The organism is Streptomyces sp. NPDC006174 (assembly GCF_040614075.1).
In the GTDB taxonomy this organism is placed as follows: Bacteria; Actinomycetota; Actinomycetes; order Streptomycetales; family Streptomycetaceae; genus Streptomyces.
The window spans coordinates 573,279-629,199 of the sequence record NZ_JBEXTJ010000002.1 but is presented as its reverse complement, the minus strand read 5'-3'; the positions used below and the strand labels follow the sequence as shown (position 1 = coordinate 629,199).

At 71.5% G+C, this 55,921-nt stretch carries 53 protein-coding genes and 1 pseudogene (1 of these 54 running past the window's edge); 19 read left to right on the top strand and 35 right to left on the bottom strand.

Annotated features, from left to right (window positions below; all coding sequences use genetic code 11):
• Positions 1–74: 74 nt before the first annotated feature.
• The 3 genes from folB to ABZ267_RS07345 all read left to right on the top strand — a co-directional run bounded on the left by folB (position 75) and on the right by ABZ267_RS07345 (position 1,631).
• Entirely contained in the window at positions 75–434 is a 360-nt protein-coding gene (gene folB, locus ABZ267_RS07355; RefSeq protein ID WP_356754407.1) for a dihydroneopterin aldolase, read from the top strand.
• Positions 431–1,042, top strand: a complete 612-nt coding sequence (gene folK / locus ABZ267_RS07350; RefSeq protein ID WP_356754409.1) for a 2-amino-4-hydroxy-6-hydroxymethyldihydropteridine diphosphokinase — start codon at positions 431–433, stop codon at positions 1,040–1,042. Before folB ends, folK begins: the two co-directional genes overlap by 4 nt.
• A 103-nt stretch (positions 1,043–1,145) precedes the next feature.
• Positions 1,146–1,631, top strand: a complete 486-nt coding sequence (locus ABZ267_RS07345; protein WP_356754411.1) for a DUF3180 domain-containing protein — start codon at positions 1,146–1,148, stop codon at positions 1,629–1,631.
• Between the two features lie 18 nt (positions 1,632–1,649).
• On the opposite strand, the gene ABZ267_RS07340 is transcribed toward ABZ267_RS07345, so the two are convergent.
• The 7 genes from ABZ267_RS07340 to dacB all read right to left on the bottom strand — a co-directional run bounded on the left by ABZ267_RS07340 (position 1,650) and on the right by dacB (position 9,989).
• On the bottom strand, positions 1,650–2,024 hold the full coding sequence (locus ABZ267_RS07340) for a hypothetical protein (RefSeq protein ID WP_356754413.1): 375 nt from the start codon (positions 2,022–2,024) through the stop codon (positions 1,650–1,652).
• Positions 2,025–2,346: 322 nt separating this feature from the next.
• Positions 2,347–2,952: a GTP cyclohydrolase I FolE gene (gene folE / locus ABZ267_RS07335; RefSeq protein WP_356754544.1), complete on the bottom strand. Its 606-nt coding sequence runs from the start codon at positions 2,950–2,952 to the stop codon at positions 2,347–2,349.
• Between the two features lie 162 nt (positions 2,953–3,114).
• Positions 3,115–5,175 (bottom strand): ATP-dependent zinc metalloprotease FtsH, encoded by a 2,061-nt coding sequence (gene ftsH, locus ABZ267_RS07330; protein WP_356754415.1) that lies wholly within the window; start codon positions 5,173–5,175, stop codon positions 3,115–3,117.
• A gap of 186 nt (positions 5,176–5,361) precedes the next feature.
• A complete protein-coding gene (gene hpt, locus ABZ267_RS07325) occupies positions 5,362–5,901 on the bottom strand; it encodes a hypoxanthine phosphoribosyltransferase (RefSeq protein ID WP_032754715.1) in 540 nt (179 codons plus the stop codon).
• A gap of 98 nt (positions 5,902–5,999) precedes the next feature.
• A complete protein-coding gene (gene tilS / locus ABZ267_RS07320; RefSeq protein WP_356754417.1) occupies positions 6,000–7,100 on the bottom strand; it encodes a tRNA lysidine(34) synthetase TilS in 1,101 nt (366 codons plus the stop codon).
• 187 nt (positions 7,101–7,287) lie between these two features.
• On the bottom strand, positions 7,288–8,424 hold the full coding sequence (locus tag ABZ267_RS07315; RefSeq protein WP_356754419.1) for a zinc-dependent metalloprotease: 1,137 nt from the start codon (positions 8,422–8,424) through the stop codon (positions 7,288–7,290).
• 80 nt (positions 8,425–8,504) lie between these two features.
• The gene (gene dacB / locus ABZ267_RS07310; protein ID WP_356754421.1) at positions 8,505–9,989 is read right to left on the bottom strand and encodes a D-alanyl-D-alanine carboxypeptidase/D-alanyl-D-alanine-endopeptidase; all 1,485 of its coding nucleotides are present in this window, start codon (positions 9,987–9,989) and stop codon (positions 8,505–8,507) included.
• A gap of 86 nt (positions 9,990–10,075) precedes the next feature.
• Here dacB and ABZ267_RS07305 point away from each other — a divergent pair, with 86 nt between their 5' ends.
• Together ABZ267_RS07305 and ABZ267_RS07300 are read left to right on the top strand one after the other, a co-directional pair.
• Positions 10,076–10,570 (top strand): inorganic diphosphatase, encoded by a 495-nt coding sequence (locus tag ABZ267_RS07305; RefSeq protein ID WP_018514302.1) that lies wholly within the window; start codon positions 10,076–10,078, stop codon positions 10,568–10,570.
• A gap of 176 nt (positions 10,571–10,746) precedes the next feature.
• On the top strand, positions 10,747–12,450 hold the full coding sequence (locus ABZ267_RS07300) for a threonine/serine exporter family protein (RefSeq protein WP_356754423.1): 1,704 nt from the start codon (positions 10,747–10,749) through the stop codon (positions 12,448–12,450).
• A gap of 110 nt (positions 12,451–12,560) precedes the next feature.
• Here ABZ267_RS07300 and ABZ267_RS07295 read toward each other — a convergent pair whose 3' ends face one another.
• Complete coding sequence (locus tag ABZ267_RS07295; RefSeq protein ID WP_356754425.1) at positions 12,561–13,268, bottom strand: VTT domain-containing protein; 708 nt, start codon at positions 13,266–13,268, stop codon at positions 12,561–12,563.
• A gap of 150 nt (positions 13,269–13,418) precedes the next feature.
• Between ABZ267_RS07295 and ABZ267_RS07290 the strand changes: the two are divergent.
• The 4 genes and pseudogenes from ABZ267_RS07290 to ABZ267_RS07275 all read left to right on the top strand — a co-directional run bounded on the left by ABZ267_RS07290 (position 13,419) and on the right by ABZ267_RS07275 (position 17,561).
• Positions 13,419–13,822, top strand: a pseudogene (locus ABZ267_RS07290) (YbjQ family protein).
• Between the two features lie 121 nt (positions 13,823–13,943).
• Positions 13,944–15,230, top strand: coding sequence for an ion channel protein (locus ABZ267_RS07285; RefSeq protein WP_356754427.1), 1,287 nt, complete (start codon positions 13,944–13,946; stop codon positions 15,228–15,230).
• 232 nt (positions 15,231–15,462) lie between these two features.
• Positions 15,463–16,086, top strand: coding sequence for an NAD(P)H:quinone oxidoreductase (wrbA, locus tag ABZ267_RS07280; RefSeq protein WP_356754429.1), 624 nt, complete (start codon positions 15,463–15,465; stop codon positions 16,084–16,086).
• Between the two features lie 47 nt (positions 16,087–16,133).
• Entirely contained in the window at positions 16,134–17,561 is a 1,428-nt protein-coding gene (locus ABZ267_RS07275; RefSeq protein WP_356754431.1) for a glutamate decarboxylase, read from the top strand.
• 304 nt (positions 17,562–17,865) lie between these two features.
• Here the strand turns inward: ABZ267_RS07275 and ABZ267_RS07270 are convergent, their stop codons facing one another.
• A complete protein-coding gene (locus ABZ267_RS07270) occupies positions 17,866–18,561 on the bottom strand; it encodes a TetR/AcrR family transcriptional regulator C-terminal domain-containing protein (protein WP_356754433.1) in 696 nt (231 codons plus the stop codon).
• A gap of 387 nt (positions 18,562–18,948) precedes the next feature.
• Here ABZ267_RS07270 and ABZ267_RS07265 point away from each other — a divergent pair, with 387 nt between their 5' ends.
• On the top strand, positions 18,949–19,443 hold the full coding sequence (locus tag ABZ267_RS07265; protein ID WP_356754435.1) for an RICIN domain-containing protein: 495 nt from the start codon (positions 18,949–18,951) through the stop codon (positions 19,441–19,443).
• A 269-nt stretch (positions 19,444–19,712) separates the two neighbouring features.
• Positions 19,713–20,528 carry a hypothetical protein gene (locus tag ABZ267_RS07260; RefSeq protein ID WP_356754437.1) on the top strand — a complete coding sequence of 272 codons (816 nt, stop codon included), beginning with the start codon at positions 19,713–19,715 and terminating at the stop codon, positions 20,526–20,528.
• Between the two features lie 21 nt (positions 20,529–20,549).
• Here ABZ267_RS07260 and ABZ267_RS07255 read toward each other — a convergent pair whose 3' ends face one another.
• The 4 genes from ABZ267_RS07255 to ABZ267_RS07240 all read right to left on the bottom strand — a co-directional run bounded on the left by ABZ267_RS07255 (position 20,550) and on the right by ABZ267_RS07240 (position 24,436).
• A complete protein-coding gene (locus ABZ267_RS07255; protein ID WP_356754439.1) occupies positions 20,550–21,362 on the bottom strand; it encodes an ABC transporter permease in 813 nt (270 codons plus the stop codon).
• The gene (locus tag ABZ267_RS07250; RefSeq protein ID WP_356754440.1) at positions 21,359–22,372 is read right to left on the bottom strand and encodes an ATP-binding cassette domain-containing protein; all 1,014 of its coding nucleotides are present in this window, start codon (positions 22,370–22,372) and stop codon (positions 21,359–21,361) included. Before ABZ267_RS07250 ends, ABZ267_RS07255 begins: the two co-directional genes overlap by 4 nt.
• A gap of 89 nt (positions 22,373–22,461) precedes the next feature.
• Complete coding sequence (locus tag ABZ267_RS07245) at positions 22,462–23,103, bottom strand: PadR family transcriptional regulator (protein ID WP_356754442.1); 642 nt, start codon at positions 23,101–23,103, stop codon at positions 22,462–22,464.
• A gap of 43 nt (positions 23,104–23,146) precedes the next feature.
• On the bottom strand, positions 23,147–24,436 hold the full coding sequence (locus tag ABZ267_RS07240; RefSeq protein ID WP_356754444.1) for an MFS transporter: 1,290 nt from the start codon (positions 24,434–24,436) through the stop codon (positions 23,147–23,149).
• Positions 24,437–24,507: 71 nt separating this feature from the next.
• On the opposite strand from ABZ267_RS07240, the gene ABZ267_RS07235 reads away from it, so the two are divergent.
• Positions 24,508–25,506, top strand: coding sequence for a helix-turn-helix domain-containing protein (locus tag ABZ267_RS07235; protein WP_356754446.1), 999 nt, complete (start codon positions 24,508–24,510; stop codon positions 25,504–25,506).
• A 15-nt stretch (positions 25,507–25,521) separates the two neighbouring features.
• On the opposite strand, the gene ABZ267_RS07230 is transcribed toward ABZ267_RS07235, so the two are convergent.
• Positions 25,522–26,979 (bottom strand): aldehyde dehydrogenase family protein, encoded by a 1,458-nt coding sequence (locus ABZ267_RS07230; protein WP_356754447.1) that lies wholly within the window; start codon positions 26,977–26,979, stop codon positions 25,522–25,524.
• A gap of 58 nt (positions 26,980–27,037) precedes the next feature.
• The gene (locus ABZ267_RS07225) at positions 27,038–27,919 is read right to left on the bottom strand and encodes a helix-turn-helix transcriptional regulator (RefSeq protein ID WP_356754449.1); all 882 of its coding nucleotides are present in this window, start codon (positions 27,917–27,919) and stop codon (positions 27,038–27,040) included.
• A 350-nt stretch (positions 27,920–28,269) separates the two neighbouring features.
• Between ABZ267_RS07225 and ABZ267_RS07220 the strand changes: the two genes are divergently transcribed.
• A complete protein-coding gene (locus ABZ267_RS07220) occupies positions 28,270–28,773 on the top strand; it encodes an ATP-binding protein (RefSeq protein WP_356754451.1) in 504 nt (167 codons plus the stop codon).
• Between the two features lie 81 nt (positions 28,774–28,854).
• Here ABZ267_RS07220 and ABZ267_RS07215 read toward each other — a convergent pair whose 3' ends face one another.
• Positions 28,855–29,091, bottom strand: a complete 237-nt coding sequence (locus ABZ267_RS07215; RefSeq protein WP_018514287.1) for a DUF397 domain-containing protein — start codon at positions 29,089–29,091, stop codon at positions 28,855–28,857.
• A gap of 287 nt (positions 29,092–29,378) precedes the next feature.
• Here ABZ267_RS07215 and ABZ267_RS07210 point away from each other — a divergent pair, with 287 nt between their 5' ends.
• A complete protein-coding gene (locus tag ABZ267_RS07210) occupies positions 29,379–29,927 on the top strand; it encodes a hypothetical protein (RefSeq protein WP_356754453.1) in 549 nt (182 codons plus the stop codon).
• Positions 29,928–29,942: 15 nt separating this feature from the next.
• On the opposite strand, the gene ABZ267_RS07205 is transcribed toward ABZ267_RS07210, so the two are convergent.
• Positions 29,943–32,066 (bottom strand): FUSC family protein, encoded by a 2,124-nt coding sequence (locus tag ABZ267_RS07205; protein ID WP_356754455.1) that lies wholly within the window; start codon positions 32,064–32,066, stop codon positions 29,943–29,945.
• 36 nt (positions 32,067–32,102) lie between these two features.
• The gene (locus tag ABZ267_RS07200) at positions 32,103–33,284 is read right to left on the bottom strand and encodes a DUF2786 domain-containing protein (protein ID WP_356754457.1); all 1,182 of its coding nucleotides are present in this window, start codon (positions 33,282–33,284) and stop codon (positions 32,103–32,105) included.
• A 171-nt stretch (positions 33,285–33,455) separates the two neighbouring features.
• Here ABZ267_RS07200 and ABZ267_RS07195 point away from each other — a divergent pair, with 171 nt between their 5' ends.
• The gene (locus tag ABZ267_RS07195) at positions 33,456–35,123 is read left to right on the top strand and encodes a bifunctional 3'-5' exonuclease/DNA polymerase (RefSeq protein ID WP_356754458.1); all 1,668 of its coding nucleotides are present in this window, start codon (positions 33,456–33,458) and stop codon (positions 35,121–35,123) included.
• 89 nt (positions 35,124–35,212) lie between these two features.
• On the opposite strand, the gene ABZ267_RS07190 is transcribed toward ABZ267_RS07195, so the two are convergent.
• Both ABZ267_RS07190 and ABZ267_RS07185 read right to left on the bottom strand, forming a co-directional pair.
• Positions 35,213–36,076: a carbohydrate-binding protein gene (locus ABZ267_RS07190; protein WP_356754460.1), complete on the bottom strand. Its 864-nt coding sequence runs from the start codon at positions 36,074–36,076 to the stop codon at positions 35,213–35,215.
• Positions 36,077–36,183: 107 nt separating this feature from the next.
• Positions 36,184–37,563: a carbohydrate-binding protein gene (locus ABZ267_RS07185; RefSeq protein WP_356754462.1), complete on the bottom strand. Its 1,380-nt coding sequence runs from the start codon at positions 37,561–37,563 to the stop codon at positions 36,184–36,186.
• A gap of 203 nt (positions 37,564–37,766) precedes the next feature.
• On the opposite strand from ABZ267_RS07185, the gene ABZ267_RS07180 reads away from it, so the two are divergent.
• The 4 genes from ABZ267_RS07180 (at position 37,767) to ABZ267_RS07165 (ending at position 40,927) form a co-directional block, all read left to right on the top strand.
• Positions 37,767–38,450, top strand: a complete 684-nt coding sequence (locus ABZ267_RS07180) for a phosphotransferase (RefSeq protein ID WP_356754464.1) — start codon at positions 37,767–37,769, stop codon at positions 38,448–38,450.
• Positions 38,451–38,560: 110 nt separating this feature from the next.
• The gene (locus ABZ267_RS07175) at positions 38,561–39,505 is read left to right on the top strand and encodes an ABC transporter ATP-binding protein (RefSeq protein WP_356754466.1); all 945 of its coding nucleotides are present in this window, start codon (positions 38,561–38,563) and stop codon (positions 39,503–39,505) included.
• Entirely contained in the window at positions 39,502–40,476 is a 975-nt protein-coding gene (locus ABZ267_RS07170; protein WP_356754468.1) for an ABC transporter permease subunit, read from the top strand. The genes ABZ267_RS07175 and ABZ267_RS07170 overlap by 4 nt, the downstream gene beginning before the upstream one ends.
• A 46-nt stretch (positions 40,477–40,522) precedes the next feature.
• Entirely contained in the window at positions 40,523–40,927 is a 405-nt protein-coding gene (locus tag ABZ267_RS07165) for a GntR family transcriptional regulator (protein WP_356754546.1), read from the top strand.
• A gap of 81 nt (positions 40,928–41,008) precedes the next feature.
• Here the strand turns inward: ABZ267_RS07165 and ABZ267_RS07160 are convergent, their stop codons facing one another.
• The 15 genes from ABZ267_RS07160 to ABZ267_RS07090 all read right to left on the bottom strand — a co-directional run.
• Positions 41,009–41,608 (bottom strand): 4'-phosphopantetheinyl transferase superfamily protein, encoded by a 600-nt coding sequence (locus ABZ267_RS07160; protein WP_356754470.1) that lies wholly within the window; start codon positions 41,606–41,608, stop codon positions 41,009–41,011.
• 50 nt (positions 41,609–41,658) lie between these two features.
• Positions 41,659–42,966: an MFS transporter gene (locus tag ABZ267_RS07155; protein WP_356754472.1), complete on the bottom strand. Its 1,308-nt coding sequence runs from the start codon at positions 42,964–42,966 to the stop codon at positions 41,659–41,661.
• 67 nt (positions 42,967–43,033) lie between these two features.
• Positions 43,034–44,086 (bottom strand): polysaccharide deacetylase family protein, encoded by a 1,053-nt coding sequence (locus ABZ267_RS07150; protein ID WP_356754474.1) that lies wholly within the window; start codon positions 44,084–44,086, stop codon positions 43,034–43,036.
• Positions 44,083–45,471, bottom strand: coding sequence for a condensation domain-containing protein (locus tag ABZ267_RS07145; RefSeq protein WP_356754476.1), 1,389 nt, complete (start codon positions 45,469–45,471; stop codon positions 44,083–44,085). The genes ABZ267_RS07150 and ABZ267_RS07145 overlap by 4 nt, the downstream gene beginning before the upstream one ends.
• A 92-nt stretch (positions 45,472–45,563) precedes the next feature.
• Entirely contained in the window at positions 45,564–46,370 is an 807-nt protein-coding gene (locus ABZ267_RS07140) for a hypothetical protein (RefSeq protein WP_356754478.1), read from the bottom strand.
• 49 nt (positions 46,371–46,419) lie between these two features.
• Positions 46,420–46,686, bottom strand: a complete 267-nt coding sequence (locus ABZ267_RS07135) for an acyl carrier protein (protein ID WP_356754480.1) — start codon at positions 46,684–46,686, stop codon at positions 46,420–46,422.
• Positions 46,686–47,675, bottom strand: coding sequence for a 3-oxoacyl-[acyl-carrier-protein] synthase III C-terminal domain-containing protein (locus ABZ267_RS07130; protein ID WP_356754482.1), 990 nt, complete (start codon positions 47,673–47,675; stop codon positions 46,686–46,688). Before ABZ267_RS07130 ends, ABZ267_RS07135 begins: the two co-directional genes overlap by 1 nt.
• Entirely contained in the window at positions 47,675–48,499 is an 825-nt protein-coding gene (locus ABZ267_RS07125) for an SAM-dependent methyltransferase (protein ID WP_356754484.1), read from the bottom strand. Before ABZ267_RS07125 ends, ABZ267_RS07130 begins: the two co-directional genes overlap by 1 nt.
• A gap of 39 nt (positions 48,500–48,538) precedes the next feature.
• Positions 48,539–48,781 (bottom strand): phosphopantetheine-binding protein, encoded by a 243-nt coding sequence (locus ABZ267_RS07120; protein WP_356754486.1) that lies wholly within the window; start codon positions 48,779–48,781, stop codon positions 48,539–48,541.
• Positions 48,778–49,290: a holo-ACP synthase gene (locus tag ABZ267_RS07115; protein WP_356754488.1), complete on the bottom strand. Its 513-nt coding sequence runs from the start codon at positions 49,288–49,290 to the stop codon at positions 48,778–48,780. Before ABZ267_RS07115 ends, ABZ267_RS07120 begins: the two co-directional genes overlap by 4 nt.
• Entirely contained in the window at positions 49,287–50,234 is a 948-nt protein-coding gene (locus ABZ267_RS07110) for a hypothetical protein (protein ID WP_356754490.1), read from the bottom strand. Before ABZ267_RS07110 ends, ABZ267_RS07115 begins: the two co-directional genes overlap by 4 nt.
• Positions 50,231–51,103: a diiron oxygenase gene (locus ABZ267_RS07105; protein ID WP_356754492.1), complete on the bottom strand. Its 873-nt coding sequence runs from the start codon at positions 51,101–51,103 to the stop codon at positions 50,231–50,233. Before ABZ267_RS07105 ends, ABZ267_RS07110 begins: the two co-directional genes overlap by 4 nt.
• A 218-nt stretch (positions 51,104–51,321) precedes the next feature.
• Positions 51,322–51,948, bottom strand: a complete 627-nt coding sequence (locus ABZ267_RS07100) for a pyridoxamine 5'-phosphate oxidase family protein (RefSeq protein ID WP_356754494.1) — start codon at positions 51,946–51,948, stop codon at positions 51,322–51,324.
• Positions 51,945–52,982 (bottom strand): helix-turn-helix transcriptional regulator, encoded by a 1,038-nt coding sequence (locus tag ABZ267_RS07095; protein WP_356754496.1) that lies wholly within the window; start codon positions 52,980–52,982, stop codon positions 51,945–51,947. The genes ABZ267_RS07100 and ABZ267_RS07095 overlap by 4 nt, the downstream gene beginning before the upstream one ends.
• Positions 52,983–53,521: 539 nt before the next feature.
• Positions 53,522–55,921, bottom strand: partial view of a BTAD domain-containing putative transcriptional regulator gene (locus ABZ267_RS07090; protein ID WP_356754498.1) — the 3' portion only. The gene runs 330 nt beyond the window's last position; 2,400 of the gene's 2,730 nt are visible here — the last part of the coding sequence; its start codon lies off the right edge, out of view — the gene reads right to left on this strand; the stop codon is at positions 53,522–53,524.

The window sequence follows — 55,921 nt, the reverse complement described above, 5'->3', positions numbered from 1 at the left end:
ATTCGAAAGCAGGTACCTCGCCGCCCGCACGCGGCCGGGTGCCTCTTGGACCAACGACAGCAGGAGTGATTCGCGTGGATCGTGTCGCGCTGCGCGGCCTCAAGGCCCGTGGGCACCACGGCGTCTTCCCCAAGGAGCGGGAAGAGGGCCAGACCTTCATCGTCGACCTGGTGCTCGGCCTCGACACCCGCCCCGCGGCAGCCACCGACGACCTGGCCCGCACCGTGCACTACGGCGTGGTGGCCGAGGAGGTCGTCGACGTGGTGACGGGCGAGCCGGTCGACCTGATCGAGACGCTCGCCGAGCGCATCGCCCAGCAGTGCCTGAAGCACGAAGGTGTCCAGGAGGTCGAGGTCGTGGTGCACAAGCCGGACGCGCCGATCACCGTCCCCTTCGACGACGTGACCATCACCATCACCCGGAGCCGAGCATGACCGCTTTTTCCACCGAGGGGCAGAGCGACCCGACCGTCCAGCCGGTGCCCACCGCCGTCGTCAAGCAGGTGGACGCCGCCGACATCACCCTCTCCAACCCGAAGATGGCCGTGATCGCCCTCGGCTCCAACCTGGGCAACCGGCTGGAGACCCTCCAGGGCGCCGTCGACGCGCTGGAGGACACGCCGGGCCTGCGGGTCAAGGCCGTCTCCCCGGTCTACGAGACGGAGCCCTGGGGCGTCGCGGCCGACAGCCAGCCCTCCTACTTCAACGCGGTCATCCTCGTGAAGACCACGCTGCCGCCCGCCTCCCTGCTGGAGCGCGGCCAGGCCGTCGAGGAGGCCTTCGACCGGGTCCGCGAGGAGCGGTGGGGCCCGCGCACGATCGACGTCGACATCGTGTCGTACGCCGACGTCCTCTCCGACGACCCGGTCCTCACCCTCCCCCACCCCCGCGCCCACGAGCGGGCCTTCGTCCTCGCTCCCTGGCACGACATGGACCCCGAGGCCCAGCTGCCCGGCGCGGGCCCGGTCGCCGACCTCCTCGCCGGCGTCGGCCGCGAAGGCGTCCTGCCCCGCGCCGACCTGGAACTGCGCCTGCCGGAGTAATCGTTAGGCTCGACGGGCACGAGCTCAGGAACACGGGCTCGGGGCTCGCGGGCTCACGGACAGGCGGGCTCGGGAACACAGGCGACGAAGGGCGGCTCACGCGGTGAAGCAACTACGGCTCGGGGTACTGGCGGGCCTCTTCGCCGCCGCCGGTGTCCTCTCCTGGGGCGGCGCCCGCCTCTGGGACTCCTTCGGCACGCTCCCGAGCGTCCCGCTGGCCGCTTCCATCGTGCTCGCCGTGATCGCGGTGATCCTCCTGGCCACCGCCCTCTCCATCCGCACCCGCCTCCGCGCCCAACGCGAACGCCGCCCCGGCGCCAAGGGTGTCGAGCCCCTGATGGCGGCGCGAGCGGTCGTCTTCGGCCAGGCGAGCGCCCTGGTCACCGCCCTGGTCGCCGGGATGTACGGCGGCACGGGCGTCTTCCTGCTCAGCTTCCTCGACGTCCCACCCCGCCGCGACCAGGCCATCTACGCCGGCGCGGCGGTGGTGGCGGGCATCGGCGTCATCGCGGCCGCCTTCTTCCTGGAACGCGTCTGCCGCCTCCGCGAGAACGGCGACAACGACGGCACGGGGGCGGCGGCCGCTTAGAGCGGCACCGAGCCCGTCTCACTCCGCTTCCCGCACCAGGTGGCCGTTGACCAGGAAGGTGGGATGCGGCCGGAGCCGGTAGCTGTACAGGGTGAACGGCTTGCCCGGAGCGACGCGGGGCCGCACGGCCTCGACCGTCACCCAGCCCGACTCCACCGAGTCGGCGTCATGATGCTCCGGCCGGAACGTTCCCCGGGCCGCCCAGCGGTCGACCAGGATCAGATGGGAGGCCAGGCCCTTCTTGGAGGGAGTGAACCGGGCTCCGATGACCGTGGCCAGCTCGGCGAGGAAGGGGACGTTCGCACTGACCAGAGTGCGTCCGGCCCAGTGCTTGGCCCGGCAGCCGTCGCCGCCCGCGTACTGTCGCAGCGCGTCGGCGAGGTAGGAGGACACCACACGCACCCGGAAACCAGGGATGTCCCGGCCCAGGTATCCAGAAGAGGCCGCGTCACAGGCTGGGGCCGCGCTTCCAGCCCCGTCGCCTCGGTGAGGCTGCGCGCGTACCGATCGGCGAACGCTTGGTCTGCGCCGTACGGAGTCCGTCCAGCGTCCACAGCCTGGTACCGACGGCTATGTCCGGGGCTCGGAGGCGCCCTCCCACCGCGTTGACGGTCTGCCTGCTCGGTAATCCGTGGTCCATACGGCGCTCCTCGGCCTGCTCACCACCTCAGGCCGAGGAGCGTATCGGGCACCACTGACAAAGCGAGCCGACGGCCTAGCGGGCCAGGATCAGGCTCATCGCCTCGGCGCGGGTGGAGGCGTCACGCAGCTGTCCCCGTACGGCCGACGTGGTCGTCTTCGCGCCCGGTTTGCGGATGCCCCGCACCGACATGCACATGTGCTCCGCCTCGATCACCACGATCGCGCCGCGCGCCTCCAGGATCCGCATGAGCGAGTCCGCCACCTGCGTGGTGAGGCGCTCCTGCACCTGGGGTCTACGGGCGAAGACGTCCACCAGCCGGGCCAGCTTCGACAGGCCGGTGATCTTGCCCGTGTCGGCCGGGATGTAGCCGACGTGCGCGACTCCGTGGAAGGGCAGGAGGTGGTGTTCGCACAGGGACATGATCTCGATGTCCTTCACCAGGACCATCTCATCGTGTCCGAGGTCGAACGTCGTGGTCAGAACGTCCTCAGGCTCCTGGCGGAGGCCCGCCAATATCTCCTTGTACGCCCGCGCCACCCGTCCCGGCGTCTCCTTGAGGCCCTCGCGGTCCGGGTCCTCTCCGACCGCGATGAGCAGTTCGCGTACGGCCGCCTCGGCCCGCTTCTCGTCGAAATCGCCGATCGATCCCTGGCCGTCCAGCGTCACCGGGTCGGTCATCTGTGCCTCGTTCCTCATGGCTGCCCCGTGCGCGGATCGCACGTGGACATCGCAGGCATACGGAAAAGCCGCGCCCCCACAGGCTAAAACCTGGGGGGCGCGGCATCCATTCCGGACCTGGTGAGACCCCCGTGACGGAGGTCTCACCGGATGCGGTGCGGGCTAGCTCTCGGGACGCTCCTCGGGGATCGCCTCCGTGGAGGGGGCGATGTCCTTCGTGAGGTCCGTCGTCGGGGCGATCTCCGGCGGAGTGGCCGAGCCGTTGGCGGTGGAGGCGCCGTTGGTGAGGGCCAGCTCCTTGGGAGAGAGCACCGGAGGCCGCGTCGACGGGGTGCGCCGGGCGGAGCCGGTCCACGCCGGGCGGGCGGGACGCTTGACGATCGGGGCGAAGATCTGCGCGATCTCGTCCTTGCCGAGCGTCTCCTTCTCCAGGAGTTCGAGCACGAGGGCGTCGAGGATGTCGCGATTCTCTACGAGGATCTCCCACGCGTCGTTGTGCGCGGTCTCGATGAGCTTCTTGACCTCTTCGTCGACCAGAGCCGCGACCTCTTCCGAGTAGTCACGCTGGTGGCCCATCTCGCGGCCCAGGAAGGGCTCCGAGTTGTCGCCGCCGAACTTGATCGCGCCGAGCCGCTCCGTCATGCCGTACTGCGTGACCATCGCGCGGGCCGTTGCCGTGGCCTTCTCGATGTCGTTGGCCGCGCCGGTGGTCGGGTCGTGGAAGACCAGCTCCTCGGCCGCGCGCCCGCCCAGCATGTACGCCAGCTGGTCGAGCATCTCGTTGCGCGTCGTGGAGTACTTGTCCTCCTCCGGGAGCACCATCGTGTAACCGAGGGCGCGGCCGCGGGAGAGGATCGTGATCTTGTGGACCGGGTCCGACTGAGGAGAGGCCGCCGCGACCAGGGCGTGTCCGCCCTCGTGGTACGCGGTGATCTTCTTCTCCTTCTCGGACATGATCCGGGTCCGCTTCTGCGGGCCCGCCACGACGCGGTCGATGGCCTCGTCGAGACTCTCGTTGTCGATCAGCTTCTTGTTGCTGCGCGCCGTCAGGAGCGCGGCCTCGTTCAGCACGTTCGACAGGTCGGCACCGGTGAAACCGGGCGTGCGGCGGGCGACGGCGCCGAGATCGACGTCCTTCGCGACCGGCTTGCCCTTCTGGTGGACCTTGAGGATCTCCAGCCGGCCCAGCATGTCGGGGCGGTCGACCGCGATCTGCCGGTCGAAGCGTCCCGGACGCAGGAGCGCCGGGTCGAGGATGTCCGGGCGGTTCGTGGCGGCGATCAGGATGACCCCGCCCTTCACGTCGAACCCGTCCATCTCGACGAGCAGCTGGTTGAGCGTCTGCTCGCGCTCGTCGTGCCCGCCGCCCATACCGGCACCGCGGTGCCGGCCGACGGCGTCGATCTCGTCGACGAAGACGATCGCCGGAGCGTTCGCCTTGGCCTGCTCGAAGAGGTCACGCACCCGGGAGGCACCGACACCGACGAACATCTCGACGAAGTCGGACCCGGAGATCGAGTAGAACGGCACGCCCGCTTCGCCGGCGACGGCGCGTGCGAGCAGCGTCTTGCCCGTACCGGGCGGCCCGTAGAGCAGGACGCCCTTGGGGATCTTGGCGCCGACGGCCTGGAACTTCGCCGGCTCCTGGAGGAACTCCTTGATCTCGTAGAGCTCCTCGACCGCCTCGTCGGACCCCGCCACATCGGCGAAGGTCGTCTTCGGGGTGTCCTTGGTGATCAGCTTGGCCTTGGACTTGCCGAACTGCATGACCTTGGAGCCGCCGCCCTGCATCTGGTTCATCAGAAACAGGAAGACGACGACGATCAGGACGAAGGGCAGCAGCGAGAGGAGGATCGAGACGAACGGGGACTGCTTCGACGGCGAGACGGTGTAACCCTTCTCGATGTCACCCGCCTCGAACTTCTGCTGGAGCGTGTCGGCGAGCTGGACGCCCTGGTTGCCGATGTAGCTCGCCTGGAACTTGGTGCCGGACTCGCCGGCAAGCTTCTGGCCGTCCTTAAGTTCGATCTTGAGAATCTGTTCGTCACCGGTGGTCAGCTTGGCCTGCTCCACCTGGTCCTTGCTGATCGCCTGGATCACCTTGGCGGTGTCCACCGTCTTGTAGCCGCCCGACGAGCCGACGACCTGCATCAACACGACCACGGCGAGGACGGCCAGCACGATCCACATGACCGGCCCACGGAAGTATCGCTTCACGTCCATCCATACGGAGCGAAGACGCCCCGTCCCTCCTGCCCGTAGGTAAATGCTGCTGTGTGTGAAAGCTCTGCTGGAAAAGAGTGCTCTTCGGACGGTACCCCAGCAAGGAGGCCCGCGACCGCTGCGTACGGCGGATAAACCCGCTTTCGAAGCTTCAACGGCCCGAAGGCCGCGAGGGTTCCCCGCCGGTCAGCCGCCGTAGACGTGCGGGGCGAGCGTGCCGACGAAGGGGAGGTTGCGGTACTTCTCCGCGTAGTCCAGCCCGTAGCCGACGACGAACTCGTTGGGGATGTCGAAGCCGATCCACTTCACATCGATCGCGACCTTCGCGGCGTCCGGCTTGCGCAGCAGGGTGCAGACCTCCAGCGAGGCCGGCTCCCGGGAGCCCAGGTTGGACAGCAGCCAGGACAGCGTCAGACCGGAGTCGATGATGTCCTCGACGATCAGGACGTGCTTGCCCTTGATGTCGGTGTCCAGGTCCTTGAGGATCCGTACGACACCGGAGGACTGGGTGCCCGCCCCGTACGAGGAGACGGCCATCCAGTCCATCGTGACGGGGGTGGACAGCGCGCGCGCCAGGTCCGCCATGACCATCACCGCGCCCTTGAGGACGCCGACGATCAGCAGGTCCTTGCCCGCGTACTCCGCGTCGATCTTCGCGGCCAGCTCGACGAGCTTCGCGTCGATCTCTTCCTTGGTGAGAAGCACCGACTGGAGGTCGCTGCCCATGTCCTTCTCGTTCACCCGCGTCTCTTTCTCGCCTGCCGGGCCCGGGGCTGTGCCCCGGGCCCGGCCCGGCTGTTCGCCTGCGGCTGGCCGCTCGCGCGTCAGCTCTGCCGAATGACCAGTCTGCCACCCTGCCGTCGGGCCTCGACGCGGCCGGGCAGGTTGATGGCCCCCTGGCCGCGCCAGCCGGTGATCAGGCGGTCGACTTCTTCGAGGTGGCGGGCGAAGAGCGAGCCGGCCGGCGCACCGGCCTCGATGACGGCCCGGCGCAGCACGCGGCGGCGTACGGCGGGCGGCAGGACGTAGAGCTTGGCGCACTCCAGCCGGCCGGTCTCGTCGCGTACGGCGAGCTCGGCCTCGGCGGCCCAGGTGTCCAGCGCGTCGGCGTCGTCGCGGGAGAGCTGGGCCGTGCGGGCGAGGGCTTCGACGACTCCTTTGCCGAGGGCCTTCTCCAGGGCGGGCAGGCCCTCGTGGCGGAGGCGGGAGCGGGTGTAGGCGGGGTCGATGTTGTGCGGGTCGTCCCAGACCGGGATCGACTGGACCAGGCAGGCCTTGCGGGCGGTCTGGCGGTCGAGCTGGAGGAAGGGGCGGCGGTAGCGGCCTGCCGGTCCGGAGGCGGCGGCCATGCCGGAGAGCGAGCGGATGCCGGAGCCGCGGGCGAGGCCGAGGAGGACGGTTTCGGCCTGGTCGTCGCGGGTGTGGCCGAGGAGCACTGCGGCGGCGCCGTGGCGTTCGGCGGCGGCGTCCAGAGCGGCGTAGCGGGCGTCGCGGGCGGCGGCTTCGGGGCCGCCTCCGCGTCCGACGTGCACGGCGACGGCCTCGACGGGGTCGAGGTCCATGGCGGCGAGCCGGGTGACGACCTCGGCGGCGCGGAGGCCGGATCCCGGCTGGAGGTTGTGGTCGACGGTGATGCCGCCGGCCCGGACGTCGAGCTTGCGGGCCTCGAAGGCGAGGGCCGAGGCGAGCGCCATGGAGTCGGCACCGCCGGAGCAGGCGACGAGGACGAGCGGGGCGGCGGGCCGGTCGGGGAGGGAGAGTGTGCCCGCGGTGCCGGCCTCGGCGTAGCGGGAGGCGGGCGCGGTGCGCCGGGCCTCTTCGGCGGGGCGGCCGGGGCCGTCGTGCCGGTGGAATTCGGTGAGGACGTCGTTGAGTACGCGGCGGACCGCCAGGCGTATCGCCGCGACCGCAGGATGGGGACCCATGTCCGGTGCCCTTCGTGAAGGTTCGGGAGGAGCATCGAGCGCCGGAACGCAAGAGTCCCGTCACTCAGAGTGCGTCGATGGTGACAGAGGCAAGCTGTTCATCGAGCATTGCACGCCTTCCCATGCCCTCATGGTCCCCCGGATGGGTGATTGGAAGGCAGATTCCCGGCGGTGGGCCGGAAAAGGGTCACGATTCGGCCTTGCGGTGCACCCGTGCGACCCACTCGGCGGGTTTGGCGATCTCGGCCTTGGTCGGGAGGGTGTTGGGCGAGGTCCAGACGCGGTTGAAGCCGTCCATGCCGACCTCGTCGACGACCGATCGTACGAACTTCTCGCCGTCCTTGTACTGACGGAGCTTGGCGTCCAGGCCGAGCAGTTTGCGCAGCGCCTGGTCGAGCCGGCCGGCGCCCTGGGCGCGGCGCTTCTGGAACTTCTCGCGGATCTCGGCGACGGAGCCGACGACCTCGGGGCCGACGCCGTCCATCACGTAGTCCGCGTGGCCTTCGAGGAGCGACATGACGGCGGTGAGGCGGCCGAGGACCTCGCGCTGGGCCGGGGTCTGGACGACGTCGACGAGGCTGCGGCCGCTGTCGTCGCCGCGTTCGCCTTCGGGACGGCCGGCGCCGGAGAGGGACTGGGCGGCCTCGCGGAGCCGCTCCAGGAAGGTCATCGGGTCGACGTCGGTCTCGTCCAGGAATGACTGGATCTCGCCCTGGAGGTGGTCGCGGAGCCACGGGACGCCGGTGAACTGGGTGCGGTGGGTCTCCTCGTGGAGCGCGACCCAGAGCCGGAAGTCGTGCGGGTCGACGTCGAGTTCCCGCTCGACGTGGACGATGTTCGGCGCGACCAGGAGCAGCCGTCCGCCACCGTCGGCGGAGCCGGGCAGCTCGCGGGTGGCCGGGGCGAACGTCTCGTACTGGCCGAGGATCCGGGAGGCGAGGAACGAGAGCAGCATGCCCAGCTCGACGCCGGTGACCTTGCCGCCGACCGCGCCGAGGACCGCTCCGCCGGGTCCGCCGGAGCGGCGGGCCTCCATCTTGGCGAGCAGCGGGCGGAGCAGTTCGCGGAAGCCGGCGACGTTGGCCTTGATCCAGCCGGCCCGGTCCACGACCAGGACCGGGGTGTCCTCCGGTTCGGCCCCTTCCGGGATCATCCGGGTGAAGCGGCGGACGTGTTCCTCGGAGGCCTTGGCGTGGCGCCGGAGCTCCGCGACGACGGCACGGGCCTCCTCGCGGCTGATCTCGGGCCCGGGCCGCACCAGTCGGGTCGCGGTCGCGACCGCGAGGTTCCAGTCGACCATCTCTGCACCACCGATGCTCGTCATGCGTCAACCGTACGTGAGCGACTCGCCCGGTGGTGGGGTCTTGTGCGGCTCTTCGGGTGGGGCCTTCGAAGGAGTGGGGCTCAGCCGGCCGGTCCGGTGAGTGCGGCTGCCAAGGCGTCGAGAGCGGCTTCGGCGGCTTCGGGCGCGGTGGAGCCGGCGGCGAGAAAGGCGAAGGCGAGCAGTCGGCCCCGCGGATCCACGACGGTTCCGGAGAGTGCGTTGACGCCGCTGAGGGTGCCGGTCTTGGCGCGGATCAGGCCGGTGGCGGCGGCGGTGTCGGTGCCGTCCTGGTAGCGGGTGCTGAGGGTGCCGGTGAAGCCGGCGACGGGGAGGCCGGTGAGGACGGGGCGCAGTCCGGGCCGCTCGGGGTCGGCGGCGCGGGCCAGGAGCGTGGTGAGGAGGGCCGGCGTGACGCGGCCCTCGCGGTCGAGTCCGCTGCCGTCCGCGAGGCGGGCTCCGGCGGTCGGCACCTGGAGTTTCTTGAGCTCGGTGGTGACGGCTCGGCGGGCACCGGCGAAGTCGGCGCTCTCGCCCTTGGCGATGGCGGTCTGCCGGGCGAGGGCCTCGGCGATGTCGTTGTCGCTGTTGGTCAGGGTGCGCTCGACCAGAGCGGCGAGCGGCGCGGAGTGGTGCGTTGCGACGGTACGGGCCGTGCCGGGCGCGCGGGCCGCGCGGGGCTCGCCGGTGACCTTGACGCCCGCCTTCTTCAGCTGCGCGGCGAAGGCGCGGGCGGCGTCGCCTGCCGGGTCGTCGCTGCGGGTGGCGGGGCCGCGGTCGGTGCCGTCGAGCCGGCCCTCGTCGACCATCAGCGCGGTGACGGGCGCGAGGTTGGGGTTCTTGCCGATGGGGTGGCGCTCCGGGCCGGTGTAGCGGGAGGTGTCGTACGTGAGCCGTACGCCGGTGGCGTCGGCCTTCTCGACCGCGCGCGCCGCGGAGGCGGCCAGGGACTTCAGGGCGGCCGGGGTCAGGGTGGGGTCGCCGCCGCCGACGAGGGTGAGGGTGCGGGCGTCCTCGGAGAGCCGGGCGGTGGTGGCGATGCGGTGGTCGGGGCCGAGGGCGGAGAGCGCGGCGGCGGCGGTGGCGATCTTGACGGTGGAGGCCGGGGTCATCGGAGTGGCCGCGCCACGCCCGTACAGCTGCTTGCCGGTGGCGGTGTCGACGACGGAGGCGGCGACCTCGGTGCCGAGTTCGGGTGCGGCGATGAGCGGGGCGAGGGCGGTGCGCAGACTCGCCGGGTCCTGAGGGGCGGAACGGGTGACGGGGTCGAGCGCGCCGAGGACGGCCGGGGCGCTGGGGGCCGGTTCGGGGGCGCCGGGGAGCCTGCGGCCGTGATGTACGCCACCTGTGGGGTGCTCGGCGGCTGCGAGCTGCCGCTCGGCCTTACGCTGACCGTTGTCCCAGGGACCGGCGGCGAGGACGGCGCCGGTGGCCACGACCAGGCCGAGCACGGCGGAGCCTGCGACGACCAGCCAGGTGTCGGACCCGTTGCGCTTGCTCTTCAGGTTCCTGATCCGGCCCCAGGGGTCCGACGGGCGGTTCGACGGTTCTTCCACCGGCTCGGCCACCGTTGACCAGCCCCTTTCGCGAGCACTCTTCTGCGTGGGGGACACTTAATCACCCGTCGTATGTGTTGATCATGGAGGAGCCACCCGTGGAGTTCGACGTCACCATCGAGATCCCGAAGGGTTCGCGGAACAAGTACGAGGTGGACCACGAGACCGGTCGGATCCGCCTGGACCGTCGACTCTTCACCTCGACCAGCTACCCGGCCGACTACGGCTTCGTCGAGAACACCCTCGGCGAGGACGGCGACCCGCTGGACGCACTGGTCATCCTGGACGAGCCGACCTTCCCCGGCTGCCTCATCAAGTGCCGCGCCATCGGCATGTTCCGGATGACGGACGAGGCCGGCGGCGACGACAAGCTGCTGTGTGTCCCGGCGTCGGACCCGCGGGTGGAGCACCTGCGCGACATCCACCACGTGTCGGAGTTCGACCGCCTGGAGATCCAGCACTTCTTCGAGGTCTACAAGGACCTGGAGCCGGGCAAGTCCGTCGAGGGCGCCGACTGGGTCGGCCGTACCGAGGCGGAGGCCGAGATCGAGGCCTCGTACAAGCGTCTTGAGGCGCAGGGCGGCAAGCACTGACGTCCCTCTTCCGGTTCCGCTTGTGAGCCGGACGGCCGTACGGGAACGGGCGGCACACCTTCACAGGTGTGCCGCCCGTTCCGCTGTGCGCATCGCCTCGTCATGCGGTGGTCATGTCGGTGGCCATACTGGGCACACGTGCGCCCGGAAGATCAGCCGAGGAGGAGCGAGGTCGAGTGGTGGCGGAATCGGGCGGTCCGGAGGACCAGAAGCCCCAGTCCGACGAGGCGCGGAGCGCTTTCGCGCCGCCTGCCGGGACGATGCAGCCGGTGTCGCCGCCCGAGGAGGACCATCCGACGTCGGAGTTCGCGATCCCGGTCGGCGTGCACCAGGACGCGAGCGGGTCCGGTGGTTCCGGCGGCGGTTCCACGGGCGGCCCGAACTCGGACACGCTGAGTTCCGCTTTCACTCCGCCGAGCGCGTACAACGCTCAGCAGGCGCCGCCCGCGTTCACTCCGGCGCAGGGCATTCCGATGGTCCGGCTGACCAAGGAGGCGCCTTGGCAGGACCGGATGCGCACGATGCTCCGGATGCCGGTGACCGAGCGCCCGGCACCGGAGTCCGTCCAGCGCACCGATGACGACACGGGTCCCGCCGTACCGCGCGTGCTCGACCTGACGCTCCGTATCGGCGAGCTGCTGCTGGCGGGCGGCGAGGGTGCGGAGGACGTCGAGGCGGCGATGTTCGCGGTGACCCGTTCGTACGGGCTGGACCGCAGCGAACCGACCGTCACGTTCACGCTGCTGTCCATCTCGCACCAGCCGTCGCTGGTCGACGACCCGGTGACGGCGAGCCGTACCGTACGCCGCCGGGGCACCGACTACACCCGGCTGGCGGCCGTCTTCCGGCTGGTGGACGACATCACCAGCGAGGACACCGAGATCTCTCTGGAGGAGGCCTACCGGCGGCTCGCGGAGATCCGGCGTAACCGGCACCCGTACCCGGGCTGGGTCCTGACGGCGGCCGCCGGGCTGCTCGCCGGTTCGGCCTCCGTGCTGGTCGGCGGTGGTGTGCTGGTCTTCATCGTGGCGGCGGCGGGCGCGATGCTCGGCGACCGGCTGGCGTGGCTCTGCGCCGGTCGCGGGCTGCCGGAGTTCTACCAGTTCACGGTGGCCGCGATGCCGCCGGCCGCGATGGGTGTGGCGCTGACGCTGACCCATTCCACGGACATCCGGCCGTCCGCGGTGATCACCGGTGGGCTCTTCGCGCTGCTGCCGGGACGGGCGCTGGTGGCGGGGGTGCAGGACGGTCTGACCGGCTACTACATCACCGCATCGGCCCGCCTCCTCGAGGTCATGTACTTCTTCATCGGGATCGTCGCCGGTGTGCTGATCGTGCTGTACCTGGGGCTGCAGCTGGACGCGCAGCTCAATCCGGAGGCCCGGTTCACGCCGTACGACGAGCCGGCGGTGCAGATCCTGGCGTCGATGGCGCTCAGCCTGGCCTTCGCGGTGCTGCTCCAGCAGGAGCGCCACACCGTGCTGGCGGTCACCCTCAACGGCGGTGTGGCCTGGATCATCTTCGGCGCGATGGCCCGGACCGGAGGCATCTCGCCGGTCGCGGCGACGGCGGTGGCGGCCGGTCTGGTGGGCCTGTTCGGCCAGCTGTTCTCGCGCTACCGGTTCACCTCCTCGCTGCCGTACATCACGGCGGCGATCGGGCCGCTGCTGCCCGGTTCGGCGACGTACTTCGGTCTGCTCGGCGTGGCGCAGAACGAGCTGGACGCCGGGCTCGCCTCGCTGTCCACGGCGGTCGCGACGGCGCTGGCCATCGCGATCGGGGTGAACCTGGGGAGCGAGGTCTCGCGGCTGTTCATGGGAGCGCCGGGCGCGGTCGGCGGAGCGAGCCGCCGGGCGGCGAAGCGGACCAGGGGGTTCTAGCCCCGGTATACGGAAGCGCCCCTCCCCGCAGGTCCGGGGAGGGGCGCTTTCGTGCGCTTACGTACGGGAGAAGAGGTCGGCCGTACGGGAGTCGGCCGTACGGGAAGGGGTCAGCGCTTGGCGTGGCGACCGCGGCCGGTGGCCGGAGGTGCCGGCGGGCCGTCGAGGGCGCCCGGCGCCTCGGCGGCGGCGGCCTTCTTGCCCTGGCTGCGGGCGCGCAGGACCTCGACCACGATCGGCAGCACGGAGAGCAGCACGATCAGGATGAGGATCTTCTCGATGTGCTCGTGCACGAAGTCGATCTTGCCGAGCAGCGCGCCGAGCACGGTGACACCCACGCCCCACAGGAGTGCGCCGACGACGTTGTAGATGACGAACAGGCGGTAGTTCATCCGGCTGACGCCGGCGATGATCGGCGTGAACGTCCGCACGATCGGCACGAACCGCGCCAGGACCAGCGACTTCGGTCCGTGCTTTTCAAAGAATGCGTGGGCCTTCTCGACGTTCTCCTGCTTGAAGAGACGGGAGTCCGGGCGCTTGAAGAGGGCCGGGCCGACCTTGCGGCCGAAGAGATAGCCCACCTGGTCGCCGAGGATCGCGGCGACGGCGATCAGCGTGCAGACGAGCCAGAGCGGGTACTTCAGCTGTCCCGTGGTCACCAGCAGCCCCGTGGTGAACAGCAGGGAGTCGCCGGGCAGGAAGAAGCCGATCAGGAGTCCGGACTCGGCGAAGACGATGAGAAGAAGGCCGGGAAGGCCGAACGTATTGAGCAGATAGTCCGGGTCCAGCCAGCTCGGGCCGAGCGCAAGCGTATTCAAGGGTCCGGGCTCCAGGATGTGTGCGATGGCGGCTCTGTAGGCCGCCCCAAGCTATCAACGCCCGGTGAACGCCCTTGGTTCCAGTGGCGGACGGCGGGAATGCGCATCCTACGGAGCAGGGCGAGGCTGACCACAGGAGGTGCCACAAACATGGGCATTGAGGATTTCGGCGGCGGCCAGACGGCCCAGGCGGATGTGCTGGTCGTCACCACCAATGACGTACCGGGCCATCAGGTGACGCAGATCATCGGTGAGGTGTTCGGCCTGACCGTACTTCCCCAAGCTCTCGGCTGCGCTCGACCAGGGGAGACCCCATCCGCCACCTCGGCAGCCAGATCGGCGCCGGGCTGAAGTCGATGGTCGGCGGCGAGCTGAAAGGGCTGACCAAGACCCTGGTCGAGACCCGCAACCAGGCGATGGAACGGCTGGTGGAGCAGGCGCGGGCGCGCGGCGCCAACGCGGTGCTGATGATGCGGTTCGACGTGACGGAGGCGGCGGATGCGGGGACGGAGGTCTGCGCGTACGGGACGGCGGCGGTGATCAGCAAGGTGTGACCCCGAGGAGGCGCGGGTCCGGCGGAGCTGAGAGGTGCGAGTCCGGCGGAGCTGAGAGGCGCGGTTCCGTCGAAGCCCGAATGGCGGCGGTTTATCCTTTTCGTCGCCCTAGGGTGAGCCGGTGGCTCCCGAATCCTCCGCACCCGCGCCTCCTCACCCGTCGGCCGCTCCCGCCCGCCGGCTCCTGCCGCTCGTCGCGCCGGCCATCGTCGTCGGCATCGCCTGCGCGCTGATCCTGCTCGGCGTCAGCCTGCTGGCGGAGCGGCTCCAGGACGTGCTCTGGGGGACCCTGCCCGACGCGCTCGGTGTCGGCCGGTTCTCCTCGCTCTGGATGATCGTCATGCTCACCGCGACCGGCCTCGCGGTGGGCCTGGTCCTGCGGGCCGTGCCCGGACACGGTGGTCCCGATCCGGCCACCACCGGACTGGTGGACGCGCCGATGCGGCCGGGCATCGTTCCCGGGCTCCTCCTGGTGACCGCACTGGCGCTGGCGGGCGGAGTGAGCCTCGGGCCGGAGAACCCGATCACCGCCGCCAACATCGCGCTGGCCTTCTGGCTCGGCCGCCGGGCCGCGCCCGGCGCACCGGCCGAGCTCTGGGTGGCGCTCGCGGCGGCCGGGACGATCGGTGCGCTCTTCGGTACGCCGATCGCCGCCGCGCTGATCCTCTCCGAGACGCTGGCCTCGCAGCCGGGCCCAGGAGCCTTCTGGGACCGGTTGTTCGCGCCGCTCGCGGCCGGTACCGCCGGTGCGCTGACCATGTCGCTGATCGCGGAGCCCAGCTTCGACCTCTCGCTCCCCGCCTACTCCGGACCGCACTGGGGCGACCTGCTCGCCGCCCTCCTGATCGCCTCGGCGGGTGCGCTGCTCGGCATGCTGGCGGTGTACGCGTTCCCGGTGGTGCACCGGGCCTTCCGCGCGCTGCGCCACCCGGTGCTCGCGCTGACCGCCGGCGGGCTGGTGCTGGGACTGCTCGGCGCGCTCGGCGGCCATCTGACGCTGTTCAAGGGGCTGGACGAGGTGAAGGAGATCGCCGGGGACCCGGACGGGTGGTCGGCCGGTGAGTTCGCGGTGATGGCGGTGGTGAAGATGGCCGCGCTGGTGGTGGCGGCGACCTGCGGCTTCCGGGGCGGGCGGATCTTCCCGGCGGTCTTCGCGGGAGCGGCGCTCGGGCTCTGCGCCCATGCGCTGGTCGCCGCCGTACCACCGGCGCTCGCGGTCTCCTGTGCGGTGCTCGGCGTGCTGCTCGCCGTCACGCGGCAGGGGTGGGTGAGCCTGTTCACGGCGGCGGTGCTGGTCAGCGACGCCTCCGTACTGCCGCTGCTCTGCGCCGCCGCCCTGCCCGCCTGGCTGCTGGTGACCGGGCGGGCCCAGATGCAGCTGGACGGGGAGGGCAAGTCGCTGCGGTGAGGCGGTGGGTCTCAGGCGTACGAGACGGAGGCCGTTGGCGTACCAGGTCGGGGCCGCGGGCGTACGAGGTCGGGCCGTTCTGCTCCGTAGGCGTACGGGGTCGGGCCGCCTGGCTCCGTAGGCGTACGGGGTCGGGCCGTCCGGCGCGCCGGGTGCGGCGGATATCCGTATCGTCTGCTTCGTACCGCCGCATCCCGTTTCGTACCGCCGCTGTCCCGACGGAGGTCTCCGCATGTCCACGCCCGTCAACGTCGCCGTCATCTACTACTCGTCCACCGGCACCATCACCACGATCGCCCGGGCCATCGCCGCGGACGCCGAGCGGGCCGGGGCGCGGGTGCGGCTGCGGCGGGCGGCCGAGCTCGCTCCGCAGGCGGCCATCGACTCCAATCCGGCGTGGGCCGCCAACATCGAGGCGACGGCCGACATCCCCGAGGTCTCGCCGGACGACATGGTGTGGGCGGACGCGGTGATCTTCGGTTCGCCGACCCGGTACGGGAACGTCACCGCGCAGCTCAAGCAGTTCATCGACACGCTCGGCGGGCTCTGGCAGTCCGGGCAGCTGGCCGACAAGGTCTACAGCGGCTTCACCGCGAGCTCCACCGCCCACGGCGGCCAGGAGTCCACGCTGCTCGCGCTCTACAACACGATCCACCACTTCGGCGGCATCCTCGTCGCGCCCGGGTACACCGACCCGTCGAAGTTCGTCGACGGCAACCCGTACGGCACCTCGCACGTGTCCGGTCAGGGCGACCTCCCGGTCGGCGAGGTGACGCTGACCGCCGCCCGGGTGCAGGCCGAGCGGGTCGTGAAGTTCACCCGGGCACTGAAGGCCGGCCTGGCCGCCGAGAGCTGAGAGACCGAGAGCCGCAGAAGCCGAGAGCTGAGGAAGAGGACCGAGCCATGCCGCTCCACCGAGGCGCCCACCCGCAGCAGGACGAACCCTCCGAGGAGCGGCGCAGGCTCGCCCTCAACCCCTTCTACGGCGAGGCCGATCCGACGGCGGCGATGAACACCGCGCCGCCCCGGCACCGGCTGCCCGACGGGCCGCTGCCGCCGCTGACGGCGTACCGGCTGGTCCATGACGAGCTGATGCTCGACGGCAACTCCCGGCTCAACCTGGCCACCTTCGTCACCACCTGGATGGAGCCGCAGGCCGGCGTGCTGATGGGTGAGTGCCGGGACAAGAACATGATCGACAAGGACGAGTACCCGCGCACCGCCGAGCTGGAGCGGCGCTGTGTGGCGATGCTCGCCGACCTCTGGCACGCGCCCGATCCGGCGGCGGCCGTGGGGTGTTCGACGACCGGGTCGAGCGAGGCGTGCATGCTGGCCGGGCTCGCGCTGAAGCGCCGCTGGGCCAAGCGCAACGCGGACCGCTATCCGGCGACCGCGCGGCCCAATCTGGTGATGGGCGTCAACGTGCAGGTCTGCTGGGACAAGTTCTGCACCTTCTGGGAGGTGGAGGCCCGGCAGGTCCCGATGGACGGCGAGCGCTTCCACCTCGACCCGCAGGCCGCCGCCGAACTCTGCGACGAGAACACGATCGGCGTCGTCGGCGTCCTCGGCTCCACCTTCGACGGTTCCTACGAGCCCATCGCCGACCTCTGCGCGGCCCTGGACGCCCTCCAGGAGCGGACCGGCCTCGATATCCCGGTCCATGTCGACGGCGCGTCCGGTGCGATGGTGGCGCCTTTCCTCGATCCGGACCTGGTGTGGGACTTCCGGCTGCCGAGGGTGTCGTCGATCAACACCTCGGGCCACAAGTACGGGCTGGTCTATCCGGGCGTCGGCTGGGCGCTGTGGCGTACGGCGGACGAGCTGCCGGAGGAACTGGTGTTCCGGGTCAACTACCTGGGCGGCGACATGCCGACGTTCGCGCTGAACTTCTCGCGGCCCGGTGCGCAGGTGGTGGCGCAGTACTACACGTTCCTGCGCCTCGGGCACGACGGCTACCGGGCGGTCCAGCAGGCCTCGCGGGACGTGGCCTGCGGACTGGCCCGGGAGGTGGAGGAGCTGGGCGACTTCCGACTCCTCACCCGGGGCGACGAGTTGCCGGTCTTCGCCTTCACGACGAACCCGGACGTCCACGCGTACGACGTGTTCGACGTGTCACGCCGGCTGCGGGAGCACGGCTGGCTGGTCCCGGCCTACACCTTCCCGGCCAACCGCCAGGACCTGTCGGTGCTGCGAGTGGTCTGCCGCAACGGCTTCTCCTCCGACCTCGCCGCGCTGCTGATCGAGGACCTGAAGCTGCTGCTTCCTGAACTGCGGGCGCAGAGGCATCCGTTGAGCCATGACCGAGGGGTCGCGACGGCCTTCCACCACTAGGTCGCGACCGGCGGATCTCGACCGGGTCCGGTGGGTCTCGTGCCGGCGCAGCCGCTCCCGGCGAGGACGGCGTCGCAGTCTCTCTCGCCTGATTCGCCTGCCGCAGGCGCTGCCTGCGACCAGGAGCAGCAGCAACGCCGACCGGGCGGCCATGACCGCCTGGGCCGTGCAGGCCATAGGCAGATCCGCCGTAGGCGATCGCTGCGGAACATGCCGGCCCCGGACTCGGCAAGGGAGGCGGTGACGGCCGACCGGCTGAGGGCCGAGTACAGCAGAAGGTGGAGTCGCGGCCGGCTCGAAGTGGTCAGCGGGTGAGCTGGAAGGCCAGACCGTCAAGGACCAGTTCGAGGGCGTTGTCGAAGTGGTCGTCGCGGATGGCACGCGGGTCCGGGGTATCTGCGCCGGAGTGCCCGTCACCGTCCGCGGGGGGCAGCAGGCGGGCCAGGAAGTCGCTTTCACTCTGCTGGGAGCGGGCGACGGTGTTCAGCCAGGCCAGCTCGGTCGTGATCATTCCGACGGTGTAGGAGTAGAGGGCGTTGATCGCGCTGTCGGAGTCGGGGAAACCGGCGTTGGTGAACAGAGCGGCCAGTTGCCGGGACACGCTGCTGAGGTTGGGTCCCAGGTGTGCCAAGCCTGCCTGACCCAGTACGGCGCACAGCCATGGGTGGCGCAAGGCGGTCGCCCGGAAGGATGCGGCGAACTCGGTGACGGCTGTCCGCCAGTCCGGAGTGTCCTCGGGTGGTGGGACGACTTCACCCAGAACCTCGTCCAGCGCCAGTTCCATCAGCTCGTCCTTGAGCGCGACGTGGCGGTAGAGGGAGGTGGCGCCGGCGTTGAGGCGGGCGCCGAGCTTGCGCATGCTCAGTGCCTCGACCCCTTCCGCGTCGAGCATGGCGACCGCCTCCCGGACGATCAGCGCCCGGCTGAGAGCGGGTTGGCTCGCCGCAGGCGTGGCGCGCGTCCAGACGGACGGGACGGGATCGGCCGGTTTTGCCGCCATGCGACTCCTATGGTGATGCGTACGGTGTTCGCGTAGAGGGTACAGCGTGCGTTGTCGTCATTCCTGTACGACTCCTCGCCGGCCGACGACCTGCCGCCCACCGACGGACGACCCGGCGCACATGGCGGCCCCTACGGATCACCTCTCAATACCCCTGTACCCGACGCGAGAGATCGCGCCGACGTGATCTCATCCACATTGCGCACACTGTTCCTCTGGGCGTACGGTGTGCGCATCCCAGTGAGGTGCATGCGCGGGCGCCATGAGCGCAGGCCAAGTCCGCAGTAGCAGCACGCCTGGGACACATCGAGCCCTGCGGAGCTTCATCCGGCATGAGCCGGTCCGCGCGACCTGCGCGCCGGCGACACTCGTAGATTCTGAGGAAACATGATTCGCAAGATATCGACTGCGCTGTTCGCGCTGGTCGCCATGATCGGGTTCAGCTCGCTGACCGTAAGCCCGGTGCAGGCCGTCGGTACCTCTGTCCTGTGGAACACAGAGAACAAGTGCGCTACGCCCGAGGGGAACAGCACTGCCAACGGCACAGTGGTCACGGTCTGGTCCTGCACGGGCCACAGCCTGCAGAAGTGGCACTGGGAAGGCGCACTCCTCGTCCACGACGCGAGCGGCAAGTGCCTGACGCCTCGCGGCAACGCCTCGGGTACCAACGGCGCCGTACTCACCCTGTGGACCTGCAACCCCCATGCATGGCCCAGCCCGCAGCGGTTCCACTACGAGCACGACAACGAGCGCATCTACACCTATCACGGCTCGAAGTGCGTGACCGCCAAGGGCAACTCCCTGGCGAACGGAACCTGGCTCACGCTGTGGACCTGCGGCGCGCCCTTGAACCACCCGCAGTCCTGGGTCGTCGTCGGCTGACAGCACCGCCGATCCACCGGCACCACGTTAACCACCCGGCACAGCGACCGAGCCCCAACCCGCCTGCCGTCAGTGGCGCCAGGAAGAGCCCCGCGGCGCTCCGCCCCGACAAACGAGGCGGGGCGCCGCTCCGTATCCCGCCTCGACCTGGGTGCCGACGCCGCAGGAGTGGTCGTGCCCCACCTCTGGCCCGCACCACCGCTGGGCGCCCTGGTGAGTTCCACTCGCTACAGCGGCCAAGCCTGTGGTGAGTGCTGTAGGTTCCTGCCATGTCCACGAGCAAAGACATGGAGAACCCTGAGTCACGGTTCTCCGCGATACTGGGGAGCGCGGCACGGCTTCCGGGCGTACGTATCGACCGGGCTTCGTATCTGCGCCGGGCGCTGGCGCGCCATTGCTCCGAGGCCGAGATCCGCAGGGCGATCGAGCTGAGTCCCGCGCTGGCGGGCATTCCGCTCGAGGTTCTGGACCGGGTGGCCAACGAGTCCATCACCTTCGAGACCGCCAAGGTGAGCGCCTTCTCCGCAGCGGCCGGCATGCCGGGCATCCTGGCCCTTCCCGCCACCGTGCCCGCCGACCTGGCGCAGTACACCGGCCATGTGCTGCGCATCGCCCAGAAGCTCGCCTACCTCTACAGCTGGCCCGATCTGTTCTCGGAGGACGCCGACCTCGACGACGCGACCAGAAGCGTCCTCACGCTCTTCGTCGGCGTCATGTTCGGTACGCAGTCGGCGAACACGGCGGTCGGGAAGGTCGCGACCATGATGTCGCGGGAGGTCGCCAGGAAACTGCCGCAGAAGGCGCTCACCCAGGGAGTCGTCTATCCGGTGGTGAAGAAGGTCGCGGGCTATCTCGGCGTCGAGATGACGAAGCAGACCTTCGCGAAGTCCGTCTCGAAGGCGATTCCCGTCGTCGGAGCCGTGCTCTCCGGCGGGCTCACCCTCGCGACCTTCCGCCCGATGGCGAAGCGGCTCAAGAAGCACCTCTCCGGCCTGGACCTGGCAAAGCCCGCGCCCGGCGTGGTGATCGGGGAGGTCGTCGCCGTCCACGACTCCCCGATCTCCGATCAGGGCCGCACCTTCTGACCTGCGGTCGACCGAACCCCGCTACCGGCTCAGCCGTGCGAACTTCCGTACCGCCAGCGGGAAGAACACCGCGATGATCGCCACCGGCCAGAGCACGGCGAGGAGTTGGGCGTGTTCGGCGGCCCAGGAGCCGGTGGCGCCGCCCGGGTTGCCGAACAACTCCCTTACGGCGGTGGCGGTCGCGGACATCGGGTTCCACTCGACCACCGCGCCCAGCCAGCCCGGCATCGACGCCGGCGCGGCGAACACGTTGGAGAGGAAGCCGACCGGCCAGACCAGGATCTGGACCGCCGCGACCAGCTCGGGACGGCCCGCCACCATGGCCAGGTGGATGCCGACCCAGAGCATCGCGAACCGGAGCAGGAGCAGCAGCCCCACCGCCGCCAGCGCCGCGGACGTGCCGTTGTGCCAGCGCCAGCCGACCGCGTAACCGACCCCGCCCATCACCGCGAGCGCCGCCGCCGACTGGAGCATGTCCGCCGCGCTGCGGCCGACCAGGACCGCGCCCGGGACCATCGGCAGCGAGCGGAACCGGTCGATGACGCCCTTGTTCAGGTCCTGGGTCACCGCGAGCATCGTGCTCTCCAGGCCGAAGGCCATGGTCAGCGCGAGCATTCCGGGCACGAGGAACTCGGTGGGGTCGCCGTCCACGCCCCGGCCGCCGCCGACCAGGTACGTGAACATCAGGAGCAGCATCACCGGGAAGGCCAGGCCCACGAGCACCTCGACGGGCTGCCGGGCCCAGTGGGCGAGTTCGCGGCGGGTCATCGTCCAGGAGTCGGCCAGGGCCCAGGTGAGGCGGCTGCCACCGCCGGGAATGATCGTCGTGCTCATGCCGCCGCCTCCGTCGTCTCGCGTACCGCCTGGCCGCCGGCGGGCGCTCCGGCTCTCGGTCCTCCGGTCAGCACCCCTCCGGCTCCCCGTCCTCCCGTCAGCGACAGGAACACCTCGTCCAGCGTCGGGCGGCGCACCGCGATGTCCTCCGCCTCGATACCCGCCTCCTGAAGCGCCCGGACCGCACCCGTCAGGGCCGCCATCCGGTCCGGGGCCGGGGCGCTGATCAGGCGGCGGTCCGGGTCGAGCGCCGGGGCCTCGGCGCCCAGGAGCGCGGCCGCCTCCGCCAGGCGGGTCGCGTCGCGCAGGACGATGTCGATGCGGTCGCCGCCGACGAGCGCCTTGAGCTGGTCGGACGTGCCCTCGGCGGCGGTCCTGCCCTCGTCGATCAGCGAGATCCGGTCGGCCAACTGGTCCGCCTCCTCCAGATACTGCGTGGTCAGCAGGACGGTGGTGCCGCCGCCGACCAGGGACCGTACGGCGGCCCAGACCTCGGCCCGGCCGCGCGGGTCCAGGCCGGTCGTGGGCTCGTCCAGGAAGAGGACCGCCGGTTCGGTGATCAGCGAGGCGGCGAGGTCCAGCCGCCTGCGCATCCCGCCGCTGTACTGCTTGACCGCCTTGCGCCCGGTGTCCGCGAGCCCGAACCGCTCCAGGAGCTCGTCCGCCCGGCTGCCCGCCCGGCGTGCGCCCAGGTGGTACAGGCGCCCGAACATCTCCAGGTTCTGCCGGCCGCCGAGCTGCTCGTCCACCGCCGCGTGCTGGCCGAGCAGGCCGATCCTGCGCCGTACGTCGGAGGCCCGCTCACGGACGTCGAGCCCGGCCACGGTGACCCGGCCGGCGTCGGGGCGCAGCAGCGTCGACATGATCCGTACGGCGGTGGTCTTGCCGGCTCCGTTGGGGCCGAGCACCGCGTGGACGGTGCCGGCTCCGACCGTCAGGTCCAGCCCGTCGAGAGCGCGTTTCTCGCCGTACCGCTTGTGCACGCCGTCCAGGACGATCGCTTCGGTCACGTTCCCCGCCATCCTTCGGTTGCCGCCCTGTAGTCAAACTTGACTAGCAGCTCGAAGGTAAACCCGGATCCGCCATTCGTCAAACTTGATCAGTCGTCGTCCCCGGGGTCCGGGACACCTGTCGCGTACGGGTTCTCCTCACCCTCCGCCAGCACCCCGACGAACGGGTCGCCCTCGCCGTGGAAGGTGTACGCGCCGCCCTCGATCCGCTCGATCAGACCACGCGTCCACTCCGCGCCCGCGTCGGCCGAGTGCACCCACAGGTTCATGATCTCGCCGATGTGGCCGAGCGATTCAGGACCGTCCTCGGGCGTGTAGTACTCGGTGACCGAGTCCCGCCACTCCTTCATGCCCTCCACCCGCTCCTTGAGCAGCGCGACCGCCTCCTCGCGCGGCAGGTCGACGATGAACCCGATCGCCGCCGAGAGGACGTCGAGGTTCTGGTCGTACGAGCGGATGGCGTCGCGCAGCAGGCTGCGGTACTCGGCGAGGCCCTCCTCCGTGACCTCGTACTCGGTACGCGGCGGGCCGCCGGCGGTGGACGGGGCCGTCTCGTGCGCGAGGAGCAGTCCCTGCTTCGCCATCTGCTTCAGCGCGTGGTAGATCGACCCGGGCTTGGCGTTGGACCACTCGTGCGCGCCCCAGTACTCCAGGTCGTTGCGGACCTGGTAGCCGTGCGCGCGGCCGTGCATGCGCACAGCGCCGAGGACCAGCAGCCGGATCGCGGACATGACACCCATCCATCCCGTCCCGGGGCTCGGAACCCCGGGCTTCCTATTCAACTTTGACTAGGGTAGCCCGTACGGCCGTGGCCAGCAGCGCCGCGACCAGGCATCCGGCGCCGAGCGCGGCCCACACCACGTCGTACGTACCGAACACGTCCCGCGCAGTGGCACCGAGGAAGGCCGAGGCGCTCGCGCCCACTTGGTGGGCGGCGTTGGTCCAGCCGAAGACGATGGGGCCGCCGGTCCCGTACGCGCGGCGGCAGAGTTCGATCACCGGCGGCACGGTCGCCACGTCGACCAGGCCGTAGACGAACACGAAGAGGAGCATCGGGGCCGTCACCGCCGAGGAGAACACCATGGGCAGAGCGAACAGGGTCAGCGCCCGGACCGCGAAGCAGACGGTCAGCAGGCGGCGCGGGTCGAAGCGGTCGGTCAGCCAGCCGGAGAGAAGCGCGCCGAGAGCGGAGAAGACGCCGATCAGCGAGAGCAGCGAGGCCGCCGCCGTCACCCGCATGCCGTGATCGTGCGCGGCCGGCGCCCAGTTGGACCACATGATGCCGTTGGTGGACGCGCCGCAGAGGACGAACATTCCGGCCAGCAGCCAGAACGGGCGAGTACGCAGAGCTCCGGCGAGCACCATCAGCGTACGGGTCGCGGCTCCGGAGGCAGGCGGCGGCTTGGGCGCGAACTCCTCTGCTCCGTAAGGCTTTACGCCGATGTCGGCCGGGTGGTCGCGGAGCGCCAGGAACACCGGAGCGGCGACGGCCAGCGCCACGAGCGCCAGGGTCACCACCGGCGGCCGCCAGCCGTGGCGCTCCACGGCCCCGGCGAGCAGCGGCAGGAAGAGCAACTGGCCCAGGTGGCTCGAGGAGCTGAGCGCGCCGGTGACCAGGCCGCGGCGCCGGTCGAACCAGCGTGCGGTGACACCGGCCGCGAACGTCATGGTGAGGCAGCCGCTGCCGAGGCCGGTCAACACGCCCCAGTACGCGACCAGTTGCCACGGCCGGGTCATGAAGCCGGTGAGCACGGCGCCCGCCGCGACGAGCAGCAGCGCACCGCCGGCCACCCGGCGCGCGCCCACCCGGTCCATCAGGGCCGCCGCGAAAGGAGCGGTGAGGCCGAACAGGACCATGTTCACGGAGGCGGCGAGCGCGACCTGACCCCGCTCCCAGGCGAACTCCTCGTGCAAGGGCGTCACCAGCAGTCCCGGCACGGTGGTGAACGCTCCGGCCGTGACGACGGCCGCGCCCGCGACGGCGGCGATCAGCCAGGCGCGGTGGAGGCGGCGTGCCGGTGCGGCGGTCTGTTCCGTGGTCTGTTCGGTCGTCGACGGGGCCATGGGACCAGCCTGGCGACCGGCGGCCCGCCGCTGCGAGTGTCCAGATGGACCAGGTGCGCAAGAATATGGCCATGACCGATGTCTTCACCGATCCCGGGCGGCACCGCGTCGCCGTCCTCGCGCGTGCCGTCCTGCTCCCGATCGAGCTCGGCATCGTCCACCAGCTCTTCGGCCAGGCCAGAGCGGGTGCCACGGCGGACGGTGAGCCGCTGTACGAGGTCGTCACCTGCTCGCTCCGGCCGGGTGACGTGCGTACGGACGGAGACTTCACGGTGGCGGTCCGGCACGGGCCCAAGGCGCTGGCCGAGGCCGACACGGTGATCGTCCTGTCGTCGTACGAGGACTACGTGCAGGACACTCCGGCGCTCGCGGCCCCTCTCGCCGAGGCTTTCAACCGGATCCGGCCCGGCACCCGGGTCGCCTCGATCTGCACCGGCGCCTTCGTGCTGGCCTCCGCCGGACTGCTCGACGGCCGCACCGCGACCACGCACTGGCGGTACACGGAGCTCTTCGCCCGGCTGTTTCCACGGGTCGAGCTGGACCCGGACGTGCTCTACACGGACGGCGGCGATGTCCTGACCTCGGCCGGATGTGCCTCCGGCATCGATCTGTGCCTGCACATGATCCGGCGCGACCACGGAACGGCCGTCGCGAGCGATGTGGCGCGGCGGACCGTCGTACCGCCTCACCGCGAGGGCGGCCAGGTCCAGTACATCCCGCGGCCCGTGCCGCAGCCGGCCGCGCCCGGCACCTCGTCCGCCCGCGAGTGGGCCCTGCGGCGGCTCCAGGAGCCCATCACACTCGGGCAGTTGGCGGCCCGCGAGGCGATGAGCGTACGGAACTTCAACCGGCGCTTCCGTGCGGAGACCGGCACCACGCCGATGACCTGGCTGAACCAGCAACGCGTCGAGCTGGCCCGGGAGTTGCTGGAGGAGTCCGACCTGGCCGTCGAGCAGGTGGCCGAGCGGACCGGGCTCGGGTCGGCGGCCAATCTGCGGCGTCACTTCCAGGAGGCGCTGGGCGTCTCGCCGAGCGCCTACCGTACGACGTTCCGCGGGCCGGTCCGGTGAGGCGGCGGAGCGCCGTCAGAACGGGAAGACCGAGCGGCCGTGCTGGATCGACAGCCACTTCAGCGTCGTGAACGCCTCCACGACCGCCTCGCCGTTCAGCCGTCCCACGCCGGACGTCTTCTCGCCGCCGAACGCCACCAGCGGGTCGTCCTGGACGGTGGAGTCGTTGACGTGGAACATCCCGCTGACGATCCGCTGCGCGAACCGCACGCCGCGCTCCGCGTCGCCGGTGTGCACGGCGCCGCTGAGCCCGTAGGGGCTGTCGTTGACGATCCGTACGGCGTCGTCCTCGCCGTCGAACGTCATCAGCAGGGCCACCGGGCCGAGGATCTCCTGCGTCGGCAGCGGCGAGTTCTCCGGGAGGTCCGTCAGGACGGTCGGCTCCACGACGTTGCCGTGAGTCCGGCCCCGTACGAGCGCTGTCGCGCCGTCGGCGACCGCGCGGTCGACGAGGGCGGTGAGCGCGTCGGCCTGGAGCGCGTTGACGACCGGGCCGATCCTGGTCTCCGGGTCACGCGGGTCGCCGGACTTCAGCGCGGCCACGGCGGCGGTGAACCGCTCGGTGAACTCGGCGGCCACCGAACGGTCCACCAGGATGCGGTTGGCCGCCATGCTGACCTGGCCCTGGTAGAGGAAGCGGCTGAAGACCGCCGCCCGGACCGCGTAGTCGATGTCGGCGTCCTCCAGCACCACCAAGGCGCTGTTGCCGCTGAGTTCGAGAATGGTCCGCTTGAAGAACCCGGCCGCCGTCGCGGCTATGTGGCGGCCGACCCGGTCGGAGCCGCTGAACGAGATCACCCTCGGCACCGGATGCTCGATGAACGCGTCACCGATCTCGGCGCTGTCGGTGACCACGACGTTGAGCAGCCCGGCCGGCAGACCGGCGTCCTCGAATATCTTCGCGATCAGTCCGCCGCCGACGACCGGCGCGCTCTGGTGCGGCTTCACGACGACCGCGTTGCCGAGCCCGAGCGCCGGCGCGACCGACTTCATGCCCACCAGGAAAGGGAAGTTGAAGGCGCTGATCACGCCGACGACGCCGACGGGAAGCCGGTAGAGGCGGTTCTCGCGGCCGTCGGAGACCGCGGGCAGCAGACGGCCGGTGGGCCGCAGCGACTGCCGGATCGCCTCGCGCAGGACCTCGCTCGCGCCGCGCACCTCGTACTCGGCGCGCAGCCGCGTGCCGCCCAGCTCGTCGATGATCGCCTCGACGATCTCCTCGGTGCGCTCGCCGGTGATGCGCAGCGCCCGCTCCAGGACGGCCCGCCGCTCGTACGGATTGGTGGCGGCCCACTCCTGCTGCGCCCGCTCGGCCGCCCGGTAGGCCTGGTCGACCTCCACCGCGGTCGCCACGGTGATGGAGGCGAGTTTCTCGCCGTTGTAGGGATTGAAATCGATGATGTCCCATGAGCCGCTGCCCGTGCGCCACTCGCCATCGATGTACTGGTGGGCCAGTTCATGGAAGAAGGACATGCAATCCCTTACTGCAGGCGTCTCCACACTCCTGATGTGACGTCATCGTAACGACTAATCAGGCCAGTTGGAGGAGTCCGCGCAGGAGATCGCGGCTCTCCTCAGGACCCGGGCTGTCCTTGCGCAGGCAGCCCATGGCCTTTTCGTACTGCGCGACTTCCTCGGGCTTGTCCAGATAGAGCGCACTTGTCAGCTGCTCCAAATAGACAATGTCCGACAGATCGGATTCCGGGAATCGGAGCATCGTGAACGAACCGCTCTCGCCCGCATGCCCTCCGTAACTGAAGGGCATGACTTGAAGCGTGATGTTCGGTTGCTCCGACATGTCGATCAGGTGCCTCAATTGCGCGCGCATCACGTCGCGTTCGCCGTACGGACGGCGGAGCGCGGCTTCGTCCAGCACGGCGTGGAAGGCTGGAGCCCGCTCGGAGACGAGGACCTTCTGGCGCTCCAGGCGCAGCGCGACCCGGCGCTCGATGTCGGCGGCCGATGCGCCGCGCATACCGCGCGCGACCACGGCATGGGCGTAGGCCTCGGTCTGCAACAGGCCGTGCACGAACTGGACTTCATAGATGCGGATGACCGAGGCCGCTCCCTCCAGACCCACATAGGTCTGGAACCAGCCGGGCAGCGCATTGCCGTAACTGTGCCACCAGCCCGCCACATTGGCCTCGCGCGCCAGGCCGAGGAGCGCGTCGCGCTCCGCGGCATCCGCGACACCGTAGAGCGTGAGCAGATCCTCGACGTCCCTGGCCTTGAAGCTCACCCGTCCCAACTCCATGCGGCTGATCTTCGATTCGGAGGCCCGGATGGAGTAGCCGGCCGCCTCACGGGTGATACCGCGCGACTCCCGCAGCCTTCTGAGCTGAGAGCCCAGCAGGATGCGCCGCACCACCGATCCACTCGACTCGCCTGCCGACACTGGCCCGACCCTCCCCATCGCCTACCGGACACTCGGGGCGCCCCCGGAACCCCTCGACCCCGAAGCCTTGGATTCTGCCACCAAAACGCTTCAGCCCGTACTCATTCGATTACGGAAATGGGAAGACGTCCGGAAAGCTCCGAAACTGCCAGGCGGAAGAAATACGCCGGAATCACCACGGTATCGGGCAGGTCCGGCGCGTGCACGTGCATCTGCCCTTGCATCTGCTGTGCGCATTGGGAAGCATGACCCCTGCGCACCTGCGTGCTCGTGTTGTGCCGCTGTACCCCCCGCAGTACCGCTGACAGGCAGTGCCGCTACAGCCGCGAATCCCGGGAGTGCCTCGTATGGGGACGAATGGATCGACGATGCTCGAGCCGTTACGGCAGGGGCTTCCCCCGACCGACCCCTCAGGGGTCGCCGGCTCGGCCTCCTGCGCTCTGCCCGCCCGTTACGAAGCGGTCGGCGGAGCACGGCAGTTCACCAGGTCCACCCTCGACCGGTGGGAGCTGAGCGACCGTTTCGACGATGTCGCCCTGGTGGTGTCCGAGCTCGTCACCAACGCCCTGCGCCACGCGCTGCCGAGCGACCCGCCGCGGGAGTTCCAGGACCCGCCGGTGCGGCTTCATCTGATGCGGTGGAGCTCGCGGCTGGTCTGCGCGGTGCGCGATCCCAGCCGGGAGAGCCCGGTGGCGGGCGAGGCGGCGGACTCCGCCGAGTCGGGCCGCGGCCTGTTCCTGGTGGAGTGCGTCAGCGACAGCTGGGGCTGGCACCCGTCGCCGGCGCCGGCGGGCGACTTCTCGTCAACACCCTTGTACGGCAAGGTGGTCTGGGCGCTGTTCCGGCTCTCGGACTGCGCGAAGAACGAATAGATCCACACCGCATCATCCTGGGCCGCCCGGCCGTCGGTTCCATCCTCCGGCCGCCAGGTGGACTTCGGCCGTCAGGTGGCCTCAGATCGCCAAGTGGTCGAACTCGCCGTCCTTGACGCCGAGCAGCAGCGCCTCGATCTCGGCCGGCGTATAGACGAGCGCCGGCCCGTCGGGGTGGCGCGAGTTCCGCATCGCCACATCGCCTCCGGGCAGTTTCGCGAACTCCACGCAGGACCCCTGGGAGTTGCTGTGTCTGCTCTTCTGCCAGACGACTCCGCGAAGCTCTGTGGCCGCCATGCCGTTGTACACGTGGTGCACAGGACGCTCCCCGAGTTGCAAAGTGCAAGTGTCAACTAGATCGGATCATAGCTCTGTTCATATGCCGATGCATGAGCAGATGCACGTGCACGCGGGGTGTTGCTTTGATTACAGGTTTTCCCTCCTGGAGAAGACCTTGAAGGAGGACCTGAAGGGGACCTTGAAGGAGACCCTGGAGGAGAGACGAACGGCACGCCTATTTGGCTCCCTCTTAACGGAGTTGGCCGGAAGAACCTTGGTAACGTGGCGCGGTCTTTCGACCGGAAAACAGCAAGGGGGAACTCCACGTGACCAGGTTCGTACGCACCGGAGGTGTCGTGGTCGCCGCTCTGGCCGCCTCACTGGCGCTGACCGCATGCGGCAGTGACGACGACGCGGGCAAGGGTTCCGGCCCGGGTGCCGGGTCGAGCGCGACGCCCGGCGCCGGTCAGGGTTCGGACGGCGCCGGTACGGACGCCGCGGCGCTGGAGGGCACCTGGGTCGGGCTGACCGACGGCAGGAACGTCACCGTCTCCATCACCGCCGGCAAGGTCGCCCTCGTCGCCGACCAGGCCGTCTGCCAGGGCGATGTGAAGGACATGGGCGAGGTGATGCTCGCGCTGAAGTGCACCGGCGGGGCCGACGACCGCACCATGGGCGCGATCGAGTCCAACGACGGCAAGAAGCTGGTTCTCTCCTGGGACGGCGGGGTCAAGGACACTCTGACGAAGGCCGCCTCGGGCACGCTGCCGACGGACCTCCCGACCGAGCTGCCTTCGGACCTGCCGACCGGTCTGCCCTCGGACCTGCCGACGGAGCTGTCTTCCGATCTGCCGTCGCTGCCGTCGGCCTCCTGAGGCCCGGACCGCTCATCACTCCGCGAGAGTGCTGCTCACCCGGGTCGAGCCGCCGCGCTCGTCCAAGGCCCGGGTGAACTCCTCCAGCGCGTCCAGAAGCAGCGCCGCGCCCCGCCGCACCACCGGGTCGCCGACCGGCGTCGTGCCGTCCTCCGTCGGCGTCGGCACGTCCCAGTGGGCCACCGCGTCCACCACCGGCTGCCAGTCCGGCAGCCGCCGCTCCCGTACCGCCTTCGCGCCCTTCTCCGTGGCCCGGCGCAACGCCTCGGCCAGCTGGGCGGCGCCGGGCACCGGGTCGGCGGAGCGGGCCGGAAGGTGGGCCTCCAGCACCATCGCGGACCGGCCGAGCTGGGCCAGCGCGTGCTGCGCGTCGGTGGCGGCGGCGCGCGAGATGCCCCGGTGGCGTACGGGTTCGTGCTGCGCGGTCGCCAGCGCCTCCTGCCACGCGACCCTGGCCTCGCGGGTCGCGATCAGTGCGTCCCGTACCTCCTCCAGGTCGCGGTGGGCCGGATCGGCGTACCGGTCGACCACCGTCGCCGCGTACCGCCCGTCCGCCACCAGCCACTCCGCCAGCCGGTTGCGCAGCCGCGGCGTCTCCCAGGCCGGGTAGAGCGCGTACGCGACCATCGCGAGAAGCCCGCCGACCAGCGTGAGCACGATGCGTTCGGTGACGGTCTGGGACCAGTCGTCGCCGGCCATGCCGAGCAGGAAGACCACGTAGGCGGAGACGCAGACCTGGCTGACCGCGTATCCGGTCCGCATCAGCAGGTACATCAGCCCGGCGCAGACCACCGCCAGGAGCGCGGAGAGCCGGGCGTCGGGGCTCGCGGTCTGCACGATGGCGGTGGCGAGCCCGACGCCGATCAGCGTGCCGCCGAAGCGGGCCACGGAGCGGCCGTACGTCTGCGAGAACTCCGGGCGCATCACCATGACTGCGGTCATCGGTGCCCAGTACCCGTGGCCGAGCGGCAGGGCCGCGCCCACGAAGTAGCCCGCCACGGCGACCACGGCGACCCGGATCGCGTGGCGCAGGATCGGCGAGCCCGGGTGCAGCTCGCGGCGCATCGACTGCAGGACGACCGGGATCAGCCGGAGCAGGGTCGGGCGGTGGCGGGTGTCCGGGGCGAGGTTCTCGGGCAGGCCGCTGTCGGTGCCGGTGCCTTCCGCGATCTCCAGGACGTCGTCGAGCAGCGCGGCGAGGCGGTCGGCGGCGCGGAGTGCGGGGCCGACGAGGATCACGTCGTTGTCCGGGGTCTTGAGGACGCCGAGGTCGGTGGCGGAGAGGTGGACCGGTTCGCCGTACCGGACGGCTCGCGCGGCGGCGTCCAGCACGGACCCGGCGGCGCCGAGCAGCTCGTTCACCCAGGCCCGTTCCAGGCCGTCGGCCGGTACGCCCATCGCCGGGTCGGCCAGCGAGGCGAGGACCGGACGCAGCCGCTCCGCGATGCCCCGGGCGCCGTGGAGCTCGGCGGGACGGTGGCGGGCCTGGCGCGGAGTGACGGCGGCGGCGCTGCGGGCGGTCATCAGCGGCAGCGGGTCGAAGGGCGCGACCGGGTCGTGGCGCAGTCGGCGGGCGTAGTCGGCCTCGGCGGCCAGCGCGTCGGCGAGCGCGTCGCGCTGGGCGCCCCATCTCCGTACCGGAAAGAGGACGATCAGCGCCGCCTGGACCACACCGCCGACCAGGATCATCCCGGCATGGGCCGCGGCGTCCACGACGGAGGTCGGCAGCGTGATCGTCACCAGCATGATCGCGACGTTGGACGAGGCGATGATCCCGCCGGTCGGCCCCGCCGCCCACGCCAGGCCGGCGAGGAAGGTCCAGGCGCCGAGCAGGCAGAGGAAGAGGACGGGATGCGAGGCGGAGACGTAACCGACGAACGTCGACACGGCGAGGCTGGCGCCGGAGACGAGAGCGAGCACGGGACGCGGGCGCCAGCTTCGCTGGAAGGTGGCGATGGCCGCCTGGAAGGCGCCGAACGCCGAGCTCGCCGCGATCTCCGGCCCGAAGAGGACCAGGCTCGTACCGACGACGAGAGCGAGACCGGCCGCACCGCGAAAGGCGATGAGCGGTTCGAGTCTCTGCCGCTCGATCTCCAGCCCCGAGCGGGCGGTCTCCTTCAGCGCCCGGAGCCAGCTCATGGGCCGAGCCTAGCCCGGATCACGAGCAAGTCGGACTTACGCCATGATTTCGCCGTCACGCGGGCCGCTGCGGGAGCCTCCTACCCGGGCCCGGTCGGCGGCCTCGGTGCCGTGGTTCCAGCCGTCGAGGTCGGTGGCGCCACGGACGCGGGTGGTGGTGGTCCGCGGGAACATCCGCTCGGCGGTCTCGGTGACGGCGACGTCCCGGGCGGCGAGGACGGGCAGCAGGTCAAAGGCGCCTTCCGACGTCCCCGTTTCCGTATCCGCCGACGCCGTGGCCCGTTCGGCGGTGTCGGCGAGCCGGGAGCCGAGCCGCTGCGCGTACGCCATCAGGAACGACTGCCGGAAGGTCTTGGTCCGCTTACGGCCGGAGGCCCGCTGACCGGCCTCCGCACGGGTCATCGCGGCCGTTCCCTGCACGAGCAGCGAGGTGAACAGCAGCTCGACGGCTTCCAGGTCCGCCTCGAAGCCGACGACCGTGCTGAAGCCGAGGTCGCCGTTCCACACGGCCTGGCAGCGGTTGGCTGAGGCCACCGCGTCGAGCAGGATCGCCTTCGCGCTCTCGTACGGCGGTTCCACGCCGATCCGGCAGGCGCCGGGCGTCTCGGCGCTGTGGCCGCGGGCGGCGATGAGGGCCTCGTCGATGCTGTGCCGGGCCATCAGCTCCTGCGCCTTGGCCGTCAGCGCCTCGGCCTCCTCCGGAAAGCCGGTTGCCTCCGCCTTCGCCAGCAGCGCGCGGATCCGGGTGAGCATGCGGGGCTCGTCGGGCGCGGGCGGCCGGTGGAGGTGGTCGGCGGCGGTGCCGGGCGCCGGGCCGACGGGCTCGATGGCGGGGAGCCGGAGCAGCAGCCGGTAGAGCTCCAGGAGGTCGGAGGCGTAACTGAACCGGTCGGGCTTGTTGCGCGGTACGGGCCCGGGCAGTTCGGCGAGCTGGGCGCGCCAGCGAGGCGGCAGCTCCGCGTACCGCGCGGTCTCGGCGGCGATCAGCGCGGCCGCCAGCGCCGCGCGCCGCTCGTCCAGCTCCAGCCGGACGAACCGGACCAGATCGGCAGGGCGCCAACCCCTCCCCCAGGCCCGGGTCACGAACTCCTCGCCGCGCCGGTGCAGCGCGTCGTCCGCGTCCGGAGCGGCGGCGAGCAGGGAGGCCCCGGTGTCCAGGGCCGCGTCGCCCTCCGCGTACAGCGCCGCCGCGCATGCCTGGTCGATCACCGGTTCCATCCGACCAGGGTAGGCGGGTGGTGCGGTTGCGGTTCTGGCACCGGCATCGGCGCCGGGTCCCGGCGCGGCCTCCGGGTCCAGCTCGACGCGCCGACGGCCGCACCGAGCCGGACGGACGCGGGGCCCCTCCCGCTCCGAGGCGGTGTCAGTGGTGGGTGCCAGACTCGGACCATGACCGGACGGTGGGCGGTGGCGGCGGTGGACGGGGGCGGGGCGCTGCTCGCTCCGCTCGGGCGGGACGGTGCGGCCGCCGGGCCCGTCCTGGCCGAGCCGGATCTGGTGGCGGCCGTCCGCTCGCGGCCCGAGGTGGAGCGCTGGGTCTGGCGGTCCACCGCCGAGCTCTATCCCCGGCTGCTCGCCGCCGGGGTCCGCGTCGAGCGGTGTTACGACATCGAGTGCGCCGAGCTCCTGCTGCTCGGCCACGCGGGCCGGCTCGGCGAGCCCCGGTCCGCGGCCGCGGCGCTGGCCCGGCTGGAGAACGCGCCCGTACCGCCCGATCCGCCGGCCCGCTCCGCCGCGCCCGGCTCGCAGTCCTCCCTCTTCGAGCCGCGATCCGGCCCCGAGGTCCCGTTCGCGGGGCTGCTGCGGGTCTACGCGGACCAGGTGCGCCGCCACGACACGGCCGAACACCCGGACCGGATGCGGCTGCTGACCGCTTCGGAGTCGGCCGGCATGCTCGTCGCGGCCGAGATGAACCGGGCCGGGCTGCCGTGGCGGGCCGATGTGCACCGGGAGATGCTGCACGGACTGCTGGGCGAGCGGTACGCGGGCGGCGGCGAGCCGCGCAGGCTGGCCGAGCTGGCGGACGAGGTGTCGGCGGCCTTCGGCAGACGGGTCCGCCCGGACCTGCCGGCCGATGTGGTGAAGGCGTTCGCGCAGGCCGGGATCCCGGTGAAGTCGACCCGGCGGTGGGAGCTGGCGGAGCTGGACCATCCGGCGGTCGAGCCGCTGATCGCGTACAAGAAGCTGTACCGGATCTGGACGGCCCACGGCTGGAGCTGGCTCCAGGACTGGGTGCGCGAGGGCCGCTTCCGCCCGGAGTACCAGCCGGGCGGCACGGTCAGCGGCCGCTGGACCACCAACGGCGGCGGCGCCCTCCAGATCCCCAAGGTGATCCGGCAGGCCGTCGTCGCCGACGAGGGCTGGCGGCTGGTCGTCGCGGACGCCGACCAGATGGAGCCGCGGGTGCTGGCCGCGATCTCCCGCGACCGGGGTTTGATGGAGGTGGCCGGCCACGACGGCGACCTCTACAAGGCCCTCTCCGACAAGGCGTTCCACGGCGACCGCGAGCACGCGAAGCTGGCGCTGCTCGGCGCGGTCTACGGCCAGACCTCCGGCGACGGCCTGAAGAACCTGGCCGCGCTCCGCCGCCGCTTCCCGCTCGCCGTCGCCTACGTGGACGACGCGGCGCGGGCCGGTGAGGAGGGCCGGACGGTGCGGACCTGGCTGGGCCGCACCAGCCCGCCGGTGGCGCTGGCGGGCCAGGACGAGGAGGCGGGCCTTCCGCAGGAGGGCGGCGAGAGTGCGTCCGACGGCGGCCTGTCCCGGGCCCGCGGCCGCTTCACCCGGAACTTCGTGGTCCAGGGCAGCGCCGCCGACTGGGCGCTGCTCCTCCTGGCCGGACTGCGCCGCACCCTCCACGAACAGGGCCTCCGCGCCGAGCTGGTCTTCTTCCAGCACGACGAGGTGATCGTGCACTGCCCGGCCGAGGAGACCGCCGCCGTGACCGAGGCGATCCGAGCGGCCGGTGACCTGGCCGGACGGATCGCCTTCGGAGAGACCCCGGTGCGGTTTCCGTTCACCACGGCGGTGGTGGAGCGGTACTCGGACGCGAAGTGACCCGGCCCCATGACCGAAGCGCCCCGTTCACGCGCCGGACGGCGTGAACGGGGCGCGGGGCGGTGGTGCGCCTTTCGCTGCTGCCGTCGCTACCCGCGTTCCCACAGCGCGGGGACGTTCGGCGGCTCCCAGCCCGTGATGGACCGGTGTGCCTGCCGGCAGCGGTAGGCGACCCCGCCGTAGGTGACGCGGTCTCCCGCGCGGTAGGAGGTGCCGGGCGTCCAGGTGCCACCCGGCGGATCGGTGGGCGGATCGGTCGGCGGGTCGGTCGGGCCGGGCGTCTGGGCGACGTCCAGCACGAAGTCGAAGGTGCCCTGGCGTCCGTTGCCGACGGTGCGGACGTTCATCAGCAGCTCCGGGTCGAACAGCGCGTCGGTGTTGTTGCGCGGCTCGCCCGGGAAGTACAGCTGCGTGGTGAGGATGCGGCCTCCGGGAGCCTGGGCCTTCACATGGATGTGGCGGGTCCGTCCCGGATAGAGGCCCGGCACGATGGTGGTGAGCGTGAACGACCCGTCGGCACCGGTGAACTGGTGGCCCCGGAAGGCGAACTGGGCCATGTCGTACGACCCGTTGGTGTCCGCCTGCCAGAAGTCGAGCAGCGCTCCGGAGATCGGCCGGCAGGCCCGGCCGAAGACGTAACCGCTCACGGTGAGCGGGACGCCCGGAGTGCTCGGTGTCACCAGGCTGGTGCGCCGCGGGGAGTTGGGCTTGAAGTACGGGCCCTCCATCTGCGGTGGTGTCGTGTCGTCGCCGTCGTCGCACTCCGGAGTGGGAGCCAGGAGAGCGGTCCCGTCCGGTGCGGCGTCCCGGGCGAGCGCGACGCCTCCTCCGGCGAGCAGAGGAGCCGCGCTCGCGACGATCGCGGCCTTCAGGAGACCTTTGCGGCTGATCCGCCGCCGGTCCGCGGATGCTTCGTCGGAAGCGTTCGGTTCCTGGGGGGTTGTGTTGTCCATTTGTGGGGTCATGACGGTTTCCTCGGAGTCCTCGGTGCGGGGAGGCGGGGAGGTTCAGGAGGTTCGGTGACGCCGGAACGGTGCGGTGGAGGCCGTCGGGACGGCGGTCAGACGCGCTGCCAGAGGGCCGGGACGGCCGCCGGGGTCCAGCCGGCCTGGGCCGTGTGCGCCTGGAGGCAGCGGTAGGTGGCTCCGCCGTACGTCACCGTGGCGCCGGCGGCGTACGTCGTACCGGCGGCCCAGGTGCCGCCCGGCTGGTCGGTGGGCGGCGGAGTGGTGGGCGGGGTGGTCGGGTTGCCGCCGCCGCTGGTGACGAGCGTCAGCCCGTACGCCTGGAGCGCCGGGAGGAGCGGCTGGAAGTACGTCGTACCGCCGGAGGAGCAGTTGCCGGAGCCGCCGGAGGTGACGCCCTGCGCCTGGCTGCCGGAGATGTACGCGCCGCCGGAGTCGCCCGGCTCGGCGCAGACGGAGGTGCGGGTCACGCCGGAGATGGTGCCTTCCGGGTAGGTGACGCTGGTGTTGAGCTGCTGGATCGTGCCGCAGTGCCAGCCGGTGGTGGAGCCGGAGCGGCAGACCGAGGCGCCGACGACGGACGGCGTGGAGCCGGCGACGGTCACATCGCCGCGGCCGTAGCCGTTGACCAGCGGCTTCGGCACCCAGTTGGCGTTGGTGGCGACCCAGGCGTAGTCACGGCCCGGGAAGGTGGAGCCCTGGAAGGTGCCCTGGGCCTGCTGGTTGACGCCGGTGGTGGTGGTGCCGGTGCGGCCGCAGTGGCCGGCGGTGACGAAGCCGTTCTGGGTGGAGCCGCGCGTCACGGAGAAGCCGACGGAACAGCGGCCTCCGCCGCCCATGTAGTACGCGTCGCCGCCGCGGATGTCCGCGAGGGCGCGGGGCTGCTCGGCGGAGCGGGCCACGGTGACCAGCTTGTCGCTGACTCCGGCGGCCTTCACGAACGCCTCGGCGGCCGAGGTGCTCGCGCCGTTCACGACGACCCGGTTGGCCGCGACGTCGACGTACCAGACGGGCACGTTCTTCGGGGTTTTGGCCAGCGCTGCCTTGTCGAGTGCCTTCTTGGCCGCTTCGAGGCGGTCCAGGCTGTGGCCGACGACCTCGGCCGTGGCGCCCGCCTTCGTGATGAGCGCGGCTTCGGAGGCGTCGGTCGTGGAGACGGTGAGGTCCGCCGTGTCCCCGCTGACCCGGGCGCCGGCGAAGCTGGTACCGAGGGACTTCTCCAGGCCGGCGGCGATGGCGGCGGCCCGGTACTCGCCGGCTATCCGGGTCCTGGCGGCGTCCGCGTCGAGGCCGAGATCGCGTTCCATGGCGGCCAGCAGGCCGGGTGAGAGGCTGTCGGCGGAGACGGCCGGAGCGGTGGCTCCCGGCGGGCCGGCGGACGCCACTGAGGTCAGTCCCGCCAGGGCGAGCGCGCCGACGGCCACCGTGGCGGTCGCGGTGGCGAGCACGCGTCTGCGGAGCTTGGTGTTCTCCACGTAACTCTCCTTGCTTCAGGGGGTGCCCGGGTCCGGTGGGGGTTGGTCCGGACCAGGGAATTGCCGACACCGTAGCCGCGCGCGGAGTCGGCACAGGAGATCCCGTTCACCCCCTCCTCCCGCGTTATGGGGCCTGGGCGCGTCCGCGCGCAAAGCCGCCCGGCGTCTCCCTTTCACCGGTACGCCCGGGTAGGTTCGGCCCCATGCACACAGGGCAACTTCTGGGCTCGGGACGCACCGCCGACGTGTACGAACTCGACGGCTCCTGGGTCCTTCGCCGCTACCGCGACCGCTCCGACACCACGGAGGAGCTGGCCGTGATGTCGTACGTCCGCGCCTTCGGGTATCCGGTGCCGCGCATCGGCCCGCCCGCCGCCGGGGCCCGCCCCACGGATCTGGTGCTCCAGCGGCTGTCCGGCCCGACGATGGCCGAGGCCCTGCTGGCGGGGACCCTGGACGCCGCCGAGGCAGGCGCGCTGCTGGCCCGGCTGCTGCGCGATCTGCACGCGATCCCGCCGCGCGTCTCGGCCGATCCCGGAGACCGCATCCTCCATCTCGACCTGCATCCGGAGAACGTGATGCTGACGGAGCGGGGTCCGGTGGTGATCGACTGGTCCACCGCCGAGGAGGGCCCGCCCGGCTTCGACCGGGCGATGTCGGCGCTGACCCTGGCCCGGGTGGCGCTCGACCCGGAGTTCCCGGCGCCGGAGGCACAAGCCCGTACGCTGCTGGCCGCGCTCCTCGCGGAACTGGCCGCCGACGGCGGCACCGACCCCGCCGACCTGGCCCGCGCCCGGACCCGTCAGCACGAGAACCCGTTCCTGACGGCGCCCGAACGCGGCTGCCTGGACGCGGCGGTGGAGATGGTGCGCGGCTGCGCGCCCTGACGGACACGCCATCTGCCTGACCGGCGCGCGGCTCCGGCCGTGCGCTTGACAGGCATTCCCCCAGAACACCATGATTCCATTAATTGACTAATGGAATCGAGGCGAGGCGCGTGGCGGACACGAGCACGGCGAACGGGACCCCGGGCAGCTGGGCGCTGGAGGCGCGCGGGCTGGGCAAGCGCTACTTCGGCACCTGGGCGCTGCGCGACTGCTCCTTCCGGATCCCGGCCGGACGCATCTGCGGACTGGTCGGACCGAACGGAGCGGGCAAAAGCACGCTGCTCGGACTGGTGACCCGTCAGATACAGCCGACGACCGGCGAGTTGCGCGTCTTCGGCATTCCGGTGGACGATCCGGCCGCGATGGAGCGGTTCGCCTTCCTCGGCCAGGACAAGCCGCTCTTCAAGCGGTTCTCCGTCGCGGACACGCTGCGGATGGGCGCCGAACTCAACCCGGGATGGGATGCGTCGGCGGCCGAGCGGATCGTCCGTTCCGGCAACATCGAGATGCACACGAAGATCGGCGCGCTCTCCGGCGGCCAGCGCACCCGGGTCGCCTTCGCGCTCGCCTTCGGCAAGCGGCCCGACCTGCTGCTCCTGGACGAGCCGATGTCGGACCTGGACCCGCTGGCCCGCGACGAGATGAGCACGCTGCTGATGGCGGAGGCCGTCGAGCGCGGCACCACGGTGGTGATGTCCTCGCACCTGCTCACCGAGCTGGAGGACATGTGCGACTACCTCTTGGTCGTGGCGGAGGGCCGGATCCGGATGGCCGGCGACGCCGACGCTCTCGTACCGGCCCACACGCTGGTGACCGGCGTGACCCGGGACGGCCGGCTGCCGTCCGAGCTGGACCAGCACACCGTGGTCGAAACCCGCGTCCAGGGACGGCAGTTCCACGCGATGATCCGGCCGAAGGGCCCGCTGCCGGCCGACTGGGAGAGCGCCGAACCCTCGTTGGAAGAGGTCCTGCTCGCCCATCTGCGCTCGCCGGGGGCACCCTCGCTCTACACCCAGGGCGCCCGCGTCGAAGCCGAAGGGAACCAGGCCGCATGAGCACCCGCACCCTCACCGAGAACCCGACCGAACACCAGCCCCGCCGCCGCCTGTTGCGCGGACTGCCGTGGCTCGTCGTACGCCAGCACCGGACCGCGCTGGCCTCCGTCCTTGCCCTCACCGTGTTCGGCGTGCTCTGGATCGTGTATCAGCGCCACGAGATGCTCCAGCTCGTCCAAGCGGCCGGCTGGCCGGAGAAGGAGGTCCGGTACGCGGTCGACGACAGCCGGGGTTACGGCGTCATCGCCTCCCTCCTCTCGGGCCTCCCGCTGATCCTCGCCGTCTTCGTCGGCGCCCCGCTGATCGCGGGCGACCGGGAGAACGGCACGGCACAACTGGTCACCACCCAGTCCGTGACCCGACGCCAGTGGCTGGTCGCCAAGCTGGCCTTCGCCTACGGCCTCGCGCTGGTCTGCGGGCTGGTGCTCTCGGCCGCCTTCACCTGGTGGTGGCAGCCGCACCGCTCCCTCTTCTACACCAAGTGGATCGAAGGGCCGATCTTCGACAACACCGGTCCGGTCCTGCCCGCGCTGCTCCTCTTCGTGACCGCCATGGGCATCACCGTCGGCGTCCTGCTGCGCCGCCTGGTGCCCGCCATGGCGGTGACACTCGCCTTCATGGCCATCTCCGCCTACGTCTGGGACGAGATCCGGATGCGGCTCGGCCCCACGCAGATGTTCACCTACCCGAAGGACACCGAACTCCCGGCCCGCTTCGCCGAGTCGTACGAGGTCGACCGCTGGGTCGGCAACGCCGACGGGCAGCTCTTCGGCTGGGGCACCTGCGCCGAGGCCACCGACGAGGCCCAGAACGCGTGCATCGCGAAGCACGGCATCGTCAACGACGTCATCGAGTACCTGGACCACGACCAGATGGCGGCAATGCAGTGGACCGGCGCCGGCATCCTGCTCGCCGGTACGGCGGTCCTCACGGCGTTCGTCCTGTGGCGGGTCTCGCGCCGACCGCTGTAGGGACGGTGCGCATCCCCTACGTAAAGTGTCGGCAAACGAGCGGAAGGTGAAGTCGGTGGTCGTGTTCCGCATCGACCGGCGCAGCGGGGTGGCGACGTACCTCCAGATCGTCCGCCAGGTCGAACAGGCGTTGCGCATGGGCGCGCTGGAGGAGGGCGACCGGCTGCCGACCGCCGCCCAGGTCGCCGCCACGACCAAGGTCAACCCGAACACCACGCTGAAGGCCTACCGCGAACTGGAACGGGCCGGCCTCGCCGAGGTGCGCCAAGGAGCCGGCACCTTCATCACCCGCACCCTGGCCCAGCCCCGGTCCGGCCCCGACTCCCCGCTCCGCGCGTCCCTGGCCGCGTGGCTGGACGAGGCCCGGACGGAGGGCCTCACGGGCCAGGACGTGACGGCCCTGTTCCGCTCGGCGTTCGAGGTGGCGTACTCGGACGAGGCGGCGGGCTGAGGCGGCGGAGCACGGCGTCCTCGCCGGCCCGGCTCGCCTCGTCCGCTCCGGACCTCGGCCGGGCCCGCGTGGCAGGTCGGCTCAACTGCCGTCCTGCAGGCGTACGTTCCAGGCGCAGGCGACCGGGACCGGCGCGCCGCCGCGCGGAGCGCACCAGCTCACCGGCCCCCAGTCTCCCGCCTGTTGGCCGACCGCCACCGGCACGCTCCAAGGACGCCCGGAGAGCCCGCGGCCTACCGCCTTCACGCACGCCTCCTGGACCGTGAAGATCCAGGCGAACTCGCGTCGCCGCCGCGCCTCCGGCAGGACGGCGAGCGCCTCGGCGTCGGCCGGCGAACAGCACAGGCGCAGCAGCCGGCCGGAGGCGTGGACCGGGGTCTGCACGTCGACGCCGACGTCACGGTCCCGGCCGACCGCCGCCGCGACCCAGCCGGAGGAGTGCGAGAGGCTCACGCCCAGGTCCGGCCGGCCCGGCAGGTACGGCCGGCCGCCCGGATGCGCGGCGACCGGTCCGTCCTCCAGGTCCTGGCCGACCTCCCGCAGCAAGGCGCGCAGCAGCGTCCGCGCAGCGGCGTACTCCGCTCCACGCCACGGCGGCAACCGCGCCGCCGCCGCCCGGTCCCGCTCGGCGACGGGCAGCGCGTCCAGCACCTCCGTACTCCGGCCGACCACGTAGTGCACGCCCTCGGCGGCCGTACGCCATCGGAGCGGCCGCCCGGGTCGGAACGCGCTCAGAGCCGGTCCGGCACCCGCCGCAGCTCGCGGATCGGGCGGGCGATGAGGAGCGAGGAGGCGGTGAGGAAGGAGACCACGACGCCGACCATGAGCACCGCCTTCGTCGAGAACAGGCCGACCGCCGGGCCGGCCAGCGCGCTGCCGATCGGGTACATGCCGACCGAGCCCGCGACCTCGTACGCGTGGATGCGGTTGAGCATCTCGCCAGGCACCTGCGTCTGCACGCTGGTGGACCACATGACGCCCCAGACCCCGATCCCGGTACCGACCGCGACCTGCGCGGCGACGAGCATCCAGACCGGCCAGCCGAGCACGATGCCGAGCGGATAGAGCGGATACGCCATCATCGCCACCGCACCTGCGGCGAGCGGCCGTTCGGGCTTGTAGCGGATGGCCAGCAGCCCGCCGATGATGGTTCCGGCGCCCAGCGCGGCGTTGACCAGACCGAAGGCGCGCGCACCGTGCTCCGGCACGATGACCCCGGCGGCCAGCGAGAGTTGAGGGCCCCAGGCGAGCACCGCGTAGAACATCCAGATCACGATGACGCCCCAGAGCCAGCTGCGGGACCAGAACTCCCGCCAGCCGACTGCCAGGTTGTGCCACATGGACTCACCGGCCGGCGGTGCCGGCACCACGCCGAGCTTGAGCACGAACAGGCAGATGGCGCTGGTGCCGTAGGCGACGGCGGAGATCACCATGACCCAGCCGGTGGAGCCGAACCCGACCAGCGTGCCGGCGAGCGCCGGGCCGCCGAGGCCGGTGATCGCCTCGGAGGTGCGGAGGATGCCGTTGGCGCCCTGCACGTCCCGGGAGACCAGCGGGACGGTGGAGGCGGCGCCGGGCTGGAAGAGCGCGTTGGCGGTACCGGCGACCACCAACAGCCCGTACAGCTGCCAGAGATGGTCGATGCCGTGGATGAAGAGGAGCGCGAGCAGGACGTGCGCGACCAGGTTGGCCAGGTCGGCGATGATCATCATCCGGCGGGCGGTGAACCGGTCGGCGAGCACTCCGCCGAAGAGCACCAGCCCGGCGAACGGAGCGACCAGGAAGGCCATCGAGTAGCCCGCGGTCTCCAGCCCGTACCCGTCGATGAGCAGACCGGCGGCGACCGCGACCGGCAGCATGGCCCAGCTGAGCAGGCCGGCGCTGCGGCCGACGAAGTAGAACTTGAAGTTGCGGGACCAGATCGCCGGCTCTCCGGCCGACGGGCCGCCGCCGGAGCCGCCGAGGCCGCCGGAACCTCCCGGGCCGTCCTTCGGCGGTGCCGGTGGCGGAGGCGGTTCCGCCGCGGCGTGCTCTGCCAAGCGCTCTTCCATAGCCGTTCAGATCCTTCGGTCGTTGATCGGGATGGTGGTCATCGGGCCGACGTGGTCAGCCGGTGTCGCCGGGCGCCGCCAGCTCTCCGACCGTGACCAGCTCCAGGCCGCGTTCCAGCAGGCCCTCGACGATCGACGGGAGCGCCTGAACGGTCTGCGCCCGGTCGCCGGCGCCCTCGTGCATCAGGACCACCGAGCCCGGCCCGGCGCCCTCCAGGACGGTCGCGGCGATCTGCTCGGGCCCGGGCCTCGACCAGTCGCGGGCGTCCACGTCCCACATCGTCAGCGTGGTCGGGTAGCCGTCCAGCGCGTCGAGCACCTCGGGAGTCAGGGCTCCGTACGGCGGCCGGAACCAGGCCGGAGCCTCGCCGGTCCCACTAACCCGGGCCAACTCCTCAGCCGTACGCTCCAGTTGCTCGCGCAGCTCCGCCGGTGTGAGGTCGGGCAGGTACGGGTGCGACCAGGAGTGGTTGCCGAGCTCGTGTCCGGCCGCGGCGATCCGGCGTACCTCGTCGGGCAGCGCCGCGACATGGTGGCCGACGCAGAAGAACGTGGCCCGCGCCCCGTACCGTTCCAGGATCTCCACCACCTGGCGGGTGAAGACCGGGTCGGGGCCGTCGTCGAAGGTGAGCGCCACGCGCGGATCGTCCCGGCGGCCGTGGTCGAAGCAGCCTCCGGCCGCCGTCAGCGCCGCCCGGGCCGGCTCGCCGCGCTCCACACCTGCGAAGAACTCCTCGGCGCGCCCGGTCAGCGTGCCGCCCTCGGCGGTGACCCGGGCCAGCGCGCCGGGCGCGGTCCTGGCCTGCTCCGCGAGCTGTACGGCGGTGACGGAGCCGAAGCGCGGGCGCGGCGGCAGCAGCCACGGGTCCGCGCGGTACACCTCCAGGCCGGCCGCCGTCATCGGCCCGTCGAGCAGTCCGTTGGTGCTGTCCAGGACGACGGCCAAAACCTCCTGGCCGTCACCCAACCGACGCAGCCAGCCGATCAGTTCGGCGACCTGGCCACCGCTCCAGCCGCTCTCCCCGACCACTTGCCGTCCGGCGTCGTCCACGACCTCGACCCGGTAGCCCGTCTCCGTCCAGGCGATGCCCGCGTACCGCTTGCTCATCGGCCCTCCAGCGCGATCGCCTTGTCCACGATGAGCCGCTCGGCACCGCGCAGGAACCGCTCCATGCCCGTACGGCTGATGACGGCCGGGTCGGCGGTCATGGCGAGGTCCAGCGCGCCCGGCGCGGTCAGCGCGTCCACCGCGATCGAGACGTTCCTGCGCGGCAGGAACTCGGTCGGCCAGGTCAGCTCGGTCCGGCCGGCCAGCTCGCTCAGCGGCACGTCGGGCCGCTCCACCGTGTCGAACGGCGTGACGGCCGGGTCACGGGTGTCGTTCCACCAGTACGAGTGGTCGGCGGCCGCCTCCTTCTCGACCAGCCCGGCCACCTCGCGGTCCAGCGCCCACTTGTCGTACGCGGCATGGCGGAACGCGCTGAACGCGACGGACCTCGTCCGCCGCACCGCGTCCTCGAAGTCCCGGCCGGCGTCGGTGAGCCGGAACAGGGCCTCCTGTGCCGCCGTGGAGACCACGGCGGCGGCGGCCGGCTGGAACCGGTTGCCCACCACCACCTGGAAGAGCACCTCATCGCTCCCGGACGACAGCGCCAGCTGGTGCGAGACCGCGCCGAGCAGCACGACGGCGTCGCTCACGCCCAGCGCCTCCGCCACCCTTCCGACGGCCACCGCCAGCGCCGGCGAGCGCAGCAGCGCGTTCGGGAAGCGGCGGCCCGGGTCGTCGGCGAGTTCCGGCGCGGCGGGGTTCCGGAAGATCTGCCGGGGGCCGGCCGTCAGCTGCTCGACCCAGTGGCGGCGGGCCGCCTCGTCCCGGCGGCGGCCGAGCGGCGAGGCCTGGACCTCCGCGGCCTCCAGAGGCTGGGTGGCGGAGCGGGAGGCGCGGAGCGAGGCGGCGGTGGCCCCGGCCTGGACCGCCTCCAGGTCGCGGAGGAGCCGGCCGAGACCCCAGTAGTCCATCCCGGTGTGCGCGCCGACCAGCACCAACCGGTGGACGAGGCCTTCGCTCTCCACCAGACCGACCCGCAGCGGCCACTCCCGTGTGTGGTCGAAGGCGCGGCCGCCCAGCTCCTTCAGCAGCGCGGCGCCGGCCTCCGGGGCCTGCGCGGCCGTGCTCGTACGGACCACCTCCACCGGAAGCTCACCGCTGCCGTCCACGACCTGCTCCAGGCCGTCCTCACCACCGTCCTCGCGGCGCGGCAGGAACCGGGTGTGCAGGCTGTCGTGGAGCAGGAGCAGCTCCGTGAGGTCCGCGAGGACGCGGCCGGCCGGGCGAGGCGGGGAGACGGGGAGTTCGACGGGCAGGTTGTAGCGGGGCGCGTCGTCGCCGAGCCGGGAGACGACACCCCAGATCGCCCGCTGCCCCCAGGTCGCCGGGCCGCTCCCGGCTCTCGCGGAGTCCAGCCTGATGGTCCGGTCCTCGGCCGTCGTCATCGTGTTCCCGCCTTCCTTTCCGTTGCCTCTGTTGTCCGTGGTGGCTCTCTGCGGTGACCGGGCCGGACGCCTGACCGCGTCCGGCCCGGGATCTAGGCGGTGGCGAAGAGCGCCACGTGGCTGCGGCCGGAGCGCGGGTCCGTGTCGCACAGCACGATCCGCCGGTAGGCGCGCTGCCACTCCTGCCAGTGGTCGGCCAGCTCCAGCCAGAGGCTGGTGCAGTAGCCGCCCGGCGCCACCCGGTGCACCGCGCCGTGCGCCGGAACGTCCTCGGTGACCCAGGGCCCGAGGACCAGCAGCGTCCCGTCACCTCCGCCGTCTCCGAACTCCCGCTCCACGGCGGCCGTGGCCGAACCGGCCGAGCGGGCCCGGACGAACCCGAGCCCCTCGCCGCCGCCGGACCCGAGCACCAGCGCGGCGGCCGAGTCGGTCAGCGGCGTCTCCTGGACCAGCGGGAGCGCGGTGGGCAGCGTGGTCTGCTCCAGCACCGCGATCACCACCTCCGCCGCCCGGCCCGAGCGGTGGTACGCCGAGGCGATCCGCAGCGCGGTGAAGGGCGCGGCCAGACCTTGCTGGCCGATCGCGAAGTTGACCGCACGACCGCCGAGTTGCTCGGTCAGATGCGGTGCGACGGCGGTGAACGGCACCACGTCCGGCAGCGCGTGCGCGACGATCGCCAGCTCCGGCCGGCTGCGGCCGACGGCCTCGTCGGCGACGAGCAGGTCGACGAGGTCGCGGTGGTACACGTGCGGGCCGCGGCTCAGCAGCTCCTCGTCCGGCTTCTCGCCGAACGGCGTGAGCAGATCACGGAAGTAGTCGAGCGCGGCCGGAGCGCCTTCCGGTGTCCGGCCCTGCGGCGAGCGCACCGAGGCGGCGGCCCGTACGGTGAGCGCACTCATGAGGCCTCCTCCACGGCGCGGCTCACGACGCGCTCTTCACGGATGCGACTCATGACGCCTCCTCCTCCGCGCGGATCGCGGCCTCGACGTAGTCGGCGAAGGAGCCGAGCGTCCGCAGGTGGTCGATGTCGAGCCCCTCCGGGTCGACGGAGATCCCGGTCGCCTCCTCGACGCTCATCAGCATCCCGAGGACGGCGATGGAGGTCAGCCGCAGCTCGTCGAAGAGCGCGGTCTCCTCGGTCAGCCCGCTCACCGGCCGCTCCAGCACCTCGCTGAGCGCCTTCTCGATGGTCAGCAACAGTTCCTGACGTTCCATCAGGCACCGCCTCCCGCACGGTGGGTGATCACCATCGCGCCGAAGGTGGCGCCCAGGCCGACGGAGACCAGCAGATAGTGGGCGCCGTCGACCAGGCGGCCTTCGTCCCGCAGAGTGGTGTAGTTGACGAAGACGTCCGAGGCGTAGGTGTGGCTGTAGCGCGGGACGTTGTCCAGGAAGACCTTCTCCGGTGCCACCTCCAGCTCCTTGATGGTCTGCCGCCAGGCCAGCTTGTTGACGTTGTGCGGGATCACCAGGTCGACCTCGTCGAGCGTCAACTCGGCTTGTGCCAGCGCCTCGTGGATGACATCCGCGATCCGCCGGCCGTACTGCTCGCCGAACTCGGTGTTCTGCTCGGGAGTCAGCTCCAGCCACTGCGCGTACTCACCGAGCGTCCGGATGGCGAAGGACCGGACCACATCACCGTCGCCGTCCAGCGTGATCAGACAGGAGGCGGCGGCATCCGCCATGATCGAGGTGTTCGGGATGTGCTGGACCATCGGTGAGTACGCCTGCTCGCCGGTGACCATCAGCGCGTACGCGCCCTCGGCTCCTTCCGCGCGCAGCAGTTCGCCGAGCACCTCGATGGCGCCGAGACTGCTGACGCACGCCTGGTGGCTGAAGCCGAAGGCCTCGGCCTCGGTCAGACCGAGGTCCTCACCGACCACCTGAGCGATGTCCACATCGGGCGGGGCCACGGCCTGAGTGGTGTGCGCGTACGCCAGGTAGTCGACCCGGCCGCCGGAGGGCAGCGCGGCCAAGGCGCTGCGGGCGGCGGGCCGCAGCAGGTCCAGGAGCGGGAGTCCGGGGTCGAAGCGGAGAGTGTCCAGGCCGTAGAACTTGCGGAAGACGCCGAGCTGGGCCCGGTGCAGCCCGAGCCGCTCGCCCAGCTCCTCGATCCGTACGGTGCGCTCGGGCACGTACGACTCGATCCGCTCCAGCGTGATCCGCCGGACGCCGGCCGGCCGTTCGGTGGTCGCGTGCGCCATCAGTCCGTCACGACCTCGGCGCGGATCAGCCACAGCCGGTTGGCGCCCCGGCGGCCCCGCGGCTGCACCTCGTACGGCCACCGACCCTCGCCCGCATCGGTCTGGCCGGGCTCGCGCAGGTCGGTGGTCTTCCAGCCGTGCCCGGTCAGGAACTCCTCGGGCTCGTCGGTGCCGAAGAGCCACGGCGTGTCGTCGGCCGCGAGCGCGTCCAGGAAGCGCTTGGAGAACGGGCTGCGCAGCATGGCCCGCCCGAGCATGTCGAAGGCCAGGTGGCTGCCGGGAGCCGAGGCGGAGGCGAGCAGCCGCAGCAGCCCGCCGGCCTGCTCCTCGGTGAGGAAGAAGGTGAGCCCCTCCGCGACCCACAGCGTCGGCCGGCCGCGGTCGAACCCGGCCGCCTCCAGATCGGGCAGCCACTCCGTGGTCAGGTCGGCGGAGACCTCGCGCCGGTCGGTGCGCGGCTCGGCTCCGAGCGCGTCGAGCCGACGGCGCTTCTCGGCGATCAGCGCGGCGTGGTCGACCTCGTAGAGCTCGGTGCCGTCCGGCCAGTCGAGCCGGAACGCGCGCGTGTCCATGCCGGCCGCGATCAGCACCACCTGCTGGATTCCGCTCCCGGCGACGATCTCCTTGATGGCGTCGTCCAGGAACCGGGTCCGGATGGAGATGAAGGGGAGCACGCCGCCGCCGACGTACCGCTCGATCAGTTCGAAGCCGCGGGGCGCGGCCAGGTCACGCGCGAGCGGGTCGGTGAAGAGCGCGTCCTCCCGCTCGGACTCCTGTGCGCGGGCCGCGGCCATCCACTGGGCGGTGTACGAGACTGCATCCATGGTGAAGACCCCTCCTCGGGATCGGGCGAAACCGCGGGATCAGGCGAAGAACGCCTTCTCGATGGTCGCGAGCGTCTGGAAGTCCTCGATGTCGATGGCGTCGAAGTCGATCTCGACGCCCGCCGCGTCCTCGATGGTGTAGACGAGCTCGACGAAGGCGAGCGAGTCGACCAGCCGGCTCTCGATGAGGTCGACGTCGGCGGCGAGCTCGGTGCGCTCGGGGTGGCGGCCGAGGATCCAGTCCCGGACCTTGTCGATACCTGCGGAACCTGCGGAACTCATGGCATTCCCTTCGAAGTCACTGATCCGGTCGAGGTCATTGATCCGGTCGAGGTCATTGATCCGGTCGAAGTCACCGATCCGGTCGAAGTCATTGATCCGGCGAGATGGGACGGTCGGGACGGTCGCGAGGTGGTGGCCGCCGCGACGGCGATCGCGAAGCCGCCGTCGTGGCTGATGCTGATGTCGATGGGGCCGAGTCCGGCGTGCTGCGCCAACTCGGCCGCCACGCCGGAGAGCCGGACACCGGGCCGGCCGCCGGGTCCGCGCAGGACCTCGATGCCCTGCCAGGGCACCGGCCGGCCGACCGCTCCGAGCAGCTTGAAGACGGCCTCCTTGGCGGCCAGCCGTCCGGCGATCCCGGCCCGGTCCGGCTCGCCGTCCGGAGTCCGGGAAGCGGCCAGCTCACCGGCGGAGAGGAACCGGCCGAGCACCGGCCCGGTGGCGGGGTCGAGCAGCTCGCCGACCCGGGCGAGCGGGACGAGGTCGACGCCGATCAGCGGCTGGCTCACGACGGTTCTGCGGCGGTGCGTACGGCATCCGGCCCGGCTGTACGTACGGCGGCGAGCGCCACGTCGAGGTCCCCGTCGAAGTGCTCGGTCAGCACGGCGAGCCACCGCTCCAGCCCGAAGGCCACACAGGAGGTGTAGGCGTGCTCGCCGGAGTCCAGCCGGATCGAGCACCGCTCGCCGAAGAAGTTGCGGTGGGTGTTGACCGAGGCGATGGCGAGATCGCCGTACTGGAACTCGTACTTGACCGGGCTCAGCTTCTGCATCAGGGCCCGTCCGCTGTCGTTCCGGAAGAACGGGTCACCGGCCGCCTCGCGGCCCAGCTCGATGCCGAGCGCGGCGGCGAAGGACTGGATGCGTCCGGTGAAGCGGGCCAGCACCTCCTGGGTGTGGTCGAAGCTGCCGAGCGCGACGATCTCGCGCATCTGGAAGCTGGCGAGCCGGCGCAGCCCGCTGTAGTGGTCCTCCTTGCGGAAGCAGCGGTTGACCAGGGTCACCAGCGAGTCGTCGGCGACCTGGCCGCCTTCGTGGAAGAGGTACGCGCCGTAGCAGGTGGCGTGCGGCAGCCCGTACCGCGCCTCGGCCACGGCACCGGGCCCGAACCGCCCGTCCACCGGCTTGAACTGATCCTCCGTCAGCTCCAGCGAACCGGCCACCCAGGCGAGGTGCGGGAAGTTGGTGTAGACGTCGAACTTCTCCAGGTCGGTCACCGGGAAGAGCGGCGGAGCGCTGATCTCCTCGCCGCCGTCCGCCAGGCCCCAGCCGGTGAAGACCCGGTCGAGCTCCTTGACGAGCGCGGTGGCGCGCGGTCCCAGGATGGCCAGGGCCTGCTCACCGTCGCTGCCGGTCAGACGCGTCGGCCGCGTCGATCCGGCCGCTCCGGCCGCTTCGGTTGCTCCGGCCTCCCGGGTCGGTCCGGCCTCTCGGGTCGGTCCGGTCACCGTCATCGGATGAGTCCCGTCTTCTCCAGGAACTTGGCGGTCTTACGGAAGGTGCGCAGCTCGGCCTCGGCGCGTGCGGGCGACTCCAGCAGGGCCCGGCGCAGCTCGTGCGGACGCTCGATGCCGGCGTCGCGGTAGACCTGGGGGTGGTAGAGGGATTCGAAGCTGTGCCGCATGTAGCGGCGCAGATACGTGGAGACCTCGTCCAGCTCCTGCTCGGTGGCGGTCCGCTTCAGGTCCTGGTGGAGCAGGTTGACCAGTTCGCGGCCGAAGGCGATGTGCCGGGACTCGTCCTGGTGGTGGATCCGGTTGATGCCGCGGATCGTCTCGTGCAGCCGCTCGTCCTCGGCCATCGCCGAGTTGAAGTGGTCGACCAGCTCCTCGAAGATCAGGATGCGGGCGAAGACCAGCAGGCTCTGGACCTTGTCCGACGGCGCGGCCGTCTCGGCGCCGCCGGCGGGCTGCCGGTAGATCTTCTTGCCGTAGCGGAGGCAGAATTCGGCGAAGAACCACATGTGCTCGTTCTCCTCACCGATAAAGTGGTGGAAGAATTCCGACGGCGTTTCGAATCCGGCGGTGTGGATGCGGTTGACGACCTCGACGAGCAGTTCCCGGATGCCGTGGACATTGAGGCTGTAGAAATTGATGCTCTCGTGCTTGGACAGCGTGTGGAGCTGCTCGGCGCTGAGCTTCTCGGCCCACTCCGTGCCGTACGTGGTGGTGAGCTCGGGGCTCATCCACCACATGTCCTCCGGGAGCTCGTCCGGCCACTCGAAGAGCCGGTACGGGTTGTAGTAGTCGTCGATCGACTTGGTGGCGAGCCGGTCCAGGATTCCCCGAAACCGGGCGTTCCGGTCGATCACTTCGCTGACCATCGAGTGATTCCTCCGTTCGCTTCGAGGGCTCTTTTCTGAATCCAGATTAGGAATCCCGGCACGGATTCCTCAATGCCCGGAACCGGCTGCCGATTTCGGCCAGTGGTCCTTTCGGTTCTGGTCAGGGATTTCCCTCACGGAGGCGCTGGATGACCGGATCCGGCAGCCGTTTCCGGACAGCCGCAGGCCACGGGCCGGCTCCGGACAGCCGCACGGAGCTACGGCCGGGCGTCGAGTTCCGCGCGCAGGGCGGCGTTCTCCTGCTCCAGCCGCGCGAGGCGCTCGTGGAGCGGGGCCAGCGCCTCGGAGACCTCGCTCTGGCTGAAGCGCGGCGTGATGTGGTTGGGGCAGTTCCAGGCGTACGCCTCGACCCGGACGGTCATGATCTGCTCGACCCGGCCCTCGGTACGCGGCGACTCCAGCCGCTCCGCGAGCGCGAGATCCTCGTCGACGCGTACGGCGGTGGCGTGGCCGAAGACCTTGAGGCGGGCCTGCCGGGCGTGGTCGATGAAGAAGAGCGCGACCCGGTCGTCGCCGCGTACGTTGCCGGTGGTGACGTACTGCCGGTTGCCCCGGACGTCCAGAAAGGCGAGCGTGTACGGGTCCAGCACATGGACGAACCCCTGCGGCCCGCCCTTGAACTGGATGTACGGCCAGCCGGTCTCGCCCACGCTGGCGAACAGGAAGCCGTCGAGGCTCCGGATGAAGTCGGCCGACCGCGCGTCGAGCGGATCGGGCTCCTCCGCCTGTTCCCGCATCCGCCGCCCGGCCGCCGAGGCGCTGCCCATCTCCTCCTGGACCTGCCGTACCGCCGTGGTCTGCGCGAGTTGGTTGAAGCGGCTCATACGGCACTCCCAAGGACCAGGTCGACCAGGCCGGTACGGGCGGCCAGCACGCCGGCCTGGAAGCGGCTGCTGGCGGAGAGGTCCTGCATGATCGTGGCGACATGGCGGCGCAGCGTCCGCTCGGACATGCCGACCCGGCGGGCGATGACCTCGTCCTTGGCGCCGGAGGCCAGCAGCGAGAGCAGCGTGGCCTTGAGCTCCTCCATGGTCCCGGCGTAACCGGCCGCGCCGGAGTCGAAGTCGACGGCGGACTCCCAGACGCGGGCGTGCAGCCCGGCCAGGAAGGCCGCGACCGTACTGTCGTAGACGACGGCGATCTCGCCGTCCTCGCCGTCGGCCCCGGACGGGATGAAGGCGGTCTTCCGGTCGAAGACCAGGAAGCGGTCGCTCATCTCCTTGGTGGTGCGCACCTGACCGCCGGCGGGCAGGAGTTCGCCGAGGTGCGCGCGGGTGCCGGAGTCGCCGCGGGCGGTGTGCGGGTAGAGGATCCGGCCGCGCGCGCCGCGCCGGAGCGCCTCCAGCACCAGCGGCCGGGCCAGGCGCAGTTCACGCGTCTCGCGCGCCACGCAGGGCTGCATGACGAGGACTTCGGTGGTGCAGCTCTGCGCGGCCTCCAGCAGCCGGAGTTCGATCTCGGCCTGGTCGCCGGTGATCACCACCGGTTCGGCGCGGGTCCGCGACTGTCTCTCGAACGCCGCCGCGAAGGAGCTCAACTGTCCTTTGAATCCCTCCAGTCGGTGGCGGCTGTCGAGGATCTCCCGCTCCAGCGGGACCAGCAGCTCCATCTGCGCCGCCTCCGGGCTGACGGCCACCAGCCGGTCCGTCCGGCCCTCCGCCGTTTTGACGAGACGCAGTTCGCGCAGCACACCGACCGCCCGCTCGGCGTACGACGGCGGCGCGCCCAGCTCCTCGGCGATCCGCGCGGGCTCGAACGGGCCGCGTCCGATGGCCCGTTCGTAGAACGCGACGGCGAACTCGTCGCTGCCGTCGGCCCATGAGCCTTCCTGACCTGGGGCCTGTGCCACGAATTGCATCGTTACCTCATTCTCAGCGCGCGGATGATGGTGGCCCGGCCGAAGGAGAGGGACCCGGAACGCGTCCCGCACGGACGGCGGCGCGGGCCACCGTCGAGCTGTGGCAACGCGTCACCTCATGAGTCGGCACGAGGACTGGCCTTGCGGTGCGGTGCGGTGCTGTGCGTGCGGTTCGGTGCTGTGCGTGCAGTTCGGTGCGGTGCGTGCGGTGCTATTCGTGCGGTGCGTGCGGTGCGGTGCGTGCGGTGCGGTGCGTGCGGTGCGTGCGGTGCGGTGCGTGCGGTGCTGTTCGTGCGGTTCGGTGCGGCCACAGTACGGTCCTGGGCTGGTCGGTCTCCTCCAGCCGGACCAGAGGCGCGGATCCACGCAGGAGGCCCGGCCCCGGCCCAACAGACCGCCGCTGACCTGCACTTCCACCGGTCACCGCCGACGGCTTCACAGAAACCGGCAGAACCGGTCCAACTGCCGGAGTAGTTGTCCTGCCGCCGGAGCGGAGGCAGGACGAGACCACGGCGTACGGTCCCGAGAAGGCTCGGTCCTCAGCGGATCAGCTCCACACCGGCGACACTCTCCGGAGACCCCACCGCTCCTCCGCGACCGGAGAGGTCATGTGACGTGGGCATATGGCCACAACCCGGCCGCGCGGCCGCCTCCTCCCGCCGCGCCGCCCCGATCCGGCGCAGCGCCAGCGCCTGTCCGTCGTCCCAGTCCGCCTGGCGCGCGAGCTCCAGCGCGCTGCCGAACAGCTCCACGGCCTGCGCCCGGTCCGCCAGCAGCCAGAGGCACTCGGCGCGGCGGAGCTGGGCGGCGGCCTGGGCGCGCGGCTCACCGTCCGCCACCGCGGCGAACAGGCCGGCGGTCGCGACCTTGAGGCACTCGCCCATGTACATCCCCACCGAGAGGAAGCCGTGCAGGCTCTCCGCCAGCCGCCAGGCGAGGGTCGGGAGTCCGGCGCCGGCGGCCTGCGGGACGGCGCCGGCCAGGTTCTCGCGCTCGCTGTCCAGCCACTCCGAGGCCTCGCCGTGGTCCGAGAAGACCAGCGCGGCCGAGGCCGCCGCTCCGGCGGACGGGCCGGGTGCGGGCTCGGCCGGGTAGAGGAGCCGGGCCGCCGCGTCGGCGTGGTAGAGGTACCACTCGAAGAGCCGGCGCCGGGCCGCGTGCGCCTCCTGGGCGCTGACGAGCTCGCGGGCGTACGAGCGTACGAGGTCGTGCAGCCCGAAGCGGCCCGCGCCCCGTTCCCGTACCAGATGGGCGTCGGTGAGGGTCACCAGCAGTCCGGCGGCCGCTGCGGAGGTGGCGTCGGCCAGGGCCGCGGCGCCGTTGACGGAGACGTCCGGGCCCGGCATGAGGCCCAGGAGCCGGAACATCCGGCGGGCCTCGGCGGGGAGCGCGAGGTAGGAGAGGTCGAAGGCTGCCCGTACCGTCGAGCGCCGGTCGCCTTCGACGCGCAGCCGGCTGAGCATGTCGTCGCCGGCCAGCTCGGCGCAGTAGCCGGCGATGCCGGTGTCGCGGGCCACCAGGTTGGCACCGGCGATCCGGATGGCCAGCGGCAGCCCGCCGCAGACGCGGACGAGCCGGCGGGCCGCCTCCTCCTCGGCGGAGGCGGCGCACTCGCCGACGATGCTGCCGAGCAGCCGGCGGGCCTCGTCCGGGTCCAGGACGTCGAGGGCGAGCTGGCGGGCGCCGTCGTTCGCGACGAGCCCGGCGAGCCGGCTGCGGCTGGTGATCACCACCGCACAGCCGCGCGCGCCCGGGATGAGCGGTCTGACCTGCTCGGCGTCGCGCGCGTTGTCCAGCACGATGAGCATCTGCCGGTCGGCGAGGAGCGTACGGTACAGCGCGGCGGCCTCGTCCTCGTCGGCCGGCAGCTGGTCGGGCGGTGCGCCGAGCGCGCGGAGGAACTGCGCCAGGACGTCGCCGGGGCGCAGGGCCGGCAGCGGTGAGTGGCCGCGCAGGTCGACGAAGAGCTGTCCGTCCGCGAAGTGTTCACGCCGGGCGTGCGCCCAGTGCTTGGCGAGGGCGGTCTTGCCGACGCCGGGCGCGCCGACCACGGCCATCACATGGGAGCGGCGGGCCGGGTCGGGCGAGACGAGGGCGTCCAGGTCACGCATCTGCCGGAGCCGTCCGACGTACGAGCCGGACATGGCGGGCAGTTGGGCCGGGAGCGGCCCGGCGGCGGTGCGGCCGGCCGGTGCGGGGCGGTCCGGGTGCTGTGCGCGCGGCAGTTGCTGGCGCAGCACCCGCAGGTGGGCGTCGCGGACCTCGGCGCTGGGTGCGATGCCGAGCTCCTTGTCGAGCCGGTCGCGCAGTCGGCTGTAGACGTTGAGCGCGGCAGCCTGCTCGCCGCAGCTGCCGAGCGTGAGGATCAGCCGGGCGTGCAAGCCTTCGTGGAGGGGCTCGGTGTTGACCATGGACCAGAGGACCGGGACGGCCTCCTCGGGCCGGCGCAGGAGCAGCGCGGTGTCGGCGTAGAGGAGGACGGCCTTGACCCGCCGTTCGTTGACGACCACGGCGGCCGGATGCTGGCGCAGCACCGGATCGGCGTCCGCGAGCACGGGACCGCGCCACCACTGCAGCGCCTGGGTGAGCGACTCGTACGCGGCCTGAGGGTCGGGCGTGCGGTGGAGACGCTCCGCCTGGGCCAGCAACTCGTCGAAGTGGCCGAGGTCGGTCTGGCTCCGGGACGCCTGGAGGAGGTAGCCGGTGGGCGTGCGGACGACGGTGGGCGCGGGGGCGGTGCGCGGTCCGCCGGGGTCGAGGAGGCGGCGGACCTGGCTGACGTAGGTGTGGATCAGGCTCTGGTGCGAGCTGGGCGGCCCGGACGGCCAGAGGGTGTCGGTGATCTCGCGCTGGGTGGAGGGCTCGGGGTGCTTGAGCGCGAGCAGGCCGAGGAGCCGGCGCAGCATCGGGCTGGTGACGGGGACGGGCGCCCGGCCGCG

Excerpts from the sequence above, each read along its gene's own strand:
- ABZ267_RS07200 (WP_356754457.1), bottom strand. The coding sequence starts at position 33,284 with ATGGAACCGGTGATCGACCAGGCATGCGCGGCGGCGCTGTACGCGGAG.
- tilS (WP_356754417.1), bottom strand. The coding sequence starts at position 7,100 with ATGGGTCCCCATCCTGCGGTCGCGGCGATACGCCTGGCGGTCCGCCGC.
- ABZ267_RS07110 (WP_356754490.1), bottom strand. The coding sequence starts at position 50,234 with ATGACGGTGACCGGACCGACCCGAGAGGCCGGACCGACCCGGGAGGCC.
- folK (WP_356754409.1), top strand. The coding sequence starts at position 431 with ATGACCGCTTTTTCCACCGAGGGGCAGAGCGACCCGACCGTCCAGCCG.
- ABZ267_RS07150 (WP_356754474.1), bottom strand. The coding sequence starts at position 44,086 with ATGAGCAAGCGGTACGCGGGCATCGCCTGGACGGAGACGGGCTACCGG.
- ABZ267_RS07315 (WP_356754419.1), bottom strand. The coding sequence starts at position 8,424 with ATGACGAGCATCGGTGGTGCAGAGATGGTCGACTGGAACCTCGCGGTC.
- ABZ267_RS07190 (WP_356754460.1), bottom strand. The coding sequence starts at position 36,076 with ATGGACAACACAACCCCCCAGGAACCGAACGCTTCCGACGAAGCATCC.
- folE (WP_356754544.1), bottom strand. The coding sequence starts at position 2,952 with ATGACCGACCCGGTGACGCTGGACGGCCAGGGATCGATCGGCGATTTC.
- ABZ267_RS07180 (WP_356754464.1), top strand. The coding sequence starts at position 37,767 with ATGCACACAGGGCAACTTCTGGGCTCGGGACGCACCGCCGACGTGTAC.
- ABZ267_RS07235 (WP_356754446.1), top strand. The coding sequence starts at position 24,508 with ATGACCGATGTCTTCACCGATCCCGGGCGGCACCGCGTCGCCGTCCTC.
- ABZ267_RS07270 (WP_356754433.1), bottom strand. The coding sequence starts at position 18,561 with ATGGCGGCAAAACCGGCCGATCCCGTCCCGTCCGTCTGGACGCGCGCC.
- ABZ267_RS07120 (WP_356754486.1), bottom strand. The coding sequence starts at position 48,781 with ATGAGTTCCGCAGGTTCCGCAGGTATCGACAAGGTCCGGGACTGGATC.
- ABZ267_RS07140 (WP_356754478.1), bottom strand. The coding sequence starts at position 46,370 with ATGAGTGCGCTCACCGTACGGGCCGCCGCCTCGGTGCGCTCGCCGCAG.
- ABZ267_RS07255 (WP_356754439.1), bottom strand. The coding sequence starts at position 21,362 with ATGAGCACGACGATCATTCCCGGCGGTGGCAGCCGCCTCACCTGGGCC.
- ABZ267_RS07095 (WP_356754496.1), bottom strand. The coding sequence starts at position 52,982 with ATGCAATTCGTGGCACAGGCCCCAGGTCAGGAAGGCTCATGGGCCGAC.
- ABZ267_RS07245 (WP_356754442.1), bottom strand. The coding sequence starts at position 23,103 with ATGTCCGCGATCCGGCTGCTGGTCCTCGGCGCTGTGCGCATGCACGGC.
- ABZ267_RS07220 (WP_356754451.1), top strand. The coding sequence starts at position 28,270 with ATGCTCGAGCCGTTACGGCAGGGGCTTCCCCCGACCGACCCCTCAGGG.
- wrbA (WP_356754429.1), top strand. The coding sequence starts at position 15,463 with ATGTCCACGCCCGTCAACGTCGCCGTCATCTACTACTCGTCCACCGGC.
- ABZ267_RS07240 (WP_356754444.1), bottom strand. The coding sequence starts at position 24,436 with ATGGCCCCGTCGACGACCGAACAGACCACGGAACAGACCGCCGCACCG.
- ABZ267_RS07130 (WP_356754482.1), bottom strand. The coding sequence starts at position 47,675 with ATGGCGCACGCGACCACCGAACGGCCGGCCGGCGTCCGGCGGATCACG.
- ABZ267_RS07170 (WP_356754468.1), top strand. The coding sequence starts at position 39,502 with ATGAGCACCCGCACCCTCACCGAGAACCCGACCGAACACCAGCCCCGC.
- ABZ267_RS07135 (WP_356754480.1), bottom strand. The coding sequence starts at position 46,686 with ATGGAACGTCAGGAACTGTTGCTGACCATCGAGAAGGCGCTCAGCGAG.
- ABZ267_RS07125 (WP_356754484.1), bottom strand. The coding sequence starts at position 48,499 with ATGGATGCAGTCTCGTACACCGCCCAGTGGATGGCCGCGGCCCGCGCA.
- ftsH (WP_356754415.1), bottom strand. The coding sequence starts at position 5,175 with ATGGACGTGAAGCGATACTTCCGTGGGCCGGTCATGTGGATCGTGCTG.
- ABZ267_RS07205 (WP_356754455.1), bottom strand. The coding sequence starts at position 32,066 with ATGAGCTGGCTCCGGGCGCTGAAGGAGACCGCCCGCTCGGGGCTGGAG.
- ABZ267_RS07195 (WP_356754458.1), top strand. The coding sequence starts at position 33,456 with ATGACCGGACGGTGGGCGGTGGCGGCGGTGGACGGGGGCGGGGCGCTG.
- ABZ267_RS07275 (WP_356754431.1), top strand. The coding sequence starts at position 16,134 with ATGCCGCTCCACCGAGGCGCCCACCCGCAGCAGGACGAACCCTCCGAG.
- hpt (WP_032754715.1), bottom strand. The coding sequence starts at position 5,901 with ATGGGCAGCGACCTCCAGTCGGTGCTTCTCACCAAGGAAGAGATCGAC.
- ABZ267_RS07260 (WP_356754437.1), top strand. The coding sequence starts at position 19,713 with ATGTCCACGAGCAAAGACATGGAGAACCCTGAGTCACGGTTCTCCGCG.
- ABZ267_RS07265 (WP_356754435.1), top strand. The coding sequence starts at position 18,949 with ATGATTCGCAAGATATCGACTGCGCTGTTCGCGCTGGTCGCCATGATC.
- ABZ267_RS07100 (WP_356754494.1), bottom strand. The coding sequence starts at position 51,948 with ATGAGCCGCTTCAACCAACTCGCGCAGACCACGGCGGTACGGCAGGTC.
- ABZ267_RS07225 (WP_356754449.1), bottom strand. The coding sequence starts at position 27,919 with ATGGGGAGGGTCGGGCCAGTGTCGGCAGGCGAGTCGAGTGGATCGGTG.
- ABZ267_RS07230 (WP_356754447.1), bottom strand. The coding sequence starts at position 26,979 with ATGTCCTTCTTCCATGAACTGGCCCACCAGTACATCGATGGCGAGTGG.
- ABZ267_RS07105 (WP_356754492.1), bottom strand. The coding sequence starts at position 51,103 with ATGGTCAGCGAAGTGATCGACCGGAACGCCCGGTTTCGGGGAATCCTG.
- ABZ267_RS07145 (WP_356754476.1), bottom strand. The coding sequence starts at position 45,471 with ATGACGACGGCCGAGGACCGGACCATCAGGCTGGACTCCGCGAGAGCC.